Origin of the sequence: Flavobacterium sp. UBA4197 (assembly GCF_002379575.1) — a bacterium.
In the GTDB taxonomy this organism is placed as follows: Bacteria; Bacteroidota; Bacteroidia; order Flavobacteriales; family Flavobacteriaceae; genus Flavobacterium; species Flavobacterium inviolabile.
In genome coordinates this window covers 43,288-100,958 of the sequence record NZ_DFUB01000031.1, presented here as the reverse complement: position 1 = coordinate 100,958, position 57,671 = coordinate 43,288, and the positions used below count along the sequence as shown (strand labels likewise).

Here is a 57,671-nt window from a genome sequence, read left to right as displayed (position 1 = left end):
CCTGATTGCTGCCAATACACAAATAATAGATGCGAATGGACATTTAACATCATTTTCGGATGTTAAAAACAGGATTAATACACAGGATGAAGGAAGACCAATAACAATTGAAAACAATGTCTGGATTGGAGCGAATTGTATTATTTTACCAGGTGTTACAATTGGTGAAGGAAGTATTATTTCTGCCAATAGTGTTGTAAATACTGATATACCGCCTATGTCTGTTGCTGGTGGAAATTATGCTGTAGTTATAAAAAAAATAGAAAAATGATGACGTTCAAGATAGCTATACATCATGAGGAACATTCTGACGGATTTTCCAAGAGATGGGTCCGGTATTGCAAAGAAAACGGTATTGCATATAAAATAGTAAGTTGCTACAGTAGTGATATTATTAAGCAAATAGAAGATTGTGATATTCTGATGTGGCATCATGATCAGAGTAATTATCGGGATAAGCTGTTTGCAAAGCAATTGTTGTATTCAGTAGAATTATCAGGAAAGAAAGTGTTTCCGGATTTCAATACCGGATGGCATTTTGATGACAAAGTAGGGCAGAAATATTTGCTGGAAGCTATTGGAGCGCCTTTAGTACCAAGTTATGTGTTCTATAATAAAAAGGAAGCTCTAAAATGGGCAGAGACTACTGATTATCCTAAAGTATTTAAACTCAGAGGCGGTGCCGGTTCTTCTAATGTGAAACTGGTCAGGAATAGGAGTGAGGCTGTTAAGCTGATTAACAAGGCGTTTGGACGTGGCTTTTCACAATTTAACCGTTGGGGACATTTCAAGGAACGATACAATAGGTATAAATCAGGAAGAGATACCCTGTTTGGGGTGTTGAAAGGTTTTCGTCGTCTTTTTGTCCCTACTGAATTTGCCAGAATGACTGGTAACGAAAAAGGATATGCCTATTTTCAGAAGTTTATACCCAATAATGATTCCGATATACGGGTAATTATTATTGGAGATAAAGCCTTTGCGATAAAAAGACTGACCCGTGAAAACGATTTCAGAGCATCAGGAAGCGGACATATTATTTATGATCAGAATGAAATAGATATCCGATGTGTTAAATTAGCTTTTGAAATAAATGATAAGATACATTCTCAGTCTATTGGTTACGATTTTGTTTTCGATGAAGAAAATAATCCTTTAGTGGTAGAAATCAGCTATGGTTTTGTAGCTGCAGGTTACGATCCTTGTCCCGGCTACTGGGATAGCGAACTCAATTGGCACCAATCTCCGTTCAATCCGCAGCAATGGATGATAGAAGATTTATTCAAGCAATTGGAAAAATAAAAACATGAAAGTTCAGATTTACATACAAAATATATTGTTCCTTCTTCTTGCAATTTACTTCGCACAAGGTTCTTTGTATGAAACAGGGAGTGTTATATCTCAGTTTGTTTTGTTATTAGTTTTTGCTATTAGTATAACATATCTGATAAAAAGCCTTTTTTCAAGGGATAATAAAAATATATTTTATACTGCTTGGACGTTATTGTTGGGGTTAAATATTGTAGGTTTTGTTTTTACAGCTGATTATTCCTTGCATTTTGGGATGTTCAAAGGAATCCTTATCACGATGCTACCCTTTTATCCTTTTTATTATTTTGCACAAAACGGTACGCTGAAATCCAAACACCTGATCTATTTCTTTTTGTTGATCTTACCGATTATTATATCTCAGTTTTATGCGAATAGATATAAAATCCTTTTAGAAAGTAATATGGATGATGAAAACGTAGTAAATAATATTGCCTATTCCTTTGTTAGTTTAATACCGTATGTATTTCTTATTAAAAGGAGCAAAATAATCTCATTTGCCGCAATACTGTTGGTCATTTATTTTGTCATACTCGGTTCTAAAAGGGGAGCGATGATTGTGGGTGCTGTCGGACTTTTATTCTATATCTATTACCAGTTGTTTGCTGTGGAAAGAAAGAAAAGACTCAGAGCATTTGTTTTAGGGTTTATAGGGCTTTCAGTAATAGGGTATTATGGATATGGAGTGTTTGAAAGCAATGAGTTTTTTATGGAGCGAATGGAATCTATAAAAGAAGGAAATTCAAGCGGGAGAGACATTATTTATATGAATATCTTCAATGGATGGTATGAGAGTGAAAACTTTTTTAATGTGCTGTTTGGCTATGGCTTTGCAGGTTCAACGAAACTGAGCGGTTCCGGGCACCTTGCCCATAATGATTGGTTGGAGGTACTTTCTAATTTTGGATTAGTCGGTTTTTTTGTCTATCTGTTTTTATTTTTTGCGGCTTATAGATGTATCAGAAATCCGCTTTTGCCCAAGGACAAGAAAATATTGATGGCAACCATTTCAGCCATGTTTTTTGTGACCAGTTTGTTTTCTATGGGATATACGAATGAAAGCACTTATCTAATAACGATTATCTGGGCTTTTGCGGTTGATACTCGAAATCAAAAATTAAATTAAAATAAAGAAAGGGTCTTATTATGGAAAAAAAGAGAGTCGTTTTTGTAGCGGCTTCTACTCAGGGTGGCGGTGCCGAAAGAATGCAAATCAATATCATGCATTCTCTTTCTGTTGAAAAATACGATGTCTTTTTTGTGAATACCAGCATTGAGCCTAAGCCTCAAAGTTTGAAACCACACATTAAATATATTCAATACAATAAAAGCCATGCCAAAAATGCATATCGTTTGTTGTCTAAAGATTTAAAGCATATTAATCCGCATTATATTTTTACCACATCCATTGTTGTTGCGTATTTGTTGCAGATCATACGTATGATGTCCAGGCTTAAATCCAGGTTGATTGTTCGTATTGCTGTACCACCATCGGAGTTGTCACATGGAGGATTAAAATCGTCGGTTCTCAGTATGATTAATTCGTTTACTCTTAAGCATGCAGACCTGATTATTGCTCAGACCGAATTTTCGAAAACAGATGTTGCCAGACACTACAAAGTACCACTGACAAAAATAAAAGTAATCAGAAATATTGTTGATCAATCGTTATTAGACGAAAGTGGAGATCTGTATTTTCCGGGTGAATTTATTAGCGGGAATTATAACGTAGTAGCTGCGGGAGCCTTATATTCTGTAAAAGGATTTGACCTTTTAATTCATGCTATGAAAGAAGTGGTAAAGCACAATATAGCGACCCGTTTATATATTTTAGGTGATGAGCGATATGAGACGGGATACAAAGCCCAATTGCTGGATATGATAAAAGATAATCAATTAACAAATCATGTTTTTTTATTAGGCCATCAATCGAATCCTTATCCGTATTATAAAAATGCCGATTTGTTTGTATTGTCTTCACGTAAAGAAGGTTTTCCTAATGTTGTTTTAGAAGCATTATATTATGGAATCCCGGTTGTTGCAACCAATTGTGTGGATTTTTCGGAGGTCATCAATAATGGCGTAAATGGATACATTGTTCCTAAAGATTCGGTAAATGATTTATCGGAAGGGATAATTATGGCTATAGATCATTTGAAAAAGACTACTACTAACAAGATTGTTAATTATAATTACGAGCAAATTTTTAGCTGATGCATTTAGTTTCTGTTATTATTCCGACCTATAAACCCGGAGATTATATATATCAATGCTTCGAGTCGCTTTCTGTTCAGACTTGCGGCAATTCTGTATTTGAGGTTGTAGTTGTCTTAAATGGGGAAAGAGAGCCTTATTATGATAATATAGCGTCAGCTCTGAAAAAGCACAATTTTAATTACAAGCTGTTCTATACAGATATCCCCGGGGTATCAAATGCAAGAAATATAGCGCTTGATTATGTCGCAAACAGCAATACATCGTATGTTGCCTTTTTGGATGATGACGACAGATTAAGTCCGTCTTTTGTAGAAGAATGCTTAAAAAAGGCACAACCAGATGTCATTGTGGTATCCAATACCAAAACCTTTGTTGAAAACACAGATGAAAAGCTCGGAGATGATTATCTCTCCAGTTGTTTTAAAAAAAATCAGGGTAAAAAATATAATATCATAAATTACAGAAGTTTTCTATCAACAGTATGCGCGAAACTCATTCCGTTATCTGTTATCGGAAAAACCAGATTTGATACGCATTTTGCTATCGGTGAAGATTCCTTATTTGGTTTCGAAATATCCGGCAGCATAAATGAAATGAGCCTGGCAGACGAAAAAGCTGTTTATTTGAGAGGTTTACGGCCATTATCGGCAAGCAGAAAAAAACAAAAAAAAGTACCCCGTATTTTATGCAGCTTAGGCTTGTGTAAAAAGTACTCACAGGTTTATTTTACGCACTGGAGACAGTACAGTTTCAAGTTTTATGTAACGAGAATTTTAGCTGAAATGCAATATATTTTTAAAACCCTTATCCATTAATAATAACCGACTTAAAGCAAATAAATAATGAAATATACTTTTGAAGTTATTACATCTCCCGATATTTTGTGGGATAAAATGGCCTCATGCTATGACCATACTGTATTTAAGTCCAAAAACTGGGCGAATTTTCTGAAGGAGTTCTATAATGTGGCTCCGTTTGTTGTTTCTGTATCCGAAAAAGATAAAGAGATCGGCTATTTTTATGGACATAAAATAAAGAAGTTAGGCGTTCAGATAGTGGCGTCGCCTTTTGAGGGTTGGTCAACATCTTATCAGGGTTTATCAATGTTGAAAGAGATAACGGTGAATCAAAGATTGGATATTTATGAAGAATTAATAGCATGGTTGTTTAAGAACAAGCACTGTCGTTATTTTCAGGTTTCTGATTGGCAATTGGAAGTTGCGGAGTGCCTGCATCGTAATTTTACTATTGAATTGCAGAAAGGTTATGTGCTGGATCTTACAAAAGATAAGGAAGAGCTTTATAAAAATATGAGTTACAGCAGTGTGCGTTATTCAATTAATAAATCCAGAAAAAAGGGAGTAGAAGTAAAGGAAATTTCGGATGTAAATGAATATGCTCACGAATATTATAAACAGTTGAAAGAGGTTTTTCAGAAACAAGGTTTAACGCCTACCCATTCTATGGAGCAAACCAGGACAATGTTGCAGCATACCTTTTCTGAGAATATGATTGCTCTTTATGCCGTTAATCCTGAAGGAGAATGCTTGGCTTCAGCATTTTTTCCTTATGCTGGTAATTATGGTTTCTTTTCAGGAGGAGCAAGCTACCAATCGGCACAGAGTTACTGTCCTAATGAATTAATCATGTGGAGTGCTATAGAAATGTTGAAGGATAAGGGCGTGAAATATATGGAATTCGGTGGAGGGCGCCGTTATAAAGAAAAGTACGGTCCTACGCCTTATGTCAAACCAAAAATTATTGCGTCAAGCCTGCCCTGGCTTATTCCTGCCAAGTCATTTGCCAAATCAGCATTTTATACTGTTAGAAAAATTGGAGCATTGCTTAAAGGTAGAAGAGTCAATGAAGGTGTATAATAATATTAAATGATGAGAAAAATGATTTCTTTAATGTATCATGATGTATATGAATATACAGTTCAGGAAAGTGGTTTTCAAACATCACCAGCCAATAAATATAAAATTTCAAAAGAGGAATTTGCAAAACAAATTCAAAGTATATCCAAATATTGTAGTGATAGAAATATTTTAAAAGAAAATATAATGCTCACCTTTGATGATGGAGGGTCTTCTTTTTATTCAATAATAGCACCGATTTTAAAAGAATATGGTTTTAAGGGATATTTCTTTATTAGCACCGCATTTATTAATACTAAAGGATTTTTAACATCAGATCAGGTGATTTCGCTGCATGAAGAAGGACATTTTATAGGAGCGCATTCTCATACACATCCGGGTATGTTAAATAAATTGCCGTTAGTAGAATTGGAAGAGGAATGGTCCGTTTCAATTAAAATATTAAATGATTTGCTAAAGACTAAAACCACACATGTATCGATTCCTGGCGGTTCCTTTTCTAAGGAAATGGGAAATATACTTGCTAACAAAGGAATTGAATCGATATTCATATCACAGCCTACTAATAAAATAGAGTTTATCAGTGATAATTGTCGCACTATAGGAAGATTCGCAATTTATAACAATACAAAGGTTACGGAAGTTGAAGATTTATTGAAAACTATTTCGTTAACGCGTTTAAGACAGATTGTGAAATGGAAAAGTTTAATTCTGTTTAAGTATTTATTAGGGACAAATTATTTAAGGATTCGGAAATTTTTATTGAAATCATAAAGAGCATGAAAATTTTATACTTACATCAATATTTTAAATTTCCAAGTGAAAATGGAGGGACACGTTCCTATGATCTGGCTACTGGATTTGCAGAAAAGGGATATGAAATCGAAATAGTGACATCCACTTCAGATCCGGAATATAATCAGGCAAAACGTTGGGTAAAGTTGCAAAAAGATGGTTTAATAGTACATTACATCTATTTGCCGTATGGGAATCACTTATCGTATTTTAAAAGAGCTTTGGTTTTTTTTCAATTTCTTTGGTTTGCATCGTTTAAGCTGTTGGCAATAAAAACCGATTTAGTTTTAGCTACTTCTACACCTTTGTCTATAGGTATTCCTGCTTTGATAAAAAAATGGATGACTAAAACACCATTTGTTTTTGAAGCAAGAGATGTGTGGCCGGAAGCTGTTATTGCAATAGGAGCAATAAAAAATATTTATTTGCAGAAACTATTGTACCAACTGGAAAGAATAATTTATAAAAATGCAGCTGCAATTGTTCCCCTATCGGTTGATATGAAGAAATCCATTGTCGATAGATATCCGCAATTTAAAACGAAGCCTATTGAAATTATAGAGAACATTTCTGAAATCAGACGCTTTCAAAACAGCTATAATCAGGACAAATCATTATTGAAAGAAAAAATAGGGTTTGTACCCCGATTTACGGTTTTATATGCCGGAACTTTCGGTCGTGTGAATGGAATAGGTTATGTTGTGAAATTAGCCAAAGAAGTAGTAGCAATAGATCCGACAGTTGTTTTTGTATTAATTGGTGCCGGGGCAGAAAAAGAAATGATCACACAGCTCGCTTTAGATGAGGGCGTTTTGAATAAAAATGTTTTTATACTTGATCCGGTTTCCAAACAAGAGTTGCCACAACTGTATTATGAATGCAATATGGGAAGTTCTTTTGTGATACCGGTGAAAGAATTGTGGGCCAATTCGGCCAATAAATTTTTTGATACTTTGGCGGCAGGAAAACCGATATTGATTAATCATCCCGGATGGCAGAAAGATAAGATCGAATCTGAGGATATTGGTTATGTACTTCCGGAAAAAATTGACAAATTTGTAGCTCGTGATTTCGTAAGTTATACTCAAAATGTTGCGCTGATTCTAAAGCAATCCACCAGGGCTTTGGAAGTTGCTAAAGATAACTATTCATTAGAAATAGCAGTTGAAAAGTATATAGGGGTTTTTAATAAGATATTATAATGTATAAAAATTATTGTAAACGATTTTTTGATTTTACCGTTGCATTATTCGGTTGTATACTACTATTCCCCATTTTTGTAGTTGTAACGATTTGCCTCTATTTTGCTAATCAGGGTAAACCTTTTTTCTTTCAGGTCAGACCCGGGAAAAAGGAAAAATTTTTTAAAATCATTAAGTTTAAGACTATGAATGATAAGAAAGATGCTAATGGGAATTTATTACCGGATTCGGAACGTTTAACAAAAGTTGGAAGTTTTGTGCGTAAAACATCTATCGATGAGATTCCTCAGCTGATCAATGTTTTAAAAGGCGATATGAGCTTAATAGGGCCACGACCGTTATTGCCGGCGTATTTGCCATTGTATAACGAGATGCAAAAACAACGTCACGATGTTCGGCCAGGAATAACCGGTTGGGCACAGGTTAATGGTAGAAATGCAATCAGTTGGCAGCAAAAATTTGAATATGATGTTTTCTATGTAAATAATATTAGCTTTATGAACGATATGAAAATTATATTTTTAACAGTTAAAAAAGTTGTCGTGAGAGAAGGTATTTCTGCCGAAGGAGTTGCGACAATGGAAGCATTTAAAGGAAATTAATATGTATTTATACGGTGGTAGCGGACATTGCAAAGTCATTATAGATATTATTGCTTCTATAGAAGCATATAAAGTAAAGGGGATTTTGGATGATAATCCGAAGTCTGATCAAATTTGCGGGATACCTGTATTGAATAGTTCGGAATTAACAAAATTGGGAAATGAAATCTTTATAGTATCCATTGGAGATAATGTAATTAGGAAAAAAATCGTTTCTTTAATACATGTTGAGTTTGCTAAGGCTATTCATTCCAGTGCGGTAGTTTCCCCGCATGCTGTTATTGGAGTGGGAACAGTAATAATGCCTAATGCTGTTGTTAATTCAGGTGCAACGATAGGAAAGCATTGTATCGTTAATTCGGGAGCTATAGTTGAACATGATTGTGAATTAGGAGATTTTGTTCATATTTCTCCAAATGCTGCTTTAGCTGGAGGTGTTGTTGTAGGGGAAGGTGTTCATATTGGTATTGGGGCGGCTGTTATTCAAGGAATAAATATAGGTAAATGGGCAGTTATTGGTGCTGGAGCAGTTATTATCAGAGATGTTCCTGAAGGTGCAGTAGTTGTTGGAAATCCGGGGAAAGAATTATAAAGATTATTAGATTGTATTGAAATTGGTTTTATACAGTAGCGAGTGATGTTAATAAACAGAAAAACAAACCCTTTGTTTTTATAATAATATAGAGTAGTGAGTAAGCGACTTTTTGATTTCTTTTTAGCTTTTCTGTTATTGATTGTCTGTTCAGGTTTAATTGTTATGATCTGGATTGTAGCAGCAATTGAAACTAAATCTAATGGACTTTTTTTTCAAAAAAGAATCGGACAGTTCGGGAAAACCTTTACTATAATAAAATTCAGAACGATGCGTTCTATTGCCTTAAGAGATCCGGTATCGGGCGAATATGTAAATAGAGCAATTATTCCTCCGGTATGTGCTGCGCTTCGGAAATATAAGCTTGATGAATTACCTCAATTGATTAATATAATAATTGGGGAAATGAGTTTTGTTGGTCCGAGACCCGATTTACCGGGATATTATGATCAATTAGAAGGAGAAGAGCGAAAAATATTACAATTAAAACCGGGGGTAACCTGTGAAGCAAGTATTAAATATGCAGATGAGGAAAATCTTTTAAAGAAAAAGGAGAACCCTAAACAATATAACGATGAGGTAATTTTTCCGGATAAGGTAAAAATGAATCTGGAGTATTATTATAAACGGAGCTTTTTTGGGGATGTAAAAATATTATTTAACACTTTATTTCGTTTTTGTTAAATTTACAACATCATTTGGTATCTGATAAATACCACTTAGTCCCTAAACTATTCTGTATATATAGCTGCGATTTGTTTACATTGAAAAAAGAATAGTTACTTTTGCATTTAATAAAAGCTGTAAATTAAAATTTTAGATAATGAATTCGAAGATTTGGCTTTCTTCACCTCACATGGGAGGTACAGAGCAACAATATATAAATGAAGCTTTTGAAAGTAACTGGATAGCGCCTTTGGGACCGAATGTTACAGGCTTTGAAAATTCATTACAATCCTATTTAGCAAACAATGTTGAGGTAGCGGCATTAAGTTCCGGTACGGCAGCGTTGCATTTGTCTTTAATATTATTAGGAGTAGGACAGGGAGATGAAGTGATTTGCCAGTCAATGACTTTTTCTGCATCAGCAAACCCGATAGCTTATCAGGGTGCGACTCCCGTTTTTATTGATAGCGAACCGGATACCTGGAATATGTGCCCTGTAGCTTTAGAAAAGGCAATTATCGACAGAATCTCGTTAGGTAAAACCCCTAAGGCGATTATTGCGGTACATTTATATGGTATGCCGTATAAAGTTGATGAAATAAATAAAATAGCACAGCAATATAATATTCCGGTTATTGAAGACAGTGCAGAAGCATTGGGAAGTACTTATAAAGGCATTTCCTGCGGAACTTTCGGTGAGTTTGGTATCTTGTCTTTTAACGGAAATAAAATTATCACAACCTCAGGTGGCGGAGCATTAGCCGTTAAAAATGCCGAACTAAAAAAGAAAGCCGTATTTTTAGCAACGCAGGCGAGAGATGAAGCACCACATTATCAGCACAGTGTTATAGGATATAATTATAGAATGAGTAATATTTGTGCTGGAATTGGCAGAGGGCAGATGGAAGTATTGGATGATCATGTACAACTGCGTAGAAAAGTCAATCAATACTATGTGACGTACTTCAGGAATATTGAAGGGGTAAGCGTATTACAGGAGCCAAATTCGGATTATTTTTCGAATCATTGGTTAACCGCGATATATTTGGATCCGAAAATTCACGGCGAAAAATCGGCTGAAGATTTACGTTTGTTATTTGAAGAAAACAATATTGAAAGCAGACCGCTTTGGAAACCAATGCATTTACAACCGGTTTTTGAAGGAACACCATATTATGGAGAGACGGTTGCCGAGAATTTATTTAAAAACGGATTGTGTTTGCCGTCAGGATCAAATTTAACAGGAGTAGAAATGGAAAGAATTGGAACGGTTCTTGATAAGTTCTTCCAGTTAAAATTGAAAAACTCTTTCACATATTAGTTTTATCAGGATAATTATTTTTATAATGAATAATAATACATTTAAACTTGAAAAATAGTATTTTTCGTAGGCTATATTCGAATTTGGAACAGGCTTCAGCTACCTTTAGAGATGACTTTTCCTTGCAAAGTTTGCGCTATTTGCCAAGATGGATTGTCTTATTTATAGATATTTCTGTAGTGATTATTGCGTCCATAATGAGTTACTTTCTTTTGGACGGACTTGGTATTCAGTTTAAGTTAGTATTAAATAAAGACAAATTTATATACGTTGTAAGTGTTTACTTCTCGGTTACGATTTTCTTCTTTTGGTTATTCCGTACTTATTCCGGAATTATAAGGCACTCCACTTTTATAGACGGTATTCGCTTGTTTTTTGCGCAATCGTCTACTTTTCTGGTAATGTTTTTTATAAATGTATATTTTGAACAGGCAATAGGCGATAAATTATTCCTGAATACCCGTTTGTTCATCAATATCATTATCTCATTTATGGGATTGTTTTTATACCGTATTGTGATAAAACAATTCTTTGAACACTATCTTACAGAATCTAAAAACAATAAACTGGAAAGAGCGCTGATTTATGGTGATGGATTCAATGCAACGGCATTAGCCAATGCGTTACGATCAGAGCGCCCGGCCAGATTTAAACTGTTAGGTTTTATAGATTCTGACCGATCCAATACTACGAAAAGGATTTTAGATTTACCCATTTTTATCGTTAAGAAAAAGATTCCGGTGCTCCTGCGTTCGGTTGGTGCGAATGCTTTAATAATTGCAACAAACAGTTTGAAGGAAGACCAGATGATGGAGCTTATCGATGAATGTCTGGAATATGGATTTAAGGTATATACCATTCCTGTAGTTGCCGACTGGTCTGACGCGAAAGACATCTCTAAAAAAGTAAAATCAATTCAGATTGAAGACCTTTTGGAAAGAAAACCGATTCAGTTGGACAATACCTCAATTGGAAATGAATTGAGTAATAAAACCGTTTTAATTACCGGAGCAGCGGGATCAATCGGTAGTGAGATTGTTAATCAGGTTATTGCGTTTTCTCCTAAAAAAGTTATTCTGATCGATCAGGCAGAGACACCTTTATATCATCTGACTCTTGAACTGAATAAGAAAACGACGGCAACCAATATTTTTCCTTATGTGGCCGATATCCGGAACAGAAAGGAAATAGAAACCATATTTTCGAAACATAATCCCGATATCGTATTTCATGCGGCTGCCTATAAACACGTTCCTATGATGGAAGATCATCCTATTCAGGCTGTGTATACGAATGTTATGGGAACCCGGAATCTGGCAGACTTGTCGGTAGCATACAAAACGTCAAAGTTTGTGATGGTTTCCACAGATAAAGCTGTAAATCCAAGTAATGTTATGGGAGCCAGTAAGCGTATTGCAGAGAAATATGTGCAGACGCTTAATTATCATTTGCATAATAATGGAATACAGGAGACTAAATTTATTACAACCCGATTTGGAAATGTATTAGGATCTAATGGTTCTGTAGTGCCTTTGTTTAAACAGCAAATAGCAAATGGCGGACCAATAACAATAACACATCCTAAAATCATCCGTTATTTTATGACCATTCCGGAAGCCTGTCAATTAGTATTGGAAGCCGGAGCAATGGGTAGTGGCGGTGAGATTTATATTTTCGATATGGGAAAACCGGTAAAAATTATCGATCTGGCCCGTAAAATGATCAGAATGGCAGGTTTACAGCCGGACAAGGACATCAAAATTGAAATTGTAGGTTTACGTCCCGGTGAGAAATTATATGAAGAGTTGTTGAATGATTCTTCAAAGACATTGCCAACCCATCATGAAAAAATCATGGTAGCAGTTGAAGTAACCGATACGTTTGAAGATATTTCTCAGGCAATAAATATATTAATTCAATTAGCTGAAGAGGGACATGAGATGTCAAAAATTGTAATGCAGATGAAAACAATTGTCCCGGAGTTTATCAGTTTGAATTCGGCGTTTTCAACCTTAGATGTTAATTAAAAAATCAAAAGCATATCTTTGCGCAAATTTTATTATTATGAATATTTTTCCTCGCTTTTTCTGTTTGCTATCAGTAATAACGGTACTTTTCTTGTCGTCATGTGCGCAAAAAAAAGACATTGTTTATTATCAGAATATTGACCAGTTCGCAACGGGAACAGCTTCTGCTTCTTTTGAGCCAAAATTGCAGCCTGATGATTTGTTAATGATTGTTGTTTCTGCTGAAAACCCTGAAGTAGCAGCTCCATTTAATTTGTATGCTGTAACAATACAGAGTAATCTTGAGACAGCAGGAAATCAACCGCGTTTACAAACGTATTTGGTAGACTCTAAAGGAGAAATTTCTTTTCCGGTTATCGGTAATATAAAATTAGGAGGATTGACAAGAAGTGAGGCGATGGTAAAATTAAAAGAGCTGTTGGGAGTGTATATTAAAAACCCAACGGTTAATATGAGAATCCTGAACTATAAGATTACGATTCAGGGTGAAGTAACCAGACCGGGTACATATCCAATACAGTCGGAACGGATTACACTATTGGAAGCAGTTAGTATGGCCGGTGATTTAACAGTTTACGGAAAACGTAATAATATATTGGTGTTAAGAGAAATGGATGGAAAAGTGACTTCAACTAGAGTAGATTTAACGAATTCAAATTTTATAAACTCTCCGTTTTATTACCTGAAACAAAATGATGTAGTATATGTGGAGCCTAATAAAACAAAAGTAAACTCTTCTGTTATCGGACCAAATATTACGGTTGCGATTTCAGCAATCTCCCTATTGATAACCATAATTGCTTTAACCACAAGATAGATATAGATGAATCAGGAATTTAATAATTTTGAAGAGCAAAACGAAAATAACTTTTCTATTCGTGAACAGATTGATAAATACTTAATCCATTGGCGTTGGTTTGTACTGGGGATATTTCTTTCACTAGTAACGGCATTCTTGTATTTGCGTTATTACACATCGCCCAGTTATAAAGCTGTTTCAACTATACTTGTAAAAGATGATAAAAAAGGGGGTATCGCTTCTGAGTTAGCTGCTTTTTCTGATATTGGAATGTTGACAGGAGCAAAAAGCAGTGTCGATAATGAAGTGGAGATCTTAAAATCCAGAACATTAGTAGAAAACGTTATACAAAGATTAGACCTAAACGTATTCTATATCGCTGAAGGAAGAGTTAAGTCTTCTTTTTTATATAAAGATTCGCCAATTGAAATTGAGTTTACAAATAAAAGCAAAGATTTTTATTTACAAAATTTTGCTTACAGAATAGAAAATAAAAGCAATAATCGTTTTTTTATCTATGATGACAAAGAGAATAAATTAGGGGAATATTCTTACGGTAGTGAAATAAGAACCAAATATGGAACATTAATTGTTAACAAAAAATTAGAAAACCTGATAGATGCTGAAGGTAAAAGCCATAGTAATAATCCTTTCGTTGTCCATGTTAAAATAGTTTCCTTATCGAAAGTTACTGAAAATTTTAAAACAAAATTGATGGTAAACCCGTTAAGTAAGAATACCAGTGTTATCGAATTATCGCTAACCGATCCTGTAAAAGAAAGAGCGGAGGATTTTTTAAATGCTTTAGTTAGAATATATAATGAAGATGCCATAGCAGATAAAAACTTTATCTCTGAAAACACATCCCGATTTATTTCACAGCGTTTGAGTTTGATTACGGATGAGTTAGATGGTGTTGAAAAAAATGTGGAAGGCTATAAAAAGCAAAATAAAATTACAGATATTACTTCGGAAGCGGGATTGTTTTTGGAGAATGCCAGTTTGTATGAAAAAAATGTTGTAGAAACGGAAACGCAGCTTAAGGTTGTGGCTTCCATGAAAGAATTTTTGAAAAACAGTAAGAAAGGAGACTTACTTCCGAGCAATATAACCTCCGATGCGAATGCCTCCACCTCTATTGATGAGTACAATAAATTGGTTTTGGAGCGCAATCGTATCTTAAAGAGCTCTACACCAAATAACCCGGTTGTGATTTCATTAGATGAAAAAATTGTTTCGCTGAAAGCTGGAGTTGATGAAAGTTTGTCAAGAATGCAATCGGCTCTGATGATCAAAAAACGAGATATGGACAGACAGGAAGGTTTACTGGGCGGTCGTATTTCGCAAATTCCGAGACAGGAAAGAGAATTCCGTATTTTACAGCGCCAACAGCAAATCAAGGAATCACTGTATCTTTATTTATTGCAAAAAAGAGAAGAAACAGCTATTTCACTGGCTGTAACAGCACCCAATGCAAAAGTTGTTGATGCTGCAAAAGCATCCGATATCCCTGTTTCGCCAAGAAAAGGCATTATCTATTTAGGAGCATTAATTCTTGGATTATTGCTGCCATTTGGAGTTGTCTATTTTATGGATTTATTAGATACCAAAGTAAAAACGCGGCAAGATATTGAAGAACGGATTAAAGCGCCGTTTTTGGGAGATATTCCGCAATCACTTTCTGCTAATGAGTTGATTAATACAACCAGCAGAAGTAGCGCAGCTGAGGCTTTACGAATAGCCAAAACAAACCTGGAGTTTATGTTGAATCATGTTCCGGACGGACAAGCCAAAACTATTTTTCTGACTTCCACTTTTCCGAAAGAAGGTAAAACGTTTGTAACGGCTAATATGGCGGCTACAATTGCACTATCAGGGAAAAAAGTATTGTTGATTGGTATGGATATCCGTAATCCAAGATTGGATGACTATATTCCAATTCCTTCAAAAGGACTAACAAATTATCTTTCCACAAAAGATGATTCCATCAAGGACTATATAATTAAACATAACGGATTTGAAGAGTTCTATGTACTGCCTTCAGGAGTAATTCCTCCTAATCCTGCTGAGTTACTGATGAGTAAAAAAGTCAATTCTCTTTTTGAGGAACTTAAGAAAGAATATGATTATATTATTGTAGATACTGCTCCGGTTAGTTTAGTGACGGATACCATGTTGGTTGCTCATCTGGCAGATGTATTTATATATGTAGTGAGAGCAAATTATCTGGATAAACGTATGTTACGTGTGCCGCAAATCATCTATAAAGAAAAGAAATTGCCAAACATGTGTATGTTGTTAAATGATACAGATACAACTAAAGGCTATGGTTATGGCTATGGTTATGGTGCAGATTTTGAAGACGATAGGCCTTGGTGGAGAAGACTGTTAAGCAGATAGACCTGCTGAATTTTAATAAAAAAGCCCTTATTAATAAGGGCTTTTTTATTGGAAGAAAGAATTTCGTTTCATAGCGGCGATCAATGATTCCGCTTCGCTGATTTTTATTTTCCTTGAAAAGGAATCAATATGATTTTTATGGTGAATGTCAGAACCGGTAAAATCTATCATGTCATTTTTAAAAAGCTTGTCGACTGTTTTGGCAACGGGTTCTCCATAGTAACCTACAGTAGATAACAGGTTCGCCTGAAAATAACAACCGGCTTTTTTTAATTTTTTATAAGCATCAAAATTGTTGTGGTAAAAATTATAACGCTCCGGATGGGCTAAAACAGGTTTGTAACCCGCTACCTGCAATTCAAACAATATATCAAACAATTGAATTGGCGGATTGATATAGGACATTTCCACTAAAACATAATTGTCTTTTAAGGTTAGTAGCGGTTCTCTCACGAATAATTTCAGAAATGTATCGTCTATCATGTATTCCGAGGCAGCCCGTAAATTTAGTTCACCGGTTAGATCCGGGAGCTGCGTTTTAACAGCTGCAAGCTTTTCGGTTATACCCTCTTTGGTATTATCCCATATACCGGAGCAGGTATGGGGAGTTGTAATCATGTTGCTAAATCCGAATTCTTTACAGGAATTTAATAAAAACAAAGTGTCATCTATTGTTTTTGCACCATCATCAATACCATAAAGGATGTGGGAATGAATGTCGGTATAGCCTTGAGGAATAAGCTCTTTTAAAAGCGGTTTTGATTTAAAAAATGATAACATGTGACAAAGATAATTAAAATTAAAAAGAAATTTATTAAGGTTAGAAAAACGAGATAACGGAACGGGAATAAGTAGCGTTAATTCTATGGTTACATCGTTTTCCGGTTCTTAATTTTACTATATTTGACAGCGTCTAAATTTATAGATAAGTTTGTAAGCAATTAACAATATAATTAGCAATAATAATCTTTTGAAAGATATAATTCTAAAAGCCGAACATATCTCCAAACAATACCGGTTAGGAACGGTTGGCACAGGAACAATAAGCCATGATTTAAACAGATGGTGGCATAAAATGAGAGGGAAAGAGGATCCGTATCTTAAAGTTGGCGATATAAATGACAGGTCCAGTAAAGGCGATAGCGATTATGTCTGGGCATTGCACGACATTAGTTTCGAAGTAGAACGGGGTGAAGTATTAGGGATTATTGGAAAGAATGGTGCCGGAAAGTCAACTTTACTAAAGATTTTATCCCGGGTAACTGCACCAACAACTGGAATTATTAAAACCAAAGGAAGAATTGCCTCCTTGCTGGAAGTAGGTACAGGTTTTCATCCTGAGATGACCGGTAGGGAAAATATTTATCTCAACGGCTCAATTTTGGGTATGACAAAAAAAGAGATCAACTCTAAAATTGATGAGATTATTGCTTTCAGCGGTTGCGAGCGTTATATCGATACACCGGTAAAACGCTATAGTAGCGGGATGACAGTGCGATTAGCGTTTGCTGTTGCGGCTCATTTAGAACCGGAAATCTTAGTTGTTGATGAAGTACTTGCTGTGGGTGATGCCGAATTTCAGAAAAAGGCAATTGGCAAGATGCAGGATATTTCCAAAGGTGAGGGAAGAACAGTACTGTTTGTGAGCCATAATATGGCGGCTGTAAAAAGTCTTTGTACTAAAGGAATCGTGATGGAACATGGAAGGGTAGTTTTTCAGGGTAATGTAGATGATTGTATTGATGAATATTTGAAAGAATCAAACAGTAGCGCAAGCAAGACATGGAATGAAGAACATCCGGGTTCTGATTTTATACGACTACACAAAGCAGAAGTGCTTAATTCAAATGAAGAGGTTTCCTTAAATCATATAATTTCAAATCCGGTAATGATCCGGTTTACCTATGAAATTTTAGCGGAAAACCAACTTTTCACGCATGGCTTTAACCTGTTTAATAATCAAAATACACATATTTTAAGTTCACACGATAAAGATTCGGATACCCTGTCAAAACCGTTATCAAAAGGAATATATACAAAAACAATAATCATACCCGGTAACTTTTTGGCAGAAGGAGGGTATTCCTGTAGTTTTGCAATCATGCGTTACAGTCCGTTTCATGTTGAATTTCACGAAATGGATGTTGTTGGATTTAATATAATTGATGAAATGGGAGAAAATACAGCCAGAGGAAATTATTCTGGAAGATTCCCTGGAATTGTAAGGCCGTTATTAAAATGGGAATAAAAAAAATGAAAAAAAAATGGTCCGGTGAACGCCTGGAAACATTCATATACGGTAGAGATGCTGTCGATCATTTACACCGATATGGCATTGCGTTATCGTTTATAAAAGATAAAACAGTATTGGATATTGCATGCGGTGAAGGTTACGGGACGAATTTAATGGGAAATAGCGCATCGTTTGTTTATGGTGTAGATATTGACCCGGATACTATTGAAGCAGCTAAACGAAAGTATAAAAAAGAAAATATTCAATACGCAACAGGAAGTACAAGTGCAATTCCGCTTGAAGACAATAGTGTCGACGTTGTCATCAGTTTTGAAACAATAGAACATCATGACCAGCATGATGAAATGCTTAAAGAGATCAAACGTGTTTTAAAACCGGGAGGGATCGTCATGATCTCCACTCCGGATAAACTGTATTATACCGACCAAAGAAATTTTAAAAATCAGTTTCATATAAAAGAACTGTATAAAAAAGAATTTAGTGATTTAGTCTCAGGATATTTTAATAACCAGCAGCTTCTCACTCAGCGTTATGTAAATGGAAACTCATTAATTACGGATGATAATGAACAGGATAATGTTTCCTTTATTACAGGCAATTATCTCGATATAACCAAAACGGTAATCACACCATTATATTTAATCGTAATAGCCTCTGATTCGGCTTTTGAAAAACAAGGATTATCGGTTTTTGAAGGAACGGAAATAATAGAAAAAGAGATAGATAATCAACTTCAAAAAGTTTATAATTCCAACTCTTATAAAGTTGGACATCGTATATTATTGCCCATCAAGCTCTTAAAAAAGATATATAGAAAATGCTTGCAATCGTAATTCCATATTACAAACTAGTTTTTTTTAGAGAGACGTTAGAATCTTTAGCGAACCAGACAGATAAGCGATTCAACGTATATATTGGAGATGATGCCAGTCCTGAGAACCCTCAGGAATTGTTAGAAGCATACCGGGATAAAATAACATTTACCTATACTCATTTCAATGAAAACTTAGGGAGTATTTCGTTAGTGAAACAGTGGCAACGCTGTATTGATCTGATTCAGGATGAAAAATGGATCATGATTCTTGGGGATGATGATGTATTGACAGATAACATGGTAGCATCCTGGTATCGCAATTACGAACAATTTAAGGATAAGGCAAATGTTGTGAAGTTCGCAACAAAACTAATTTTTCAGGAAAACGCTACAACTTCCGAGCCCTATTTACATCCTGTTTGGGAAAAAGCAACGGATTCCTATTTTAGAAAATTTAAAGCACTTACAAGAAGCTCTTTGTCGGAGTATATTTTTGCAAAAAAGGCATATGATGAACATGGTTTCTATGATTATCCGTTAGCATGGTATAGTGACGACAGTGCCTGGATAGCTTTCTCAGAACAAAAAGAAATTTATTGTATTAATGAAAGCCTTATTATGATCAGGCTTTCGGAAGTAAATATTTCAGGAAAGAAAGATAATATTGCCTTAAAAATGAAGGCGAAAGAACAATTTTTTAAAGATTTTATCCTAGAAAGATTAAGTGATTTTAATAAGAAACAGCGATTAGAACTGTTGCTGGCTTATGAAGTGGCCATAAAAGACCAAAGAAACCCGATTGGGAAAGAATGGCTGACTTTAGGATATTATTATCTGATTAACTTTAACGGGTTAGCATTATTAAAATTTATAAGACGTTTTTTTATCAGTACTTTTAAAAAATGAAAGCTTTAGTATCCGTAATTGTTCCTACATATAACAGAGCAAATCTAATTGGACAGACCTTAGACAGTATTATTTCTCAAACCTATAGCCATTGGGAATGTATTATAGTTGATGATGGCTCAACGGATAACACAGAAGAAATCATATCCCGATACCAGGATAAGGATAACCGGTTCCGATTTTACAGAAGACCTGATGATAGAATTAAAGGAGCCAATGCCTGCAGGAATTATGGCTTTGAGAATAGTCGGGGAGAATATATCAAGTGGTTTGATAGTGATGACCTGATGCATGCCGATTTTCTGGAAAAACAGGTTCAGCTGCTGGAAACAGAAAAAGAACTGGATTTTTGTGTTTGCCTGGCACAAGGCTTTACTGAAGGGACAAATGATAAAACTGTTTTTAGAGCAAACAGGACTCCTGAAGAGGATGTATTAACGGCGTATCTTACCAAAAATCATTATTTTTTTACAGCATGTCCATTGTGGAGACGTTCGGTTTTACTCAACAAAGCATTATTTGATGAAGAATTATCGAATAGCCATGAAACGGACTTTCATTTCAGGATGCTGTCAAATAACTTAAAGTACGTTTATAAAGAGGATGTACTGTTTTCTATTAGAAGAGGACATCAGAGTATCACACAGGATAAATCGAATGAATTTACCTCTCATATTTCCCGTTTTAAATTTTTCCTGAAAGCATTTAAAGTAGTAGAAGAATCGGATATTCAGAATAAAAATCCACTCAAACAATATATACTGTACAGACAACTCGGCTTGTTTCATCTGATAAAAAACAATTCGGGTAAAACAATTCAGGGGAGTGGTTTCAAAGTCTTAAAAAATATTTACCATACGAAATATCCGTTAAAAAGTAAGATTAGAATTTATATCGGGTATATCCTGGTTGCGATTTCCGGCAAAGGATATAATTTTTTAAAAAGCGCAAAAACCGATATGATTGAAGCTATTGAAAATTAAACAATCTGTTGTAACAATAAAGAGATACGGTTAGCAATTATATAATTTACAAAATGAAAATACTTTTTATAGCGATGCCTTCGATCCACTTTATAAGATGGGTAGAAAATTTAAAAAACACTGATTTTGAATTATATTGGTTCGATGTTTTAGATCGTGGAGCACTAAAAGGTATTGGAAATATCAAACAGTTTTATGATTGGAAGCGTAGAAAACTTCCCTATATAAAAGGAGAGTATTACATCTCAAAAAAAATGCCTGCAGTTTATGAATGGCTGTCACCTTTTCTGATGACAACGGTTAATGAGCAGTTGGAAAAGATCATTAAAGAGATTAATCCGGATGTTGTACACAGTTTTGAAATGCAGGGATGTAGCTATCCGATACTTCAGACAATGAATAAATATCCCCGGATAAAATGGATATATTCGTGTTGGGGAAATGATATTTACTACTATCGTAATTTTAAAGAGCACAATAAAAAAATCCGGGAAGTGCTAAACAGAGTAAACTTTATGCATGCCGATTGCGGAAGAGATGCTGTCCTAGCAGCACAAATGGGATTTGCAGGAAAAGATTTAGGGGTTATTCCCACCGGAGGCGGATTCCATCTTGCAGCATTGGAAAAATATAAACAACCGGTTACACAAAGAAAAATAATCCTTGTAAAAGGCTATCAGCATATTTTTGGCAGAGCTTTGAATGTTGTAAAAGCATTGGAGGGAATGCCAAAGGAAACAGAAGGTTTTGAAATTGTTGTTTTTGGAGCGCATCCTGTTGTTGCAGACTATATAACACAACAAAAATTGCCATTTTCGGTATATGGACGCCATGATTTAGAACACCAGCAAACGTTGGAACTAATGGGGAAATCATTGATTTATATCGGTAACAATATTTCAGATGGGATGCCAAACACCTTGTTAGAAGCGATAATTATGGGAGCCTATCCCATTCAGTCAAATCCCGGCGGCGCTTCTGCAGAAATAATAAACAATGGTGTAAACGGATTACTGATTGAAAACCCGGAAGATATTGAAAATATCAGGGAATTAATAATAGTAGCGTTGAAAGAAAAGGAGATGATGGAAGAAGTATATGAAATCAATAAAGAAATTGCTAAGCAGCAACTGGATTATGAAAGCAACAGAATAAAGATAATGGAAGCATATAAAAGAGTTCAGGCTTCTTAATTGTAACAGCTTTTATACGGTTAGAGACTTTTAAAAAAGAAAATTATGCGGGTAGGATTTAATCCACACAAAGACAAAATACAAGAAACCGGTGATTACTTTCATCAGGTAATACTGCCTGTTTATATACCATCTTTTGAAGGTTATTTTAAAGATAGTTTTGAAATTTTAAAGCTTTGCCTGGAATCGCTGTTCCAATCATCCCATAAAAAAACATACATCACCATCGTAAATAATGGAAGCTGTAAAGAAGTTACCGTTTATCTGGAAAGGTTATTATCCGAAAATAAAATTCAGGAACTGATTAATACAACTAATATTGGGAAGATTAATGCCGTTTTAAAAGGCTTGGCAGGAGTCAGGGTTCCTTTAATTACCATTTCTGATGCCGATGTGATGTTTCTAATCGGTTGGCAGGAAGCCACCTACAATGTTTTTCGTTCTTTTCCAAAAGCAGGGGTGGTTTGTCCGACGCCTTCTTCAAAATCGTATAAGACCTTTACATCTAATATTTATTGGGATTTATTTTGGTCAAAAAAACTACGGTTTACTCCTGTCAAAAACAGAGCAGCATTGGAAGCATTTGCCCATAGTATAGGAAATGAAGAATTTTATAAAGAGTATCATCTGAAACAATTTTTAACGGTATCTTCTAACGAGGGAACTAAAGCTGTTGTCGGAGCCGGACATTTCATAGCAACGTATCGGGAAGAAGTCTTTGCCGGTAAATTACCCAAATTCACACGATATCGTTTGGGAGGAACCAGTGAGCAGGAAGTTTTAGATTTGCCATCAGTCAAAAGAGGATTTTGGAGATTGTCAACAGAAGATAATTATGCCTGTCATTTGGGAAATGTAGTTGAGCCCTGGATGAAAGAAAAATTATTAAGCGTTAAAAAGAATGCTACTCCATCTGAAGCACCGGCACTCCTTGAACGGAAAGCATCACGTCTGGAATATTATTTGAAAATTAAACTTTTCGCTAAAATTATTTTTGCTAAAAAGATTCTGAGTAAGATTTTATGGATGAAAGGACTGCCTAAAGATGTTTCAGGGAAATATTGATGATTTATAATAAATAAAACTGTAAAATCCCGGTTGTAAATATTCTGAAGCGACATAATGTTAAGGAAATACAGGGCAAGAGCAGTGTAGATTAAAACTTAGTAGCGTTATTAAGTTTTATATCTTTGGTAAGAGAATGTAACACAACCAATAACATTGAGAAAGATGCTGATAACAAAGTTGCTTAAACTTGAGAAACAAATGATTAATTTTATCAGTACTCAAGAAAATAAAACAAAAAATAAATTAAAAGATAAACTGGTTAAAAAAGGAATAATCAGAGCGATCACAATTGTGGATTCCGACTCTTTTTTAATTGAACTCAAGAATAATTTAAAAATATACTGCCGATCACTGGAACATAGTGACTATCTGGTGTTCAATCAGATATTTGGAGACGGGGAATATGAGATTATCAGGGATATATTGAAATTCAATAAGGAAGAACAGCCGGTTATCATTGATGCCGGTGCGAATGTAGGTTATACGTCTGTATTCTTTTTATCAGAATTTAAAAAGGCAAAACTTTATGCAGTTGAACCTTCGCTTACGAATTATCAAACTATAGAAAAGAATATTTTTCATAATGGATTTGATGGAAGCCGTATAAAATTGTATAATAAAGCATTACACAATCAGGATGGATTGAATGTTGTGATTGAAAATGAATTCAGAGATAAAAAAGACTGGGCTTTTACAACAAAAATAACAACAGAAGAAAGTGCCGTGAAATCAATAACCGTTCAGCATATTATGAAAGAGAATATGTTGGATATCGTGGACTTTTTAAAAATTGATATTGAAGGCGCTGAACGATTTATTTTTGAATCTCAGGATAGTTGTGCGTTTTTAGAAAAAGTGAAAATAATAGCAATAGAAATTCATGATGAGTTCAATGTAAGAACAACAATTGAAACAATTTTGAAAAGTTATGGGTTTATATTATTTCCATCCGGAGAACTAACGATAGGTATGAACAGAAACTATTTTTAAAATGGAATCCCCTTTAATAACAGTTATTGTACCCGTCTATAATGTAGCAGGCTATATTAGAGAAGCAATAGACAGTATACTCCATCAGACATATTCCAATTTTGAATGCCTTATCATTGATGATAACTCTACGGATGATACCTGTTCCATTATCGAAAAATATCAGGATTCACGATTACAAATAATAAAAAAAGACACTAATTCCGGATTGGCCAATAGTTTGAATATCGGACTTAAATTGGCGAAAGGCAAATATATTGCCAGAATGGACGGCGATGATGTTCTGGTAGAAACAAGATTTGAAAAGCAGGTACAATTGCTTGAAGCAAATCCGGGAATAGGAGTTTGCGGAACGGCCTACGAAACATTCCCTCAAAAAAACAGTATTGAACTGCCGGAAGAGCATAGCGATATTCTAACCTGTATGCTGTTTAGATGTGTGGTAGCGCATCCGTCGGTAATGATGCGAAAAGAGCTTTTCAATCAGGAAATGGAATATGATGAAACAAAAGAACCGGCTGAAGATTATGAGCTTTGGAGTCGTTTGCTTTCAAGAACCAGGTTTTTTAATATTCAGGAAATATTGCTTAAATACAGAGTACATTCAGGGCAGATTTCCAAAATAAAAGCCCAAAAACAAAAAGAAATATCGTATGAGGTAAGATATGATTTGTTTAAAAAATACATTCCGGATTTTAAGTTGCCTTATGAAGTATTCAAAAAATGCTTTGAATTTAATTATGAAGGAACTTTGAAAGACCTGGAATCACAGCTTAATAACCTTGATTTGATTAGGACAGCAATAACGAAAAATGAATCATTGAATGTTCCTTTATTCAGAACGCTCCTTGATGATATTAGAATAAAAAAAATAAGAAGCTATTTCCTGAGAAATAAATCATTTTGTGTCTCAGAAAGCTTTATATTCATCAGGAAGTATACCGCTTTTTTTAGTAAAAAAGAACAGGTAAAAGTTTTGATAAAATCAATGATATAGTTTATGAAATTAGAAGCGCCCATCGTATTAATTTACGCTTTTAAAAATAGAGATCTAACAAGAGTAAAGAGAACATTAGACTCATTGGTGTTGCAGTCCAATCAGAATTTTAGAGTAGAATTTGTGAATTATGGATCTTCAACGGAACTTACAAAAGAATTGGAACTATTGATTGGTGACTATTCATTTGTAAAATATAATTATCTGGCATACCAGAATCAGCCATGGAATAAATCCAGAGCCCTTAACTATATCATTAAAAAAATAGAAGAACCCTTTTTTTTCATCTCAGACATAGATATTATTTTTCATCCGAAATTTATAAACCTGCTTCATAATATGAAAGATAAGGATAAAATGCATTTTTATAAAGTAGGTTATCTGTCCGAAAAAGAAACCCTGTTGCAAAAATCATTTGAAGATTATCAGGTAGAGTTTTATTCTAAGGTTGATGCAAAAGGGATGACATTATTCCCTACGGAAATAGTGCGCAAAAATAGAGGATTTGACGAGTTTTATCATTTTTGGGGTGCTGAAGATGCCGATATTCATTTCAGACTCTCCGGAAAAGGCTGCGAATCTGTTTTTTATGAAGAAGAAACCTTGTTACTGCACCAATGGCATACGTCATATAGAAAAACAGAAAGCAAGGAACTGACGAAGAATTTACAGATAAAAGGAATAGTACAGATTAATCACCAACACTTGTTTTTCAATCAACAGGATGGTGTAACTATTAATTATAAACAATGGGGAGAAGTATCGGCAAATGCGGTACTTGAAGAATTGGATAACGTAACGGTTAATCAGGTAATACTGAACAGGAAAGTTAATATTGACCATTTTATCTATGGAATTTTACCTAATGTAACCAATACAGTAATTACGGTAAAGTTTACCAGGGATAGCTATGAAAAATCCCTGAAATATAAAGTGAAAAAGATTTTAGGTAAAAAAGTACCGGAATATTATACTTTAAAAGAAGTAAATGATTTGGTATTGTTACATCTGATCTCATTTTATAGAGATTGCCCATACAGCTATAAAATAACAGCTGATTTGGAAGCCATAGAACTAAGGTTAAAGTTATAAATATATTTTGAAGTTATGCCCAAAGTAATTCTTATTTCACAATTGCCATTGCCATATTCGGGTATAGGAAGCTGGACAACACTCTATCGGAATTATTTAGAGAGTCATCATCAGATTGATTATATCGTATGCGAAAATCCGAAAGGTAAATTTAAAGATATTCAATACAGCTTGGTGTCCAATGACTTGATAACCAGGATTGTTAAAAGAGGAAAGAAAAATCCGTATGTGGGTTATCTCAATGCCTTGCAAAATATTCTGAAAAACGATGAAAAATATATTCTGCAGGTTGTCGATAATTTTGGAATAATCAAACCATTAATAGCCCTGTTGCAGGAATTAGGTATTTGGAAGAATTGCTATATTCAATTTTGCTATCACGGTTTTCCGCCTTTTTATGAAAACTTTTCCGGACGCTGGTTTTTTGAAGCAATAGATGAAATGGTACTGCTAACGGAAGACTCCTATAAAGCCCATAAAGAATATTACACCATTTTGCCAACCCGTTTTTCGGTACTTCATAATGGTGTCGATACAAGAAAATTTCACACACTTTCAAAGGAAGAAAAACAACTTGGGAAAGAACAATTTGGAGTAGCCGGTAAAAAAGTATTTGTCTGGTGCTCCCAGGACCGTCCTAAAAAAGGACTGCATATTGTACTGGATGCCTGGAAAAGAGTAATCGAAAAAAGAAAAGATATCGCGTTGTGGGTTATTGGAACCGAACCGAAAGAAGCCATGGAAGGCGTTCGTTATTTTGGGAGAATTCCCAATGACGAATTGGCAAAATACCTGCAGCTGTCGGATTGTTATTTATTCCCGACATTATGGCACGAAGGTTTTGGACTGAGTCTTATAGAAGCCCTGCATTGCGGGAATTACTGTATTGCTTCGGCAAATGGAGGAGTTCCGGAAGTATTGCAATACGGTAAATTCGGAAAACTGATTGCGAAACCAAATTTTGTTTCGGAATGGGAAAATGCGATTTTAGAATATACAGACGATTCTCAAAAGAACAATTTGTTTGATCCGGAATTATATACGACAAAAAGCTGGAATGCCGGAATGAACTCAATAATTGCATCCGCTAAAAAAAGCATATCCTAATGAAGACAATTGTGATAATTCCAGCCAGGGGAGGTTCAAAAAGATTACCGGAAAAGAATATAAAACTTCTTGATGGCAAACCGCTGATTGTACACTCAATTGCGTATGCAAAAGCGCATAACAATAGCATTGACGGCATTTTTGTCTCCACCGATGATGAAAAAATAAAACAGGTAGCTTTAGCTAATAATGTAATTGTAATTAACAGACCGGAATCGCTGTCCGGAGATTTTGAACCCACAGTATCCGCTTTAAAACATGTGCTGGAAAGTATTGAAGAAAAACCGGAGATTGTAATTCTTTTACAACCTACAAATCCATTACGGCCGAAAGAACTGCTGGATAAAGCATTGGATATTTTTATCAAAAATAACTGCGATAGCCTGTTTACAGTTACCCGTAACGAACAGAAACTGGGAAAGATCAATGCACATAGATTTGTACCGTTCAATTATGAAATAGGGCAAAGAAGCCAGGATCTGGAACCGCTGTATTTTGAAAACGGATTGCTGTATATAACCAGGGCACAACTGATTTTAGAAGAAAACAAGATTATTAGTGAAAAGGCATATCCGATGATAGTGGAGCATCCTTTTGCGGCTATCGATATCGATACCCAGGATGATTTTGAATATGCATCATATTTACAACAAAAATACAAAGAACAATAGCATGAACCCATATATAGAAATAGCAGGTAGAAAAATAGGACAGGATTTTCCGCCTTTAGTAATAGCCGAAATAGGAATCAATCATGAAGGTTCTTTACAAACGGCAAAAGAAATGGTCGATGCGGCACACAGAGCAGGGGTGGAAGTGGTAAAACACCAGACCCATATTGTTGCGGACGAGATGAGTGGTGCGGCAAAAAAAGTGATACCCGGAAATGCCGATGTTTCAATCTATGAAATTATGGAGCGTTGCGCCTTAAATGAAGCAGAAGAGCTGGAGCTTAAAAAGTATGTGGAAAGTAAAGGAATGATTTTTATTTCCACACCGTTTTCAAGAGCTGCCGCCGAAAGACTGAAGAAATTTGACATACCTGCCTATAAAATCGGATCGGGCGAATGTAATAATTATCCGCTGCTGGAACATATCGCTTCTTTTGGGAAACCGGTAATTCTAAGCACCGGAATGAATACGATAGAAAGCATTCAGAAAGCCGTAGCCATTTTTGATAAACACAACGTGCCGGTAGCTTTACTGCACACCACAAATTTATACCCGACTCCGATACATTTAGTACGTTTCGGTGCGATGATGGAAATGCACAAGGCTTTCCCGGATAAAGTGTTCGGATTAAGCGACCATACCTTAAACAACAATGCCTGTCTGGGAGCAGTTGCACTGGGAGCGTCCATTTTGGAAAGACACTTCACAGACCACATGAACCGGACCGGACCGGATATCGTGTGCAGTATGGACGAACAAAACTGCCATAACCTGATTGTTGATGCGGCAGAAATGGCGTTGATGCGGGGAGGAACAAAAAAACCGGCAGCAGAAGAGCAGGTCACTATCGATTTTGCCTTTGCAACCGTATGCAGTATTGCGCCTATACAAAAAGGAACAATCTTTACAAAAGACAATATATGGGTAAAACGTCCCGGAACAGGTAATATATTAGCGGAACATTTTGATAATATCATCGGTAAAAAAGCAAGTCGTGACATCGAAAACGATGCACAGCTGGTTTGGGAAGATATCGTATAATATAGCGGAATCATGAAGAAAATTGTATTTCTGACCGGTACAAGAGCCGACTTTGGTAAAATTAAATCACTGATCCGGATACTGGAAAAGCATGAACATTTTACACCTTACATTTTTGTCACCGGTATGCACCTGCAGCAGGAATACGGATATACCTTAATTGAAATTGAACGCTGTGGTTTCCGTAATATACATGCCTTTGAAAACCATACGCATGAAACAACCATGGATCTCACACTCGCTAAAACGATTGAAGGATTATCGGCCTATGTGAAAAGTGTAACGCCCGATATGATCATCATTCACGGCGACCGGGTGGAAGCACTGGCAGGTGCCATTGTGGGCTCACTAAACAATATTCTGGTGGCGCATATTGAAGGTGGTGAAGTTTCCGGTACGATTGATGAATTGATCCGGCATTCCACTAGTAAAATGAGTCATGTACATTTTGTATCCAATGAAACAGCCAAAAAAAGACTGATCCAGATGGGAGAATTATCGGAATCCGTATTTACAATCGGATCACCGGACGTAGACATAATGTTCTCCGACCAGCTTCCGGACCTGGAAACAGCAAAACAATACTATGCTATCGATTTTGATGCGTATGCCGTCGCCATGTTTCATCCCATCACAACAGAATTTAAAAACATGGAAGAGTATGCCAATGATTTCGTGGCAACTTTATTAGCAGACAAACACAATTTTGTGGTTATTTATCCCAATAACGATCTGGGTAGTGCGGCCATATTGAAAGCCTACAAACAATTGGAAGGAAATCCCCGTTTTCGTGTTTTCCCATCCCTTCGCTTTGAGTATTTTTTAACCTTATTAAAAAATGCCCGCTTTATTATAGGAAACAGCAGTGCCGGAATCAGGGAAGCACCTTACTACGGATTGCCGATTATCAATATTGGCAGCCGCCAAAAGAACAGATCCGTCAATACAGATATTATAAATGTTGATTATACCAAAGAAGCAATACTAAATGCGTTACAGGAAATTGAAAAGCATGAAGTAAAAAACAGCTATACTGATTTCGGAACAGGAAATAGTGCAACATTATTTTTAGAATCCTTGGAGAATAGTGATATTTGGGAATTAAATCATCAGAAACAGTTTAGAGATATATAACTGAAAAAAGATTCAGCTAAATGCCAAACAATAAGATTTTTATATTGCTGCCGGATGGTATCGGATTGCGTAATTTTGCCTATTCTAAATTTTATGAACTGGGAATCACGCAGGGATATGACGTGGTTTTCTGGAACAATACCCCGTTTCAGTTATCGGATTTGGGTTTTAAGGACATTCCGATAAAAAATCCGAAAACAAACAAGCAGACAGAAATATATAAAAATGCACGGAAACAAATCGAGCTGAACCTCAATAAAAAGAAATTTCAGGATGCGGTTTACGATACCTATCGTTTTCCGTATGCCTATAAAAATATAAAAACAGCGGCAAAAAGTATACTGACGCAACTATTAGCTGTTAGCCATACGTCGGAAAAAGGATTGCAGAAAGTCCGGAATAAAATTAAGGAACAGGAAAAGAAAACAGCTTATTTTCAGGAATGCCTGGCCGTTTTGAAAAGAGAACAGCCGGCTATGGTTTTTTGTACCAATCAGCGGCCGCTATTGGCAATTGCACCGCTTTTGGCTGCTCAGGAATTAGGAATTCCTACGGCAACCTTTATTTTTTCCTGGGATAATTTACCCAAAGCAACGATGGTGGTGGAAACCGATTCCTATTTTGTGTGGAGTGAACACATGAAAGAAGAACTGTTGCAATATTATCCATATATAAAAGCAGAAAATATTCATATAACCGGAACACCGCAATTTGAATCCCATTATGAAACCGATAGACTGGTTGCAAAAGAAACCTTTTTTAAACAGAATGGCTTGGATATAACCAGGCGTTACATCTGTTATTCCGGTGACGATGTGACCACCTGTCCCGATGATCCGCAATATCTGGACGATGTGGCGGCGGCAGTAAAACAAATGAATGAAGAAGGAGATACCATCGGTATTTTATTCCGCAGGTGTCCGGTCGATTTTTCCGATCGGTTTGACAGCGTACTGGCGCAATATAAAGACATCATTGTTCCGGTCAATCCGAAATGGGAGAAAAAAGGCGGTATGTGGAATACAATCCTGCCAACTCCGGAAGATGTAGACCTGCAAATGAATACCATCGCCCATACGGATATGGTTATTAACCTGGGCTCTTCAATGGTGTTTGATTATGCGGCACATGGAAAACCGTGCGCTTACATTAATTATGATGTTAAACATAAACGGATAGAAGACTGGTCCGTAAAAAAAATATACAACTATATTCACTTCCGATCAATGCCGGCTAAAGAATCGGTTATCTGGCTTGATAACAAGGAAGAAATTAAAACGAAAATTCAGCTTGCGTTAAAAGATAGTCGTCAAAATACTATAAAAGCAAAGGAATGGTTTCAGATTATCAATAAATTTCCACCGGATTCAGCTTCTGAAAATATATGGAATAGCATAAAAAAAATGGTATCGTAATGCACATTACTTTTTTAACACCCGAATATCCACATTCAAAAGTGCTCCACAGTGCAGGAATAGGCACGAGTATCAAAAATCTTGTTGCTGCATTAGTGAAAAAGGACATCAAGGTGTCTGTGGTTGTCTATGGACAATCTGAAGATACAATAATTCAGGAAGACAGTGTTGAAATACATCTGGTAAAAAAGAGAAAATACAAATGGGCAACATGGTATTTTTACAGAAAGTACCTTCAGGACTATTTGAATGCATTGATCGTTAAAAATAAAGCAGACCTGGTTGAAGCACCGGACTGGACCGGCATCACTGCTTTTATGAACTTAAAAGCACCGTTAGTAATCCGGTTTCACGGAAGTGATACATATTTCTGCCATCTGGAAAACAGAAAACAAAAACGTAAAAACTTCTGGTTTGAGAAACTGGCAATACAAAAAGCAAAAGCATTTATCGCACCTACTGCTTTTGCCGGAACGTTAACGCAGCAGCTTTTTAAAATCAGGAATAAAACGATAGCAACCATCCATTACGGACTGGAAGTAGAAAAATTCAGGAATGATAATGCCATACATGAAGAAAAAGGACTGCTGCTGTATATAGGAACGGTTATTCGCAAAAAAGGAGTGCTGGAACTGCCGGATATTATGAAAAGGGTAATTGCCAAAATGCCGGAAGCAAAGCTCATCCTGATTGGGGGCGACTCTTATGATGCAGCCACCGGAACGCAGTCAACCTGGCAGCTGATGCAGGAATTGATGGATGATAATGTGAAAAACAGCATTGAGTATCTGGGCAAAGTACCTTATCAGGAAGTCCGGGATTATATCCAAAAAGCACAGGTTTGTGTGTTTCCCACTTTTGCGGAAACCTTAGGAATGGTAACTATTGAATCCATGGCCATGAAAAAAGCGGTGGTGAACAGCAATATAGGCTGGGCTCAGGAGCTCATAATAGATGGCGAAAGCGGTTATCTGGTACACCCGGGGGAACATGAAACCTTTTCGGCAAAAATTTCAGACTTATTGGAAGACGATCAGCTAAGACAAAGAATAGGATTAAAAGCAGAAGAAAGAGTCTGCACTGTTTTTAATATTGATACTATTGTGGAACAGAATATTGCGTTTTATCAAAAAACAATTGCCAAGTGATTATTATCTGTCATCATAACAATAAAGTAGAAAGTATAATCGCATACGAAAGTTCAGCGTATCTTGACGTTTGTAATGAAAGTATTGCGCAGAATATTGTCAGATTAGCCCGTTTATTTCCGGATGACTTATTATTTTGGTATCATAAAGATTGTCAGGAAGACATAAATTGGGAGGCATTGCCCGAACTGTTTAACCATAAAAAAATACTGCTTTCCTATGGAGGAACGACCAATTACATCCCTTCAGAAATAGGATATGTTGATGAAAGCCTATTTGTTAATCCCGATAAAGAAAGTGTATATCCAACCTGGCAGATGAGCAGCCTTGTTGGCGGAATTTATGGCGGAACATTAAACGCTTTGGAAGCCGATAAACTTATAGACACGAACTTTGATTATTTTTTGTGTTCCCTTGCAAAAATAGGAATGCCCCACGGTTTGTTGTGCTACAATGAACCTCAGTTATTGAAAACAACAACGAATAGGAGTAGTGGAGAGGCCGGTATTTACTCGCTGTTCAAATTTGTAAAAGAACATTACAGAGCGCGTTGGATCCTTTTATTGTTTGTGAATCTGCTAATCTATGAAAGAAGATTCCCGGTATTAGCCTGCCTGTATACCGTGTTCTTTAAAAGGAAAAAACCGGATGTAAAACAGCTGGATAAAATCCAGATGGAATTAAAGACAAAAAGTAGGGTGTCACATTCTTTAGATGTTATTATTCCTACTATTGGACGAAAAGTATTTTTATACGATGTTTTAAAGGACTTGTCAAAACAGACAATAATCCCGAAAAAAGTAATAATTGTAGAACAAAACCCGCAGGAAGGTAGCACGAGTGAATTGGATTACCTTGAAAAGGAATCATGGCCTTTTCAGATCAGACACCTGTTTACCCACCGGACCGGTGCATGCAATGCCAGGAATCAGGCGTTGCAACATGTTGAACAGGAATGGGTCTTTTTTGCAGATGACGATATCCGGTTTGAAAAAGATTTTTTAGAAACGGCCTTTAAACAAATTGAAAAAACAGGAAACAGCGCTTTTACAATATGCTGTTTGCGTAAAGGAGATAAACCGGTTTCGACCAATATCTTTCAATGGACAACCTTTGGATCCGGCTGTAGTATTGTGAAAAGTGAAGCCATTGCAGATTTACGCTTTGACGATCGCTATGAACATGGTTTTGGAGAAGATGCCGACTTTGGAATGCAATTAAGAAATAAAGGTTGTGATATCCTGTATTTACCATCACCCGAGCTATTACATTTAAAAGCGCCCGTTGGCGGATTTAGAACGGAAGTAATGCTGGAATGGAATAACGACCGTATAAAACCAAAACCGTCGCCAACGGTAATGTTATTTAAGCTGCGTTACAATACAAAAGAACAGTTAAGGAGCTATAAAACAACCCTGTTCTTAAAGTTTTATAAACATCAGGAACATAAGCATCCGGTGAAATACTATAACAACTTTAAAAAAAGCTGGGAGCGAAGTATTTATTGGGCTAATATTTTAAGAGCGGGAAAATGAATTTTACATTAATAGTTTGTACCTATAAAAGAGCAAATCCTTTGCTGAAGCTCTTAAAATCAGTAGCGCATCAAACGCGTTATCCTGACGAGATTCTGATAATTGACGGTTCTCCGGATGAGGAGACCGAAAAGATCCTTGCAGCAAATAAATTTGAAAAACTGCACTACTATAAAGTTCCGCCGGAGCATAGAGGACTTACGAAACAACGTAACTTTGGAATCAATAAAGTAGCAGAAAACAGTCAGGTAATTTGTTTTCTGGACGACGATACCATACTGGAAGAAAACTATTTTGAAGAATTAATCAGTATATATGCGGTATATCCCGAAGCTTTGGGCGTTGGCGGTTATATTACCAATGAAGTGAATTGGTCTGAAGTCCCGGAAAATTATAAACCGGCAAATAATGAATTCTGTTATGACGGATGGAAACGAAAAGAGAGCAGTAGGTTTATCCTGCGCAAAAAAATGGGACTGGACAGTAATGTTCCGCCTGGATTTTCTCCGGAGTTTTCACATGGAAGAAGTGTCAGTTTCTTACCGCCTTCAGGTAAGGTTTATCCGGCAGAACAACTTATGGGCGGAGTTTCCTCTTTTAAAAAAGAGATCTTTCAGAAAATCAGATTTTCCGATTATTTTGTAGGTTACGGCTTGTATGAAGATGCCGATTTTAGTTTAAGGCTTTCAAAGATTGGAAAATTATATATCAATACAAAGGCACGGCTGTCGCATCATCATCATGTTTCGGGGCGTCCCAATCAGTATCAGTACGGTAAAATGGTCGTTAGAAACGGATGGTACGTTTGGCGGATAGCAAACCCCAAACCGGATCTGTTGGCAAGATTCAAATGGAATGCAATAACACTGCTGCTAATTGCGATACGATTTAGTAATATATTTACAACGAATAACAAAAAAGAAGCAACTACCGAGGTGCTGGGTAGAATAACAGGATTGTTGAGCCTGCTGGTAAATAAACCAAAAAATAAATAATCGGAATTTAAAATCAGAGTAATAACCAATGAAATTAGCCCTTATAACACATGTTCCACATATCCATACGGATGAACGGTATTTTGCATACGGTCCCTATGTTAAGGAAATGAATATATGGTTTAAATATGTTGATGAAGTATTGCTCGTGGCACCCATGACAGAAGCACCGTTATCGGCTGTAGATTTGGCCTATAACCATGCTACTGTTTCTTTTTTTCCGGTTCCGGCATTTTCATTATTGTCTGTAAAAGAGATCTTAAAAACAATGGTTTATTTGCCTCAGCTATTTTGGAGTACCTTCAAAGTAATGAAAAAGGCAGACCATATTCATTTGCGTTGTCCCGGAAATATGGGCTTAATCGGATGTTTGGTTCAAATTCTGTTTCCCAATAAGAAGAAAACTGCAAAATATGCCGGGAACTGGGATCCAAAAGCAAAACAACCCTGGAGTTATCGCTTGCAAAAATGGATTTTAAGCAATACCTTTTTAACCCGGAATATGAAAGTGCTGGTTTATGGGGAATGGCAGCATAGAAGCAAAAACATACTCCCGTTTTTTACGGCAACGTATCGGGAGCATGAAAAAGAAGCAATACAGCCAAGGGATTTGACAAAAACAATTACGTTTTTATTTGCCGGAACCTTATCAGAAGGAAAAAGAGCACTGTATGCCGTACAATTAATAGAATCGCTGTATCATTCAGGACTGGATGTTGCCTTGAAAATATATGGAGAAGGAAAAGAAAGAACAGCAATTGAAAGCTATTTAGCTGCCGGTAAACTTCAGCATATCGTAACGTTACAGGGGAATCAAACTCAGGAAACGGTTAAAAAAGCATACCAAAACAATCATTTTTTAATATTACCTTCGCAAAGTGAAGGATGGCCTAAAGTTGTTGCAGAAGCCATGTTTTGGGGATGCGTCCCGATAGCAACAGCTGTTTCATGTGTTGCGAACATGCTGGATGATGGTAAAAGAGGACTGATCCTGACAATGAACAAGGAGACCGACAGTAAAAATATAATGACAGTAATCACAAATAATCAGGAGTATCAGCAAATGATAACCCAAGGTGTAAATTGGTCCAGACAGTATACCATTGATTATTTTGAAGCGGAAATAAAAAATATAGTTGCAGGGTAAGATGAAAAAAAAAGTGATTTTATTTAGTATTGTTAGCATTGGACTTTTAGCTATTGTAATTAATTACAGAACACCTTTTTTACAACCTCAAAGCGGACCCTGGTCTATTGGTTTTGGGCTGTCTGAAAAATTTCCCGATAAGATGCTGTTCGAAAAAAATATCCTGTATCCTTTAGAAAAATTAAAACAGCACAATGACAGCACCGCTTTCCTTGCTGATCCGTTTTTTATAAAAGAAAAAGACACCTTTTATCTGTTTTTTGAGCATAAAAAATACGCTCCCAATGCAGATATCGCCCTGCTGACCTCAGTTGACGGGGTTAATTATCAATATAAAGGAACAGTGTTAAAAGAGAAATTCCATTTGTCTTATCCACAGGTTTTTAAATATAAAAACGATTATTATATGCTGCCCGAAGCCAAAAGATCGGGGCATGTATTGTTATACAAAGCAGCGAATTTTCCTTACGGATGGAAAGTTTGTGACACATTAATTAAAAACAGGGAATTGAAGGATCCTACAATTTATTTGTCGGATACATTAAATGTCATGGTTGCCTCAGATGATCACCTCAATATGTATATGTTTGAAGCAGATTCTTTACATGGAAAATGGAGAGCTCATAAGAAAGCAAAAGTGATGATGGGAACCGAAGCCAGGGCTGGAGGACGCTTTTTTGCTGATGAAAAAGGACTATTGTTGCCGGTACAGAATTCTACACAGGGTTACGGATACGGATTGTCCATCTATCGTTTCAATTTTAAAGGAGATAACTACACTGTTAAAAGAGAACTTCCCTTTTTTCTGAAACGAAATGAAAAAATAAAAGAATTTAATGCCGGGATGCACCAGCTGGATATCCAGAAAGTAGACGGGAAATATTATTTTGTTTACGATGGAAACAGATTGGAAAGCGATGTTAAAGATTTGAATTTCAGAGGGCCGATTAAGTGGAACTATGTTGATTTAAAAAATTGGTTTTACCAGCAACAATGCGAATACTTCAATTAATAGATAGTTTAGAACCCGGAGGAGCAGAAAAAATGGCGGTTAGCTATGCTAATGCACTTTTGGATATTAACTCTTTTTCGGCTTTGGTTACAACCCGTAAAGAAGGAGAACTAAAAAAAGAGTTAGCAGTAGCAGTAAAGTACCTCGCTCTAAACAGGAAATCAATATTAGATATTAAGGCACTTTTCCGCTTGCGGAAATTTGTCAAGGAAAATAAGATAACGTTCGTTCAGGCACATAGTAGTTCCTTCTTTTTGGCGTTTCTGCTCAAATGTATTTATCCGTCACTCAAAATTATTTGGCATGACCATTTTGGGAATAGTGAATTTTTACACAAGAGGAAAAATATAAACACCCTAAAAATAGCCTCACTTTTTTTCTATAGGATAATTGCCGTTAATGAAATTTTAGAGAAATGGGCAAAAGTAAACCTATACTGTAATAAAGTATTGTACCTGCCCAATTTTGTTGCTATCAATAAGAGTCCGGAAAAAATAAACCTGCATGGAATAAGCGGTAAAAGAATTCTTTGTCTGGCAAATTTCCGGAAACAAAAAAATCATTTAATGTTACTTGAAGTCGCCAGAAAAATTGTAATTTCTTTCCCCGATTGGACTTTTCATCTGGTAGGAAAAGATTTCCATGATGAATATTCGGCAGCTATTAACGATAAAATTATTTCAAATAATTTACAGCAAAATGTTTATACTTATGGTTCCGTAAATGCAATTGAGTCGGTTATAAACCAATCGACAATAGGTGTTTTGACATCTCTTTCTGAAGGACTGCCAGTCTCACTTTTGGAATATGGTTACTTAGGGTTACCGGTAGTTGTAACTGCTGTAGGCGAGATTCCAAAAATAATCAAAGAGAATAACGGTATTTTGATAAACTCAGAAGATGCAGTTTCCTTTGAAAAAGAGCTGACAAAGATCATTCAGGATGAAGAGCGAAGAAAAATAATTGGAACCAACTTGAAACAGGAAATCCATTTGAACTATTCTAAAAAGGTAGTTGTGGAAAAATATTTAAAATTTATCAGGCATGACAATTAATAACAATAACTATCTCAAACTGGTATTGATCCATATAGGTATTGGAGGTATTGTTTATTTTCTTCCATTCCTGGCGAAAATACTGACAATTTTAATTTTTGTATGCTCCGTTTTAATATTGATAAAAACCAGGAACAAAAACAATGAAGCACTTTATTTGGCGGCATATATTGTTGGTGTTGAGGTTTTTTTGAGAATGACCGGAGGAATGATTTTTAATGAATACGGGAAATACAGTGTAATGATATACATGTTAATCGGCATGGTGTATAGCGGTTTTTCCAAAAATGCGATTATTTACTGGCTTTTCATAGTATTACTGATACCCGGAATTGTCGTTTCTACCGTCACCCTTTCTTACGAAGCAAATCTGAGAAAAGCAATAGCCTTTAATATTTCGGGACCGGTATGTCTGGGTGTGGCTTCGGTATATTGCTATAGAAGGCAAATAACAAAGCAACAACTGCTGAATTTGCTGCCGGCTTTTTCATTGCCTATAGTAACAGTAATAACCTATCTTTTTTTATATACGCCCAGTATACGGGATGTGGTAACCGGAACCCAGTCTAATTTTGAAACCTCAGGCGGATTTGGACCTAACCAGGTATCCACAATTTTAGGATTGGGTACTTTTCTGTTTTTTGCACAATTTCTACTGAATTCGACTACCCGAAAAATCCAGATTATCAATATCTCGCTAACGCTGTTAGCGGCTTATCGCGGGATCGTGACGTTTTCAAGAGGCGGGATGTTTACAGGTTGTGCGATGATTCTTTTACTCATTATCATCGTTTATTTTATGCTCAATAAAAATGGAAAAAGTAAAATGAGTGTCATCTTTATTTTTTCATTAGTGGCAACGCTGGGTGTCTGGACTTATAGCTCCTATCAGACCAGTGGTCTAATTGATAAGCGATATGCTAATGAAGATGCTTTAGGAAGACAAAAACAAAGTAAACTGTCGGGAAGAGAAGACCTTATTAAAACAGAGATTCAAATGTTTGTTGACCATCCTTTCTTAGGAATTGGTGTCGGGAAAAACAAAGAATACAGACAGGAGTTAACGGGAATTGAATTAGCAACACACAACGAAATAACAAGAATGCTTGCCGAACACGGGTTATTGGGAGTTATTGGTTTACTAATACTCTTTATAACACCTCTAACGCTGTATCTTGATAATAAACACCACTTTTTGTTGTTGTCCTTTTTCGCTTTCTGGCTGCTCACCATTAACCATGCGGCCATGCGAATGGCAGCACCGGCTTTTGTCTATGCACTAACGTTATTAAAAGTCTATCCGGATGAAAAAACTGTTGTACATAGGGAATAAACTGGCGGTTCACGGACATAATCCGACAACGGTAGATACCCTTTCGGTACTTTTTGCTAATGAAGGCTATCATGTTGTGAGTGCATCCTCCCGGAGCAATAAAGTAGTGCGCATTCTGGACATGCTGGCAACCTTATTCAGGCATGCTAAAACAACCGATTTTGTAATTATCGATACCTATAGCACTGCTAACTTCTGGTATGCTTTTCTGGTGAGCCAGTGCTGCAGAATTTTAAAATGCCGGTACATACCGTTTCTGCATGGCGGCAATCTGCCGGAAAGACTAAGTAAAAGTCCCCGGTGGAGCAGGATGATCTTCAATAATGCCTATAGAAACGTAGCGCCATCACTATATTTAAAGCAAATATTTGAAGATTTTAAAGTTCCCAATGTAAGCTATGTTCCTAACGTTATCGAACTTAAGGAGTATGATTTTAAGGAGCGAACCAATTTGAAACCCAGGTTGCTATGGGTAAGAGCTTTTGCGGATATCTATAACCCTAAAATGGCTGTAGCCGTGCTTAGTGAACTGCAAAAAAAATATCCGGAAGCATCGCTTTGTATGGTTGGGCCGGAAAAAGACGGAAGTTTCGCAGCAACAAAGCAATATGCGGAAGCAAAAAAAGTAACGGTTCAGTTTACCGGCAGGCTTACCAAAAAGGAATGGACCGGTTTGGCACCGGACTTTGATATTTTTATTTCAACAACACATTTTGATAACACACCGGTTAGCGTTCTGGAAGCAATGGCTTTAGGAATGCCGGTTGTTGCAACGAATGTTGGGGGAATATCATATTTGTTAACTCATGATATTGATGCTCAGTTGGTTGGTGATAATGCGGTGATTGAAATGACCGAAGCAATTGTTAAGCTGATCGAAAATCCTGATTTTGCCCGGGAGCAAACTAAAAATGCCTACCGGAAAATAATAGCATTTGATTGGACAGAAGTGAAAAAGCAATGGGATAACTTGCTTAATAATCATTAATATTATCGTAAGTTTGCTTAGTTTTATTTAGGATTAAATATAAAAATCGGCTGATAATACTTTTAATTAAGTAAAATCTGTTTATTTAGGGACACACAGGAATGAATGCAAAGAAAATACATTTCGAAATTTCGGAGCGTAAGGTATTACTGCGTTTAATAGATGTTGTTGCTGTTTTACTGGCACTATATCTTTCAGAGTATTTTTTCGAATTCCATTATTTCTCTTTCGAAAGGCCATCGGTAGGTTCGATGCTTTTTCTGGCAATATACATTAACCTTTTCGGAACAATTTTCGAAATGTATAATTTACAGGTGGCAAGTAACCAGTATCAGGTGGTAAAGAGTATCATTCTGACAACCTTTATAACCGTCTTTTTTTACCTGCTGACGCCCATTTTTACCCCCATTCTCCCGTCTAACCGTTTGCAGATTGTATACTTCTTTCTGGCAGTACTGATCAGCCTTTTTGCCTGGCGTTTTTTCTACCTGCACTTTCTCGCTTCACACCGCTTTGTTAAGAATGTAATATTTGTCTGCAACCGTGATGAAATAGAACAACTAGCACAGGAACTGGGAAAAGCCGATCCGCACTATCAGATAATAGGCTATGTGCCTACTGATGTTTCCGGTGAGAAACAATCCGTTTTCTATAAAGAAGTCGCGTTACCCGAACTGGAAAATTTTGTAAACAGGCATTCCGTTGCCGAAGTGGTTATCGGTTTCAGAGAGACAGAAACCATTGCCCCGGATTTGTACCAGGAACTTTTGTACCTGCTGGAAAAAGGAGTGACTATAAGAGAATATACACAGGTTTACGAACACTCCACCCAGCGCTTGCCAATACTTCAGGACACCAAGGACTTTTATAAGTTTTTCCCTTTTAGCCGCAGCAATCAGAATAAACTATACTTATATATCGTAAGGATATTTGAAATACTGTTCTCGCTGATCGGTATAATATTTGGAATCGTGCTAATCCCGATAGTCTATATCGGAAACAGTATTGGTAACAGAGGACCGCTTTTCTATACGCAGGAAAGAGTCGGTAAAAACGGGGTTCCTTTCCTGATTTATAAATTCCGATCCATGATTCAGAATGCAGAATCAAACGGAGCTGTTTTTGCAAAGGCAAATGATGTTCGGATTACTCCTTTCGGGAAGTTTTTAAGAAGATCCCGTATTGACGAATTTCCCCAGTTTATCAATATCCTTAAAGGCGATATGGCGGTAATCGGTCCCAGACCGGAGCGGCCGGTTTTTGTAAAGAAAATTTCAGAAACCATGCCTTTTTATGAAACAAGACATGTTATCAAACCGGGACTGACCGGTTGGGCACAGGTAAATTATTCCTATGGGGAAAGCCTTGAAGACAGTCTGGTAAAACTCCAGTATGACTTATACTACATCAAACACAGAAGCATCTTTTTAGACGTCAATATCGTGATCAAAACATTGAGCACGGTGTTGTTCTACAGAGGGCAATAAGCAGTATTATTTAACCTCTTTTCTCAGTAACCGGATCAAAATAAAAGATGTTGTCAGTATTATAGGCAGCATGATCGTCAAATGTGCTTTATTGAGTATAAAAACGGTATAGCAGCCAATAAGAGCCAGACAGGTATAGATACTGATCTTTAACCATTTTGTATTCTTTCTGATCTGGAAGAACAATACCAAAAGTAATAAAGGATTTATCAGAAGCGTGTTGTAATTCAGCAATAACTCTTCATGGAAAGAATAGAAACCTACCAAAGCAAAAAATAGCCCTAAAAGCCCCATTAGTAATAAATAGAAGATAAGTACCGGTTTTTTGTTTGAAAAGTAAGCAAAAAGCAGCATTACAGCGATAAAAGTATAGATGTTGTTCCATACGGAAGCGGTACTTCCGGTTGCTTCCTGCTGGAAAACGGTTGTCGTTTCCTGCGCTAACGGATTTCCGAAGTTTTTGGTTTTCGCTACGCCTTCCATTAATTCGGAAGGAAGAAATAACTGATCCGACTGCTTGTCGACTTTGTATCCGAAAATCAGGTTAATGCCCAGTTTTTCATAAAAATTATTGACAAGATAGCTGTTTAAGATCGTTCTGTAATCCTTTTGAGTATCCGGAACGGCAGTGTTGATTTTGTGCTCTGTAACACCATTGAGAAGATCCTCGACCATAGAAGTACAATTGCGATCGATGAACTTATAGGTGTAATATTTTTTATTGGACGAAAGTACGGCTATCAGATTTGCGGTCAGCTGCTGCTTTTGCGCCAGCGTCAGGGAAAGCTTTTGCTCATAAATGGAACGATTCTCATATTGGTATTGCTGTACGAATTCCTCATAAGAGCCGGTGGCTACAAAATACTGCAAATCACCTTTTACAAACTTCCAGTAAAAATTAGGAGTGCCAAAATCGAAGGCACCATAATTAAAAACCACATCAACGCCATTTACGGTATTGTGAATACGAAGAGCAGTATGCCCGAAAAGGGAGTGTAATTGCGTACCCGAACCGCAGGTTAGTAAACTGATTTCCGTTTGTTCCGGAAGCAGTAAATTGGTCTGAGCCGAACCCTTTTGTGAAAAAAGAAGTAAAACGGTTACGATGGAGAATATAAAAGAGCGCATGAGTTGTTTACTGTATTGTGTTATCTGCTAAAAATCCCTAAATCAACTTTTAAAGAAAAAATATTCGAATAAAGTGCGGCACTCTGGTCGCCAATGTCTGTTAAGGCATAATCAACCTGAATACCTTTATATTTAAAACCCAACCCTAAGTTAGGCTGGAAATTTAGTTTTTCGGAATTGTCAATCTGTTTTACATTCTGGAAATTTCCAACACCGGCACGTAAAAAGACCAGATCGGTATAGCCGAATTCAAAACCGGCTGCCGGATCGATACTCACGGCATTTGTGGAAATAATATCATTGGTTCTGGCGAAACGCATGTTTAGCTGCGTGGCGGCCAGAATGCTGTAATCATAACGGATGATGAATTTCTTGGAAAGTCCCAGCTGCATTTTGGGTAATGTTATCTCGGTCGTTTCCGGCGGTTCCTGGTTTTCTCCCGGCACGGCATCTTTAATCTTGTTAAACTCGTCTTCATCAATTGTCCACACATTATACGTGGTAGTGATATCGCGAACCATTAACCCGATTTTCCAGTCGTTTTTTTCATACTGAATCCCCAAATCAAATCCAAAACCCCATGAACTGGCAAAATCACCAATAATACGGCGGATAATTTTGGCATTCACACCATAATTAAAACCGTCTAAAGGAAGCGATCTGGCATAGGAAAACGTTACGCCGTAATCGGCAGCCGAAAAAAGGCTGATACGATTGTAGTCAATATTTCCCTGGCTGTCTATTAATTGTGTGGTATTTAAAATGTCATCAACCCCAAAGCGGATTAAGGAAACTCCCAAAGCACTTCGTTCGTCAATTTTCATGGCAAAGCCGGCATAATCGTATTGGGCAATGTTGGCAAAATAATTCGCGTGCATCAGGCTGATCTGTTTGCCGTCAACTTTTAGTAAACCTGCCGGGTTCCAGTAGCCGGAGTTAACATCTGCCGTATGTCCTACAACGGCATTCGCCATTCCTAATGCTGCAGCGTCAACACCAATATTCATAAACTCATTCGAATACTTTCTAACGGCCTGACTATAAGAAAGGAGATGAAAAGAAAAAAAGAAAAGTAATAAGGTTTTTTTCAAAGCCATTTATTTTATACAAATATGAAATAAAAATCTCAAATACTAAACTCTATTTTGTATTAACTTATTGTATTACCTTTGTCATAAAATTTGTAAATTAGATTTTTGCGACACCAGTCATGCAGGGCGTCTGATCATCTTTAAAATGTAATTGTATATGTCAATAAAGAAGCACATTCCAAATGTTATTACCCTTTTAAATCTTTCTGCCGGTATTTTTGCTTTAATACATGCCTTTAACGGTAATTATAATGAAGCATTTTCGTGTGTTTGTGTAGGGATATTTTTTGATTTTTGGGATGGATTTTTTGCCCGTCTGCTAAAAGTACAAAGTGCACTGGGATTACAGCTGGATTCTTTGGCCGATATGGTGACCAGCGGAGTAGTGCCGGGTGTGGTAATGTATAAAATGCTGGCAGATATCCAGGAGAACCAACCGGATTATAACCTGACGCAGGAAACTTTTTATATGGGAATTGTTCCCTATTTAGGATTTTTAATAACCTTAGGATCTTGCTACCGATTAGCAAAATTCAATATCGATACCCGTCAGACGGATTCTTTTATCGGATTGCCAACGCCGGCAAATGCCTTGTTGATCATGAGTTTGCCAATGATATTGTTCGATAATCAATTTGAGGCATTGTCTAATTTATTGAGCAATCCTTATGTATTGGTCGGAATCAGTATTTTCAGTGCTTATATCTTAAATGCTGAAATTCCGTTGTTTTCACTAAAAGTGAAATACTTAAACTGGGTAAATAATAAAACACAGATCTTATTCATGATCATTTCGGCATTGTTCCTGATATTCTTCCAATACCTGGGAATTCCGATGATCATACTGTTTTATGTATTGCTTTCTGTGATTACAAACAAAATGGAAAAGAAAGTAGCATAAACAGCAATGAAGCGACGTCCGGCTCCAAAGAAAAAAACGGCAACTCCACGGAATTACAAAACAAAATCAAAACAGAAAGGTAAAATTCCCGTTGGAAAAATCATACTGTACTGTTCGGCTATTGCCGTTGTAATTACCATTATGGCTGCGGCATATCAGTATCGCAATGGCTTTTTGTATTACCTGGGCTTTAAAACCGATAAAACAGTTGGCAAGCTAAGTACAGAAGAGCGGAAAATAGCCGATGTACGCATTTTTGAAGTATTGAGCCGCCACGATACCCGGTTGGTTGGTTTTGATGTTTCGGAATATCAGGAAAAAATCGACTGGAAGGCCATTGACAAAATAGACGGGGAATTTCCGCTTAGTTTTGTATTCATCCGTGCTACGGCAGGAAATGACCGGGTTGATTCCCGATTTGATGAAAACTGGAAAGCCGCTAAAAACCACGATTTCGTAAGAGGGGCGTATCATTATTACCGTCCAAATGAAAATTCATTAGAACAGGCAGAACTGTTTATTAAAACGGTTAAACTCCACAAAGGCGATTTCCCTCCGGTTCTGGATATAGAAGAATTACCTAAAAACCAGTCGGTAGATAGTTTGAAGACCGGTTTGAAACGCTGGCTGAAAAAAGTCGAAAGACATTATGGTGTAAAACCGATAATTTATTCCGGCGAAAGCTATTATAATGACTTCTTAAAAGAAGAATTTAAAGGCTATACCTTCTGGATTGCAAACTATAATTTCTTTGTAGAAAATATAAAAGACGAGTGGCTGATCTGGCAGTTTACCGAAAAGGCCGAAATCCCCGGTATTAAAGGGCTGGTCGATATTAATGTCTTTAACGGAAATAGAAAAGATCTGAAAAATAGCACACTACGGAAATAAAAAAGGGATACTTTATGTATCCCTTTTTGGTATGTTTTAAAATTCTAATTTTTTCTTTCGCAGCTCAAAGTTTTGTCCCAGATATACTTTACGTACCATCTCGTCTTCGGCCAGTTCTTCCGGAATACCGGCTTTAAGAATACCACCTTCAAACATCAGGTAGGTTTTGTCGGTAATAGCAAGGGTTTCCTGAACGTTGTGGTCAGTAATCAGGATTCCGATGTTTTTATTCTTTAACTGCGCTACAATACGCTGAATATCCTCCACCGCTACCGGGTCAACTCCGGCAAAAGGCTCATCCAGAAGAATGAATTTAGGATCGGTTGCCAGTGCACGGGCAATTTCCGTTCTACGTCTTTCTCCTCCGGAAAGTAAATCCCCTCTGTTGGTACGGATATGCTGTAGGCTGAACTCTTCAATTAAAGATTCCATTTTAGCTTCCTGTTCTTTTTTGGTTAACGTTGTCAGCTGCAGTACGCTCAGAATGTTGTCTTCGATACTTAGCTTTCTGAAAACCGAAGCCTCCTGGGCCAGGTATCCGATACCGTTTTGTGCCCGCTTGTACATCGGGAAATCGGTAATGGTCATGTCATCCAGATAAATGTTTCCGCTATTGGGTTTTACCAAGCCTACAATCATATAAAAAGAAGTGGTTTTTCCGGCACCGTTCGGTCCTAAAAGCCCGACAATTTCCCCTTGATTTACTTCAACGGAAATGCCTTTTACAACACTTCTTCCTTTATAGGTTTTTACTAAATTTTCAGCTCTTAATTTCATTTTTCGATAACGTTACAAAGTTGAGGAAGGATACAGCAACATGCATTTGTTGTGAAACTCCCTGCAAATAAACAAATAAAGGGATTAACGGATGTATAAATTAACAATTAATTATTTTCTAAAGCTTCCCAGAATTCATACGCTCTGCGCAAATGAGGAATCACAATTGTTCCGCCCACAAGCGTTGCAATTCCCATGGCTTCCATCATTTCTTCCTTGGTAATGCCGTTTTTATAGGATGTTTCCAAATGGTATTTGATACAGTCGTCACAACGTAAAACAGCAGAAGCAACCAAACCTAAAAGCTCTTTGGTTTTAACATCCAGAGCGCCTTCCATATAGGCATTGGTGTCTAAGTTGAAAATACGTTTGATGATTTTGTTATTATCATTCAGAAGCTTATCATTCATCTTGGAACGATAATCGTTAAATTCCTGTACTAAATCAGCCATGTCTTATGTGTTTTTTAGTTCTTCTTTTCGGGTTACAAATTTGGAAATGAAAATACTCACTTCATATAGAATTACCAGTGGAATCGTAACGATAATCTGACTGATAACGTCAGGCGGCGTTACAATTGCAGCGATGATCAGGATAATAACGTAAGCATATTTTCGGTACGTTCTCAGGAAACTCGGTGATACAATTCCCAAACGGGATAAAAAGTAAATAACGATAGGTAATTCAAAAACCAGTCCTGTTGATAACGAAGTGGATTTTACCAGACCGATATACGACTGTATATCAATGGAGTTGATAACATATTTACTGACCGTAAGATTGGAAAGGAAATTGATGGACATCGGGGTAATGATAAAATACCCGAACAATACACCCATGAAAAACAATAACGAAGAGATAAAGATAAAATAACGGGCATTTTTCTTCTCTTTTTCATACAGCGCAGGACTTATAAATTTCCATAATTCCCAAAGGATAAAAGGGAATGCCAGTATAAATCCGGCGGTAATAGAAGTCCAGATAAGCATGGCAAATTGCCCTTCCATGGTACGGTTCTGAAGCTCAAAAGGAAGCTCTGTCATACAGAAACTTCTGTCCAGATCATATTTCTGTGCTATTTCGCAAAAGAAGCGATAGGTTACAAAGTTACCGTCCTTTGGACCGAAGATTATAGTATCAAAAATAAAATCACTGTAATAGTAAGCGACACATCCGCCAATAACAATTGCCAGTGTGCTTCGTATCAGAACCCATCTGAATTCTTCCAGGTGGTCCAGAAACGACATTTCTTTCATGGTTTTTTTAGCCATTATATAATTCCTTCTTTTAAAATGTCATGAATGTGGATAATGCCAATGTAGGCGCCTTCATCGGCAACGACTAACTGCGTGATGGAATTGTTTTCCATGATGTTGAAAGCATCCACAACCATATCGGTTGGTTTAACCGTTTTAGGTTTTTTAGTCATAATATCCTTAGCGGTCAGGTCGCTGAAAGTATCACGGTTGTTCAGCATTCTTCTGATGTCCCCGTCAGTGATAATTCCGGTAATTTTTTCATTTTCCACCACTGCGGTAACACCCAGGCGTTTCTCGGAAATTTCCATGATAACCGTTTTAATGCTGGCATCCGGGCTCACTTGTGGTTTATGGGTATTGTCCAGCATGTCCTGAACGCGTAATAGTAATTTTTTGCCCAAAGCACCACCGGGATGGTATTTGGCGAAATCTTCACTTTTGAAATTGCGAAGCTCCATCAGGCAAACAGCTAAGGCGTCACCCAAAACCAACTGTGCCGTAGTACTGTTTGTAGGGGCAAGGTTGTTCGGGCAGGCTTCTGCTTCCACATAAGCATTTAATACATAATGGGATTCTTTTGCCAGAAAAGAGGTTTCGCTGGCAGTCATTCCGATAAGGATATTTCCGAAGCGTTTTAAGAGCGGAACCAAAACCTTGATTTCGGGACTGTTGCCGCTTTTGGAAATACAGATGATAACATCGTCAGGCTGTACCATTCCAAGGTCACCGTGGATGGCTTCGGCAGCATGAAGAAATAAGGAAGGAGTACCGGTGGAATTTAACGTTGCCACGATTTTTGTAGCGATAATAGCGCTTTTTCCTATCCCTGTTACAACAAGGCGGCCTTTGCTTTGATAGATTGTATTTACGGCTGCTGCAAAATCATCGTTAAGGTAATTTACAAGATTTGCAATGCTCTCACTTTCAGACTGTATTGTTTTTTTGGCAGTAGCCAAAATGCTTTCAATGTTACTCAAATCAGAAGTTTTATAAAATTTGTATGTATTAAAGATTTTTGTATCTTTATATTCTGCAAATTTATGTAAAATACTGTATAATAAATAATGAAACTAACCGAAATTGACTTGCATAAAGAGTTAAAAAAATATTTTGGTTTTAACCAATTCAAAGGTTTACAAGAAGATGTTGTTCGAAGTATTATTACGGGTAACAACACTTTTGTTATTATGCCTACCGGTGGCGGGAAGTCCCTATGTTACCAACTGCCGGCATTAGTACTGGGTGGAACCGCTATTGTAGTTTCGCCTCTAATTGCATTAATGAAGAATCAGGTTGATGCTATCCGAAGCTTATCCTCAGAAGCCGGAATTGCACACGTTTTGAACTCCTCATTAACAAAAACTGAAATTAATCAGGTAAAAAAAGACATTACTTCCGGGCTGACAAAACTATTGTATGTTGCACCGGAATCTTTAACAAAAGAAGAATATGTAAACTTTTTACGTGAAGTACCGCTTTCTTTTGTAGCTATCGATGAAGCACACTGTATTTCCGAATGGGGACACGATTTCCGTCCGGAATACCGCAACCTTCGAAATATCATCAAACAATTGGGTGACATTCCGATTATCGGATTGACTGCTACGGCAACGCCTAAAGTACAGGAAGATATTTTAAAGAATCTGGACATGACCGATGCCAATACTTTTAAAGCATCGTTTAACCGTCCGAACTTATTCTATGAAGTACGCACCAAAACGAAAAATGTCGAATCCGATATTATTCGTTTCATCAAGCAGCACAAAGGGAAATCCGGTGTAATTTACTGTTTAAGCCGTAAAAAAGTTGAAGAAATAGCACAGGTGCTACAGGTAAACGGAGTGAGTGCCGTTCCTTACCATGCCGGATTGGATGCTAAAACCAGGGCAAAACACCAGGACATGTTCCTGATGGAAGATGTGGAAGTGGTGGTCGCAACCATCGCATTCGGAATGGGAATTGACAAGCCGGATGTGCGTTATGTTATTCACCATGATATTCCGAAGTCGCTGGAAAGTTACTACCAGGAAACCGGTAGAGCCGGACGTGACGGAGGAGAAGGACACTGCCTTGCCTATTACTCGTATAAAGACATTGAGAAACTGGAAAAATTTATGTCCGGTAAACCTGTGGCCGAACAGGAAATCGGGTTCGCGCTGTTGCAGGAAGTAGTCGCTTATGCGGAAACATCAATGTCCCGTCGTAAATTTTTACTGCATTATTTCGGTGAGGAATTTGATGAAGTAAATGGCGAAGGGGCCGATATGGATGATAATGTCCGCAATCCGAAGAAAAAAGTAGAAGCGCAGGATCAGGTGGTTACTTTGCTGGAAGTAGTTCGCGATACCAAGCAACTGTATAAATCCAAAGAAGTGATCTTTACGTTGATTGGTAAGATCAATGCGACAATTAAAGCTCACAAAACGGATGCTCAGAAATTTTTCGGAAAAGGAAAAGACTTTGAAGAAAAATACTGGATGGCTTTGATCCGCCAGGTATTGGTTGACGGATTGCTGTCGAAAGATATTGAAACCTACGGTGTTTTAAAGCTCACCAAAAAAGGAGAGGAATTTATTCAGAAACCGGTTTCGTTTATGATGTCGGAAGACCATGAGTATAACGAAACGGAGGATGAGGCAATTGTTACATCGGCAAAATCGACCGGAACGGCTGATGAAGCTTTGATGGCAATGCTTAAAGACCTGCGAAAAAAAGTAGCCAAGAAAATCGGGGTTCCGCCTTTTGTTGTTTTTCAGGATCCGTCACTCGAAGACATGTCGTTAAAATATCCTATTAATCTGGAAGAATTAGGAAATGTCCATGGTGTAGGTGAAGGCAAAGCTAAAAAATACGGAAAAGAGTTTGTTGAACTTATTGCCCGTTATGTTGAAGATAACGACATTGTTCGTCCGGATGATCTTGTTGTGAAATCTACCGGGGCTAATTCGGCTTTAAAGCTGTATATCATTCAGAATATTGACCGGAAATTGTCGTTAAACGATATTGCTGCGGCAAAAGGACTGGATATGGATACCCTGCTTAAAGAAATGGAACAGATTGTTTATTCGGGAACGAAATTAAATATCAAATACTGGGTAGATGAAATACTGGATGACGACCAGCAGGAAGAAATCCACGAGTATTTTATGGAATCCGAATCGGATAATATTAAAGATGCCTTAAAAGAATTTGACGGCGATTACGATACCGAGGAATTACGACTGATGCGCATTAAGTTTATCAGTGAGGTAGCAAACTAAATAAAAAAAGAGGCATTATATAATGCCTCTTTTTTTATTCCGAATACAATTCTCCCCGATGTGGTTTCAGGACATCCCTGACGGCGATCATCGTATCGTCGGTAACAACCATAAAAGCCGTTGCATACATATCGTTAAGGATTTCAAATCCGGTAATGTTTAAATCTAATTTTTCGATAGCAATATATTCTTTCAGATGGATCTCGTGATGCTCGGCTGTTTTTGCGGCAGCCGGACCCCGGAAATCCCAAATGAGTTTTATTTGTCTTGACATATTTAAAGGAAATTAAAGAACAAAGTTACGAATGATAATTCAAATCGCTGCCTGAAAAATGGATGGCCGATCATCAATTCCGGTGCAAATCACTATTTTTGCACTCTGATTTAAAATCAACCCGATAAAAATGCCAAGAGAATTACAAATACAGGTTACGCCGGAAATAGCGGCAAACAGCGCTTTACTGACCGAGCATATCGCGAAATTAATGCACACAGGTGTTGCGGAAATCCAACATGTTTCGGTATTGAAACGCTCCATCGATGCGCGCCAGAAAGCGATTAAGATTAACTTAAAAGTGGCTGTTTTTTTTCAGGGCGAAAATTTTAGTGAAACAAAAATACAGCTGCCGGAATATAAAAATGTAACCAATGCACAGGAAGTAATTGTTGTGGGAGCCGGACCAGCCGGACTTTTCGCAGCTTTGCAGTTAATCGAGTTGGGCTTAAAACCGATCCTGATTGAAAGAGGAAAAGATGTTCGTGGCAGACGTCGTGACTTAAAAGCAATCAACAGGGATCACATTGTAAATGAAGATTCGAATTATTGTTTTGGAGAAGGCGGTGCCGGAACCTATTCTGACGGGAAACTGTATACCCGGTCTAAAAAAAGAGGGGACGTAAACCGTATTCTGGAATTATTAGTAGCCTATGGCGCTTCTCCGGAAATTTTGGTTGAAGCACATCCGCATATCGGAACCAACAAACTGCCGCAGATCATTCAGGATATCCGCGAGAAAATTATTGAACATGGCGGACAGGTTTTGTTTGAAACCCGGGTAAAAGATATCCTGATTAAAAATAATGAGGTTTATGGTGTGGAAACCCATACCGGAACACAGATTTTAGCTCAGAAAATAATATTGGCAACCGGACATTCGGCCCGTGATATCTTTGAACTGTTAGACCGTAAAAAAGTTTTTATAGAAGCCAAACCGTTTGCTTTAGGAGTTCGGGCAGAACACCCGCAAACATTAATCGACAGTATTCAGTACTCCTGCGATTTCAGAGGAGAATTTTTACCGCCGGCACCTTATTCTATTGTGAAGCAGGTTAACGGACGCGGTATGTATTCGTTCTGTATGTGTCCGGGAGGTGTAATCGCTCCCTGTGCAACAAGTCCGGGTGAAGTGGTTACAAACGGATGGTCGCCTTCCAAACGCGATCAGGAAACGGCAAATTCCGGTATTGTAGTAGAATTAAAATTGGAAGACTTTCAGCCATTTGCCAAATTTGGCGCTTTGGCAGGAATGGAATTTCAAAAAGCAATTGAGCAAAAAGCCTGGCAGGTGGCGGGCGGTACCCAAAAAGTTCCGGCACAGCGAATGGTGGATTTTACGCAGCATAAAATATCGGATTCCATTCCGAAAACATCCTACGTACCGGGAACAACATCGGTAGAATTAGGAGAAGTATTCCCGGGATTCCTAACGCAGACAATGCGGGAAGGTTTTGTCGCATTCGGAAAATCAATGCGGGGCTATCTGACAAACGAAGCAATTTTACATGCGCCGGAAAGCCGTACGTCCTCACCGGTTCGTATTCCGCGTGACAATGATACGCTGGAACATGTGCAGATTAAAGGGTTGTATCCCTGCGGTGAAGGAGCGGGTTATGCCGGCGGGATTATTTCGGCTGCTATCGACGGCGAGAAATGCGCACAGAAAGCAGCGGAAAGTTTGCATTAGCATACATCAGCTCCTGATTACTTTCCGTAAATAATCAGGAGCTGAAGTAATTAATTGTTTTTCTGAAGCCATTTTACAGCTTCTTCCAGTGTTTTTTCCGGGGCGCACTTTTGGTCCGGAATTATTGAACTGCCGTATTTTTGCTTATTTCTGTCGGCAAAGGTGCTTACCGTAAGGTTGATTCTGGCACCATCGGAAAGAATGTACACTTCATTTGACGAGGAAACACCAAAAGTTTTGGTTCCAAAACTTCTGGTTTTTGGTCTGCCTTTAAAGGCTACCGCGACTGCTTCTCCGGAGCTAGCGGTTAGCGAATCGGTTAATACCGCTACATAAGGGTTTGCTTTTTTCAGGGAATAAAATTCGTGTATATCTTCAATTGTCGTTGTGCCGTAAAGTACTTTTCCGTCTTTACAGATCCAGGGTTCTGCATTATTGTCCGGATCAATGAAATAGCCAACGATTCCGTTGCCTAATACCGGAGCAATTCCGGTTAACATCGGACTCATATTGCCTCCGAAATTTCCTCTTAAGTCAACAATCCAGCCTTTTAAATTAGCTTTATCCCGCTCTTTCAGCTGTTCCAGTACCTTGTTGCGATACGCTTCAAGCTGATCTTCATCACCCATACAGTAAGGGATGCGGATATAGCCGATATCGGCCGGAACGGTTTCGTCGGTTAAAGTGGGCGGCGCTTTTTCGCTGTCCTCATTGTTATTTGCCGCAGCAAAATAACTGTGATGGTCATGCAGCTGGGTAACGGCATATTCAACAGACGGATAAGCATCCTGTATGCTGACGGCTTTTTCGGCATGTTTTAAAACGGAAGCTTTGAATTTATCCCAGTCAATGTTTTTCCGGTTAACGGATTTTGCTTTTAATAAAGTAACGACCTCGTTAATATAGGCCTGTACTTCCGGGGAAGCTGCCGGTTCTTTTTTATCGCACCCGATAAGTAATGTCAGTATTAAAAAGGAGCAGAGTATGTTTTTCATGAACTTTTGGTGTTTTGGTATTTTGTAATAACGCAGGCAGTGCTAAATTATTCCGGTACATCCGGTTATTTTACGTGCCTGTCTGCTAATACGGTCGAATATGCTGTGTTGTGATGGAATCTGTAGTGGCAAAAATAGTTATATTTTGGATTGTTTGGTGTTTGCCCGGAGGATTACCCTTTGGTTTTTATGCTTTCTGGCGGTACAATTGGTGAAAATTATAAAATAGGGCAAAAGTGAATGCATTTCTTTTTTTGTACTTTTGACAGGTAATCAAGAATTATGACAGAAGAAAGAGTAATATTAGTTAACGAAAAGGATGAACAAATTGGCTTAATGCCAAAAATGGAAGCACATGAAAAGGCAGTATTGCACCGTGCTTTTTCGGTTTTTATATTGAATGCTGATAATGAAATCATGCTGCAGCAACGGGCGCAGCACAAATACCATTCTCCTTTGCTGTGGACCAATACCTGTTGCAGTCATCAGAGAGAAGGAGAGACCAATATTCAGGCAGGTGTAAGAAGGCTGCGTGAAGAAATGGGATTCACCGCTGAGTTAAAAGAATTGTTTTCGTTTATTTATAAGGCACCTTTCGATAATGGACTGACGGAACATGAGCTTGATCATGTAATGATCGGTTACTACAATGAAGCACCCGAGATCAATCCGGAAGAAGTGGAAAGCTGGAAATGGATGTCCATTGAAGCGGTAAAAGAAGATATGGAAGTACATCCGGATATCTATACGGTATGGTTCAAAATAATTTTTGACAAGTTTTATCACTATTTAGAAGCTCATAAAGTTTAATTGCTATGAAAGTTACTGTAAGCCGAAAAGCCCATTTTAATGCTGCGCACCGTCTGTATCGCAAAGATTGGACTTTTGAGAAAAATCAGGCAGTTTTTGGGAAATGCAACAATCCTAATTATCACGGGCATAACTATGAACTGATTGTGAGTGTGACCGGAGAAATTGATCCGGAAACCGGATATGTGATGGATCTGGGTGATTTAGCTGCGATTATCCGGAATGAGATAGAAGATAAATTCGATCATAAGAACCTTAATATGGATGTGCCGGAATTTGCGGATTTAAACCCGACGGCAGAAAATATTGTGGTTGTTATCTGGAATAAGATCAGGGCAAAAATTACTTCAGACAAGGAACTGGAGGTTGTTTTGTATGAAACACCCAGAAATTTTGTAACCTATAAAGGATCGTGATGCGTTTAAAAACAGGAGATAAAATACCGGACTTTCAGGCGACAGATGCGCAGGGTGCCGTTTTTAATATGGCATCTCTTTTAGGGAAGAAACCATTGGTGATTTATTTTTACCCAAAAGACAATACGCCCGGCTGTACCAAAGAAGCCTGCGGATTCCGGGATTTATACGAAGATTTTACGGCTTTGGGTGCCGAAGTAATCGGGATTAGCGGCGATAGCAGTGCTTCTCATCAAAAATTTGCAGACCAGTACCGGCTGCCGTTTATACTATTGTCCGATAAAGGAAAACATATCCGGAATCTTTTCGGAGTGCCGACTAATTTATTAGGACTGCTGCCGGGAAGAGTAACGTATGTTGCGGATAGTGACGGAATAATCCGCTTTGTCTTTAACAGTATGAATGCAACGCAGCACATGCCAAAAGCTTTGGAAGCGGTAAAGGCAATGAAAGGATAAGCCGGGAACGCAACAATCCGGTCTTTGTGTTTGTATTTAACACTGCTTTCTAAAAATGATTTGGGTTCAGATTGGTTATTTCAAAAACTTTTTTGCATTTTTGCGAACCTAATGAACAAATAAATCTATGACGGTAAATTGGTATCCACTTATTTTTAACCCCATTTTGAAAGACAGAATTTGGGGAGGAACCAAATTATATTCGTTACTTCATAAAGAGATTATTTCCGAAACTACCGGCGAAAGCTGGGAGATCTCAACTGTTCCCGGAGATATCAGTACCGTTAAAAACGGAGCCTTAGCTGGAAAAAACATTAATGAACTTTTAGCCTTACAGCCGGAGGCATTACTGGGTAGAAAAGTGTACGGAAAATTCGGTAATGAATTTCCGTTATTATTCAAGTTTCTGGATGCTAAGGAAGATTTGTCCATTCAGGTACATCCCAATGATGCATTAGCGAAAATCAGGCATAATTCTTTCGGGAAAACCGAAATGTGGTATGTGATGCAGGCCGATGAAGATTCCCGGATCATAATCGGTTTTGAAGAACCTTCATCGTCGGAAGAATATGTACACCATCTGGAAAATAAAACGCTGACCAAAATACTAAAAGAAATTAAGGTTAAAAAAGGCGATGCATTCTTTCTGGAAACCGGAACGATCCATGCCATTGGCGCCGGAATTGTCATTGCCGAAATTCAGCAGACTTCCGATATTACCTACCGGGTTTATGACTGGGACAGGGTAGATGCAAACGGGCATTCAAGAGAGCTGCATATTGACCTGGCATTGGAAGCCATCGATTATTCGGCAGGTAATGCACAGATTGCTTATGCAAAAGAAAACAACAAGTCCAATCTGGTAATAGATTGTCCTTACTTTACTACAAATTATATTCCTTTGGATGGAGTGCTGTCCTTTGCTAAAAACGGAGATTCTTTTACCGTTTTGGTGTGTACGGAAGGTGATTTCTCGATTCATATTCCGGATACGGCTGAAAAAACCGACTTTAAAAAAGGAGATACTGTTTTAATTCCTGCGGTTATTACCGATTTTGAAATTTCAGGACAGGCTTCGCTGTTAGAAATATTCATTTCATAACCTTTAATCAAAAGATTAGTTGTAATTTTGCCAACGAAATTTAAAAATCAAAGAAAAATGGCAAGCGTTAAAAACTTAAAAAAAGACATCAACTACGTTTTAGGTGATATTATTGAAGCAGTTTACATTTGGGAAATGACTACTACAGGAAAACCAACTGCGGCTTCAGACGCATTAGTAGAAGAAGCGATTACAACATTTGACAGTTTGATCACTAAAGTGAACCAAAAAAATGTTGAAAATAAAAAATTACATTTCAAACAAATTAATAAAGATCTTGAAATTGCTGCTAATCAATTGGTTGATAAAATCAACGCATTGTAGTCAGAAAAATCAATAAAAAAGTGTGAAAAAAATATTTGGAAGTTTAAAAAACAACCTTATATTTGCACCCGAATTGAGACGCCGGTGTAGCTCAGCTGGCTA

At 37.2% G+C, this 57,671-nt stretch carries 56 protein-coding genes (1 of these 56 running past the window's edge); 47 read left to right on the top strand and 9 right to left on the bottom strand.

Translation table 11 applies throughout. The annotated features are described in order from the left end of the window. The 15 genes from B3394_RS15780 to B3394_RS15710 all read left to right on the top strand — a co-directional run. On the top strand, positions 1–271 hold the final stretch of the coding sequence (locus B3394_RS15780; protein WP_286926895.1) for an acyltransferase. Its footprint begins 314 nt before the window's first position; the window shows 271 of its 585 coding nt (coding positions 315–585); its start codon lies off the left edge, out of view; it ends in the stop codon at positions 269–271. After that, the gene (locus B3394_RS15775) at positions 268–1,302 is read left to right on the top strand and encodes an ATP-grasp domain-containing protein (protein WP_286926893.1); all 1,035 of its coding nucleotides are present in this window, start codon (positions 268–270) and stop codon (positions 1,300–1,302) included. The genes B3394_RS15780 and B3394_RS15775 overlap by 4 nt, the downstream gene beginning before the upstream one ends. 4 nt (positions 1,303–1,306) lie before the next feature. Continuing rightward, positions 1,307–2,455 (top strand): O-antigen ligase family protein, encoded by a 1,149-nt coding sequence (locus B3394_RS15770; RefSeq protein WP_286926891.1) that lies wholly within the window; start codon positions 1,307–1,309, stop codon positions 2,453–2,455. A gap of 20 nt (positions 2,456–2,475) precedes the next feature. Next, a complete protein-coding gene (locus tag B3394_RS15765) occupies positions 2,476–3,543 on the top strand; it encodes a glycosyltransferase (protein ID WP_286926889.1) in 1,068 nt (355 codons plus the stop codon). Beyond that, positions 3,543–4,361 (top strand): glycosyltransferase family A protein, encoded by an 819-nt coding sequence (locus B3394_RS15760; RefSeq protein ID WP_286926887.1) that lies wholly within the window; start codon positions 3,543–3,545, stop codon positions 4,359–4,361. Before B3394_RS15765 ends, B3394_RS15760 begins: the two co-directional genes overlap by 1 nt. 27 nt (positions 4,362–4,388) lie before the next feature. After that, entirely contained in the window at positions 4,389–5,423 is a 1,035-nt protein-coding gene (locus B3394_RS15755; protein WP_177732581.1) for a GNAT family N-acetyltransferase, read from the top strand. Between the two features lie 9 nt (positions 5,424–5,432). After that, positions 5,433–6,197, top strand: a complete 765-nt coding sequence (locus B3394_RS15750) for a polysaccharide deacetylase family protein (protein ID WP_177732584.1) — start codon at positions 5,433–5,435, stop codon at positions 6,195–6,197. A 5-nt stretch (positions 6,198–6,202) separates the two neighbouring features. Then, the gene (locus B3394_RS15745) at positions 6,203–7,420 is read left to right on the top strand and encodes a glycosyltransferase family 4 protein (protein WP_286926884.1); all 1,218 of its coding nucleotides are present in this window, start codon (positions 6,203–6,205) and stop codon (positions 7,418–7,420) included. Further along, a complete protein-coding gene (locus B3394_RS15740; RefSeq protein ID WP_286926883.1) occupies positions 7,420–8,022 on the top strand; it encodes a sugar transferase in 603 nt (200 codons plus the stop codon). Before B3394_RS15745 ends, B3394_RS15740 begins: the two co-directional genes overlap by 1 nt. A 1-nt stretch (position 8,023) precedes the next feature. Beyond that, complete coding sequence (locus B3394_RS15735; protein WP_286926881.1) at positions 8,024–8,614, top strand: acetyltransferase; 591 nt, start codon at positions 8,024–8,026, stop codon at positions 8,612–8,614. Positions 8,615–8,710: 96 nt separating this feature from the next. Then, entirely contained in the window at positions 8,711–9,298 is a 588-nt protein-coding gene (locus B3394_RS15730) for a sugar transferase (RefSeq protein ID WP_286926879.1), read from the top strand. A 139-nt stretch (positions 9,299–9,437) separates the two neighbouring features. Further along, a complete protein-coding gene (locus B3394_RS15725) occupies positions 9,438–10,601 on the top strand; it encodes a DegT/DnrJ/EryC1/StrS family aminotransferase (protein WP_286926877.1) in 1,164 nt (387 codons plus the stop codon). A gap of 197 nt (positions 10,602–10,798) precedes the next feature. Then, positions 10,799–12,628 (top strand): polysaccharide biosynthesis protein, encoded by a 1,830-nt coding sequence (locus B3394_RS15720; protein ID WP_286926875.1) that lies wholly within the window; start codon positions 10,799–10,801, stop codon positions 12,626–12,628. A 37-nt stretch (positions 12,629–12,665) separates the two neighbouring features. After that, positions 12,666–13,445 carry a polysaccharide biosynthesis/export family protein gene (locus tag B3394_RS15715; protein ID WP_286926872.1) on the top strand — a complete coding sequence of 260 codons (780 nt, stop codon included), beginning with the start codon at positions 12,666–12,668 and terminating at the stop codon, positions 13,443–13,445. A gap of 6 nt (positions 13,446–13,451) precedes the next feature. Further along, positions 13,452–15,827, top strand: coding sequence for a GumC family protein (locus B3394_RS15710; protein ID WP_286926870.1), 2,376 nt, complete (start codon positions 13,452–13,454; stop codon positions 15,825–15,827). Between the two features lie 45 nt (positions 15,828–15,872). On the opposite strand, the gene B3394_RS15705 is transcribed toward B3394_RS15710, so the two are convergent. Beyond that, positions 15,873–16,607 carry a tyrosine-protein phosphatase gene (locus tag B3394_RS15705; protein ID WP_286926868.1) on the bottom strand — a complete coding sequence of 245 codons (735 nt, stop codon included), beginning with the start codon at positions 16,605–16,607 and terminating at the stop codon, positions 15,873–15,875. 190 nt (positions 16,608–16,797) lie between these two features. Between B3394_RS15705 and B3394_RS15700 the strand changes: the two genes are divergently transcribed. The 23 genes from B3394_RS15700 (at position 16,798) to B3394_RS15590 (ending at position 42,193) form a co-directional block, all read left to right on the top strand. Then, a complete protein-coding gene (locus B3394_RS15700; RefSeq protein ID WP_177732615.1) occupies positions 16,798–18,075 on the top strand; it encodes an ABC transporter ATP-binding protein in 1,278 nt (425 codons plus the stop codon). Between the two features lie 5 nt (positions 18,076–18,080). Further along, positions 18,081–18,914 (top strand): class I SAM-dependent methyltransferase, encoded by an 834-nt coding sequence (locus B3394_RS15695; RefSeq protein ID WP_177732617.1) that lies wholly within the window; start codon positions 18,081–18,083, stop codon positions 18,912–18,914. Then, entirely contained in the window at positions 18,899–19,801 is a 903-nt protein-coding gene (locus B3394_RS15690) for a glycosyltransferase family 2 protein (RefSeq protein ID WP_286926866.1), read from the top strand. The genes B3394_RS15695 and B3394_RS15690 overlap by 16 nt, the downstream gene beginning before the upstream one ends. After that, positions 19,798–20,784 carry a glycosyltransferase family 2 protein gene (locus B3394_RS15685; protein WP_286926864.1) on the top strand — a complete coding sequence of 329 codons (987 nt, stop codon included), beginning with the start codon at positions 19,798–19,800 and terminating at the stop codon, positions 20,782–20,784. The genes B3394_RS15690 and B3394_RS15685 overlap by 4 nt, the downstream gene beginning before the upstream one ends. Before the next feature lie 53 nt (positions 20,785–20,837). Next, a complete protein-coding gene (locus B3394_RS15680) occupies positions 20,838–21,977 on the top strand; it encodes a glycosyltransferase (protein ID WP_286926860.1) in 1,140 nt (379 codons plus the stop codon). A 45-nt stretch (positions 21,978–22,022) separates the two neighbouring features. Then, positions 22,023–23,042: a glycosyltransferase family A protein gene (locus B3394_RS15675; RefSeq protein ID WP_286926805.1), complete on the top strand. Its 1,020-nt coding sequence runs from the start codon at positions 22,023–22,025 to the stop codon at positions 23,040–23,042. A gap of 201 nt (positions 23,043–23,243) precedes the next feature. Further along, complete coding sequence (locus B3394_RS15670; protein WP_177732632.1) at positions 23,244–24,035, top strand: FkbM family methyltransferase; 792 nt, start codon at positions 23,244–23,246, stop codon at positions 24,033–24,035. A 1-nt stretch (position 24,036) separates the two neighbouring features. Then, positions 24,037–25,032 (top strand): glycosyltransferase family 2 protein, encoded by a 996-nt coding sequence (locus tag B3394_RS15665; protein WP_177732634.1) that lies wholly within the window; start codon positions 24,037–24,039, stop codon positions 25,030–25,032. 3 nt (positions 25,033–25,035) lie between these two features. Then, positions 25,036–26,124 (top strand): glycosyltransferase family 2 protein, encoded by a 1,089-nt coding sequence (locus tag B3394_RS15660; RefSeq protein WP_286926801.1) that lies wholly within the window; start codon positions 25,036–25,038, stop codon positions 26,122–26,124. Positions 26,125–26,139: 15 nt separating this feature from the next. Next, positions 26,140–27,231, top strand: a complete 1,092-nt coding sequence (locus B3394_RS15655; RefSeq protein WP_286926798.1) for a glycosyltransferase family 4 protein — start codon at positions 26,140–26,142, stop codon at positions 27,229–27,231. After that, on the top strand, positions 27,231–27,902 hold the full coding sequence (locus tag B3394_RS15650) for a cytidylyltransferase domain-containing protein (RefSeq protein WP_286926796.1): 672 nt from the start codon (positions 27,231–27,233) through the stop codon (positions 27,900–27,902). The genes B3394_RS15655 and B3394_RS15650 overlap by 1 nt, the downstream gene beginning before the upstream one ends. Position 27,903: 1 nt before the next feature. After that, positions 27,904–28,944 (top strand): N-acetylneuraminate synthase, encoded by a 1,041-nt coding sequence (neuB, locus tag B3394_RS15645; protein WP_286926794.1) that lies wholly within the window; start codon positions 27,904–27,906, stop codon positions 28,942–28,944. A 12-nt stretch (positions 28,945–28,956) separates the two neighbouring features. Then, on the top strand, positions 28,957–30,078 hold the full coding sequence (gene neuC / locus B3394_RS15640) for a UDP-N-acetylglucosamine 2-epimerase (RefSeq protein WP_286926777.1): 1,122 nt from the start codon (positions 28,957–28,959) through the stop codon (positions 30,076–30,078). Between the two features lie 20 nt (positions 30,079–30,098). After that, a complete protein-coding gene (locus B3394_RS15635; RefSeq protein WP_286926774.1) occupies positions 30,099–31,493 on the top strand; it encodes a UDP-glycosyltransferase in 1,395 nt (464 codons plus the stop codon). Next, the gene (locus B3394_RS15630) at positions 31,493–32,641 is read left to right on the top strand and encodes a glycosyltransferase family 4 protein (RefSeq protein ID WP_286926772.1); all 1,149 of its coding nucleotides are present in this window, start codon (positions 31,493–31,495) and stop codon (positions 32,639–32,641) included. Before B3394_RS15635 ends, B3394_RS15630 begins: the two co-directional genes overlap by 1 nt. Then, the gene (locus B3394_RS15625; protein ID WP_286926770.1) at positions 32,638–34,176 is read left to right on the top strand and encodes a glycosyltransferase family 2 protein; all 1,539 of its coding nucleotides are present in this window, start codon (positions 32,638–32,640) and stop codon (positions 34,174–34,176) included. Before B3394_RS15630 ends, B3394_RS15625 begins: the two co-directional genes overlap by 4 nt. Beyond that, complete coding sequence (locus tag B3394_RS15620) at positions 34,173–35,171, top strand: glycosyltransferase family 2 protein (protein ID WP_177732658.1); 999 nt, start codon at positions 34,173–34,175, stop codon at positions 35,169–35,171. The genes B3394_RS15625 and B3394_RS15620 overlap by 4 nt, the downstream gene beginning before the upstream one ends. Positions 35,172–35,199: 28 nt before the next feature. Further along, a complete protein-coding gene (locus B3394_RS15615; RefSeq protein ID WP_286926767.1) occupies positions 35,200–36,318 on the top strand; it encodes a glycosyltransferase in 1,119 nt (372 codons plus the stop codon). A 1-nt stretch (position 36,319) separates the two neighbouring features. Further along, entirely contained in the window at positions 36,320–37,330 is a 1,011-nt protein-coding gene (locus B3394_RS15610; protein ID WP_286926765.1) for a glucosamine inositolphosphorylceramide transferase family protein, read from the top strand. Next, entirely contained in the window at positions 37,312–38,385 is a 1,074-nt protein-coding gene (locus B3394_RS15605) for a glycosyltransferase family 4 protein (RefSeq protein ID WP_286926763.1), read from the top strand. Before B3394_RS15610 ends, B3394_RS15605 begins: the two co-directional genes overlap by 19 nt. Continuing rightward, the gene (locus tag B3394_RS15600; RefSeq protein ID WP_286926761.1) at positions 38,375–39,718 is read left to right on the top strand and encodes an O-antigen ligase family protein; all 1,344 of its coding nucleotides are present in this window, start codon (positions 38,375–38,377) and stop codon (positions 39,716–39,718) included. Before B3394_RS15605 ends, B3394_RS15600 begins: the two co-directional genes overlap by 11 nt. Next, positions 39,690–40,706: a glycosyltransferase family 4 protein gene (locus B3394_RS15595; RefSeq protein WP_286926758.1), complete on the top strand. Its 1,017-nt coding sequence runs from the start codon at positions 39,690–39,692 to the stop codon at positions 40,704–40,706. The genes B3394_RS15600 and B3394_RS15595 overlap by 29 nt, the downstream gene beginning before the upstream one ends. Before the next feature lie 101 nt (positions 40,707–40,807). Next, on the top strand, positions 40,808–42,193 hold the full coding sequence (locus tag B3394_RS15590) for an exopolysaccharide biosynthesis polyprenyl glycosylphosphotransferase (RefSeq protein WP_286926756.1): 1,386 nt from the start codon (positions 40,808–40,810) through the stop codon (positions 42,191–42,193). Positions 42,194–42,199: 6 nt separating this feature from the next. Here B3394_RS15590 and B3394_RS15585 read toward each other — a convergent pair whose 3' ends face one another. Next, complete coding sequence (locus B3394_RS15585) at positions 42,200–43,321, bottom strand: DUF4105 domain-containing protein (protein ID WP_286926754.1); 1,122 nt, start codon at positions 43,319–43,321, stop codon at positions 42,200–42,202. A 20-nt stretch (positions 43,322–43,341) separates the two neighbouring features. Continuing rightward, complete coding sequence (locus B3394_RS15580; protein ID WP_177736238.1) at positions 43,342–44,328, bottom strand: PorV/PorQ family protein; 987 nt, start codon at positions 44,326–44,328, stop codon at positions 43,342–43,344. A 241-nt stretch (positions 44,329–44,569) separates the two neighbouring features. Here B3394_RS15580 and B3394_RS15575 point away from each other — a divergent pair, with 241 nt between their 5' ends. Continuing rightward, on the top strand, positions 44,570–45,313 hold the full coding sequence (locus B3394_RS15575; RefSeq protein WP_286926753.1) for a CDP-alcohol phosphatidyltransferase family protein: 744 nt from the start codon (positions 44,570–44,572) through the stop codon (positions 45,311–45,313). A gap of 6 nt (positions 45,314–45,319) precedes the next feature. Continuing rightward, positions 45,320–46,204 (top strand): glycoside hydrolase family 25 protein, encoded by an 885-nt coding sequence (locus B3394_RS15570; RefSeq protein ID WP_177732695.1) that lies wholly within the window; start codon positions 45,320–45,322, stop codon positions 46,202–46,204. A gap of 36 nt (positions 46,205–46,240) precedes the next feature. Here the strand turns inward: B3394_RS15570 and lptB are convergent, their stop codons facing one another. From lptB to B3394_RS15550, 4 genes are all read right to left on the bottom strand, one after another. After that, the gene (lptB, locus tag B3394_RS15565) at positions 46,241–46,981 is read right to left on the bottom strand and encodes an LPS export ABC transporter ATP-binding protein (protein WP_286926751.1); all 741 of its coding nucleotides are present in this window, start codon (positions 46,979–46,981) and stop codon (positions 46,241–46,243) included. Between the two features lie 107 nt (positions 46,982–47,088). Next, the gene (locus B3394_RS15560) at positions 47,089–47,433 is read right to left on the bottom strand and encodes a carboxymuconolactone decarboxylase family protein (RefSeq protein WP_177732700.1); all 345 of its coding nucleotides are present in this window, start codon (positions 47,431–47,433) and stop codon (positions 47,089–47,091) included. A 3-nt stretch (positions 47,434–47,436) separates the two neighbouring features. Further along, positions 47,437–48,252, bottom strand: coding sequence for a twin-arginine translocase subunit TatC (gene tatC, locus B3394_RS15555; RefSeq protein WP_177732703.1), 816 nt, complete (start codon positions 48,250–48,252; stop codon positions 47,437–47,439). Next, entirely contained in the window at positions 48,252–49,217 is a 966-nt protein-coding gene (locus B3394_RS15550; protein WP_286926748.1) for a KpsF/GutQ family sugar-phosphate isomerase, read from the bottom strand. Before B3394_RS15550 ends, tatC begins: the two co-directional genes overlap by 1 nt. A gap of 87 nt (positions 49,218–49,304) precedes the next feature. Here B3394_RS15550 and recQ point away from each other — a divergent pair, with 87 nt between their 5' ends. Continuing rightward, entirely contained in the window at positions 49,305–51,500 is a 2,196-nt protein-coding gene (gene recQ / locus B3394_RS15545; RefSeq protein WP_286926746.1) for a DNA helicase RecQ, read from the top strand. A 34-nt stretch (positions 51,501–51,534) separates the two neighbouring features. On the opposite strand, the gene B3394_RS15540 is transcribed toward recQ, so the two are convergent. Beyond that, positions 51,535–51,774, bottom strand: coding sequence for a hypothetical protein (locus B3394_RS15540; RefSeq protein ID WP_286926744.1), 240 nt, complete (start codon positions 51,772–51,774; stop codon positions 51,535–51,537). Between the two features lie 130 nt (positions 51,775–51,904). Between B3394_RS15540 and B3394_RS15535 the strand changes: the two genes are divergently transcribed. Next, complete coding sequence (locus B3394_RS15535; protein WP_286926742.1) at positions 51,905–53,464, top strand: NAD(P)/FAD-dependent oxidoreductase; 1,560 nt, start codon at positions 51,905–51,907, stop codon at positions 53,462–53,464. A gap of 50 nt (positions 53,465–53,514) precedes the next feature. Here the strand turns inward: B3394_RS15535 and B3394_RS15530 are convergent, their stop codons facing one another. Then, the gene (locus B3394_RS15530) at positions 53,515–54,459 is read right to left on the bottom strand and encodes a S41 family peptidase (protein ID WP_286926740.1); all 945 of its coding nucleotides are present in this window, start codon (positions 54,457–54,459) and stop codon (positions 53,515–53,517) included. 282 nt (positions 54,460–54,741) lie between these two features. Between B3394_RS15530 and idi the strand changes: the two genes are divergently transcribed. The 5 genes from idi to B3394_RS15505 all read left to right on the top strand — a co-directional run bounded on the left by idi (position 54,742) and on the right by B3394_RS15505 (position 57,569). After that, entirely contained in the window at positions 54,742–55,269 is a 528-nt protein-coding gene (gene idi / locus B3394_RS15525) for an isopentenyl-diphosphate Delta-isomerase (protein ID WP_286926738.1), read from the top strand. A gap of 5 nt (positions 55,270–55,274) precedes the next feature. After that, on the top strand, positions 55,275–55,685 hold the full coding sequence (locus tag B3394_RS15520) for a 6-pyruvoyl trahydropterin synthase family protein (protein ID WP_286926736.1): 411 nt from the start codon (positions 55,275–55,277) through the stop codon (positions 55,683–55,685). Continuing rightward, positions 55,685–56,143, top strand: coding sequence for a peroxiredoxin (locus B3394_RS15515; protein ID WP_177732729.1), 459 nt, complete (start codon positions 55,685–55,687; stop codon positions 56,141–56,143). The genes B3394_RS15520 and B3394_RS15515 overlap by 1 nt, the downstream gene beginning before the upstream one ends. Before the next feature lie 127 nt (positions 56,144–56,270). Continuing rightward, complete coding sequence (locus tag B3394_RS15510; protein WP_177732732.1) at positions 56,271–57,245, top strand: type I phosphomannose isomerase catalytic subunit; 975 nt, start codon at positions 56,271–56,273, stop codon at positions 57,243–57,245. 57 nt (positions 57,246–57,302) lie between these two features. After that, a complete protein-coding gene (locus B3394_RS15505; protein WP_177732735.1) occupies positions 57,303–57,569 on the top strand; it encodes a hypothetical protein in 267 nt (88 codons plus the stop codon). Positions 57,570–57,671: the final 102 nt, after the last annotated feature.

Coding starts and splice junctions, on each gene's coding strand:
- B3394_RS15775 (WP_286926893.1), top strand. CDS start 268: ATGATGACGTTCAAGATAGCTATACATCATGAGGAACATTCTGACGGA.
- B3394_RS15770 (WP_286926891.1), top strand. CDS start 1,307: ATGAAAGTTCAGATTTACATACAAAATATATTGTTCCTTCTTCTTGCA.
- B3394_RS15765 (WP_286926889.1), top strand. CDS start 2,476: ATGGAAAAAAAGAGAGTCGTTTTTGTAGCGGCTTCTACTCAGGGTGGC.
- B3394_RS15760 (WP_286926887.1), top strand. CDS start 3,543: ATGCATTTAGTTTCTGTTATTATTCCGACCTATAAACCCGGAGATTAT.
- B3394_RS15755 (WP_177732581.1), top strand. CDS start 4,389: ATGAAATATACTTTTGAAGTTATTACATCTCCCGATATTTTGTGGGAT.
- B3394_RS15750 (WP_177732584.1), top strand. CDS start 5,433: ATGATGAGAAAAATGATTTCTTTAATGTATCATGATGTATATGAATAT.
- B3394_RS15745 (WP_286926884.1), top strand. CDS start 6,203: ATGAAAATTTTATACTTACATCAATATTTTAAATTTCCAAGTGAAAAT.
- B3394_RS15740 (WP_286926883.1), top strand. CDS start 7,420: ATGTATAAAAATTATTGTAAACGATTTTTTGATTTTACCGTTGCATTA.
- B3394_RS15735 (WP_286926881.1), top strand. CDS start 8,024: ATGTATTTATACGGTGGTAGCGGACATTGCAAAGTCATTATAGATATT.
- B3394_RS15725 (WP_286926877.1), top strand. CDS start 9,438: ATGAATTCGAAGATTTGGCTTTCTTCACCTCACATGGGAGGTACAGAG.
- B3394_RS15720 (WP_286926875.1), top strand. CDS start 10,799: ATGAGTTACTTTCTTTTGGACGGACTTGGTATTCAGTTTAAGTTAGTA.
- B3394_RS15715 (WP_286926872.1), top strand. CDS start 12,666: ATGAATATTTTTCCTCGCTTTTTCTGTTTGCTATCAGTAATAACGGTA.
- B3394_RS15710 (WP_286926870.1), top strand. CDS start 13,452: ATGAATCAGGAATTTAATAATTTTGAAGAGCAAAACGAAAATAACTTT.
- B3394_RS15705 (WP_286926868.1), bottom strand. CDS start 16,607: ATGTTATCATTTTTTAAATCAAAACCGCTTTTAAAAGAGCTTATTCCT.
- B3394_RS15695 (WP_177732617.1), top strand. CDS start 18,081: ATGAAAAAAAAATGGTCCGGTGAACGCCTGGAAACATTCATATACGGT.
- B3394_RS15690 (WP_286926866.1), top strand. CDS start 18,899: ATGCTTGCAATCGTAATTCCATATTACAAACTAGTTTTTTTTAGAGAG.
- B3394_RS15685 (WP_286926864.1), top strand. CDS start 19,798: ATGAAAGCTTTAGTATCCGTAATTGTTCCTACATATAACAGAGCAAAT.
- B3394_RS15680 (WP_286926860.1), top strand. CDS start 20,838: ATGAAAATACTTTTTATAGCGATGCCTTCGATCCACTTTATAAGATGG.
- B3394_RS15675 (WP_286926805.1), top strand. CDS start 22,023: ATGCGGGTAGGATTTAATCCACACAAAGACAAAATACAAGAAACCGGT.
- B3394_RS15670 (WP_177732632.1), top strand. CDS start 23,244: ATGATTAATTTTATCAGTACTCAAGAAAATAAAACAAAAAATAAATTA.
- B3394_RS15665 (WP_177732634.1), top strand. CDS start 24,037: ATGGAATCCCCTTTAATAACAGTTATTGTACCCGTCTATAATGTAGCA.
- B3394_RS15660 (WP_286926801.1), top strand. CDS start 25,036: ATGAAATTAGAAGCGCCCATCGTATTAATTTACGCTTTTAAAAATAGA.
- B3394_RS15655 (WP_286926798.1), top strand. CDS start 26,140: ATGCCCAAAGTAATTCTTATTTCACAATTGCCATTGCCATATTCGGGT.
- B3394_RS15650 (WP_286926796.1), top strand. CDS start 27,231: ATGAAGACAATTGTGATAATTCCAGCCAGGGGAGGTTCAAAAAGATTA.
- neuB (WP_286926794.1), top strand. CDS start 27,904: ATGAACCCATATATAGAAATAGCAGGTAGAAAAATAGGACAGGATTTT.
- neuC (WP_286926777.1), top strand. CDS start 28,957: ATGAAGAAAATTGTATTTCTGACCGGTACAAGAGCCGACTTTGGTAAA.
- B3394_RS15635 (WP_286926774.1), top strand. CDS start 30,099: ATGCCAAACAATAAGATTTTTATATTGCTGCCGGATGGTATCGGATTG.
- B3394_RS15630 (WP_286926772.1), top strand. CDS start 31,493: ATGCACATTACTTTTTTAACACCCGAATATCCACATTCAAAAGTGCTC.
- B3394_RS15620 (WP_177732658.1), top strand. CDS start 34,173: ATGAATTTTACATTAATAGTTTGTACCTATAAAAGAGCAAATCCTTTG.
- B3394_RS15615 (WP_286926767.1), top strand. CDS start 35,200: ATGAAATTAGCCCTTATAACACATGTTCCACATATCCATACGGATGAA.
- B3394_RS15610 (WP_286926765.1), top strand. CDS start 36,320: ATGAAAAAAAAAGTGATTTTATTTAGTATTGTTAGCATTGGACTTTTA.
- B3394_RS15605 (WP_286926763.1), top strand. CDS start 37,312: ATGCGAATACTTCAATTAATAGATAGTTTAGAACCCGGAGGAGCAGAA.
- B3394_RS15600 (WP_286926761.1), top strand. CDS start 38,375: ATGACAATTAATAACAATAACTATCTCAAACTGGTATTGATCCATATA.
- B3394_RS15595 (WP_286926758.1), top strand. CDS start 39,690: ATGAAAAAACTGTTGTACATAGGGAATAAACTGGCGGTTCACGGACAT.
- B3394_RS15590 (WP_286926756.1), top strand. CDS start 40,808: ATGAATGCAAAGAAAATACATTTCGAAATTTCGGAGCGTAAGGTATTA.
- B3394_RS15585 (WP_286926754.1), bottom strand. CDS start 43,321: ATGCGCTCTTTTATATTCTCCATCGTAACCGTTTTACTTCTTTTTTCA.
- B3394_RS15580 (WP_177736238.1), bottom strand. CDS start 44,328: ATGAATATTGGTGTTGACGCTGCAGCATTAGGAATGGCGAATGCCGTT.
- B3394_RS15575 (WP_286926753.1), top strand. CDS start 44,570: ATGTCAATAAAGAAGCACATTCCAAATGTTATTACCCTTTTAAATCTT.
- B3394_RS15570 (WP_177732695.1), top strand. CDS start 45,320: ATGAAGCGACGTCCGGCTCCAAAGAAAAAAACGGCAACTCCACGGAAT.
- lptB (WP_286926751.1), bottom strand. CDS start 46,981: ATGAAATTAAGAGCTGAAAATTTAGTAAAAACCTATAAAGGAAGAAGT.
- B3394_RS15560 (WP_177732700.1), bottom strand. CDS start 47,433: ATGGCTGATTTAGTACAGGAATTTAACGATTATCGTTCCAAGATGAAT.
- tatC (WP_177732703.1), bottom strand. CDS start 48,252: ATGGCTAAAAAAACCATGAAAGAAATGTCGTTTCTGGACCACCTGGAA.
- recQ (WP_286926746.1), top strand. CDS start 49,305: ATGAAACTAACCGAAATTGACTTGCATAAAGAGTTAAAAAAATATTTT.
- B3394_RS15540 (WP_286926744.1), bottom strand. CDS start 51,774: ATGTCAAGACAAATAAAACTCATTTGGGATTTCCGGGGTCCGGCTGCC.
- B3394_RS15535 (WP_286926742.1), top strand. CDS start 51,905: ATGCCAAGAGAATTACAAATACAGGTTACGCCGGAAATAGCGGCAAAC.
- B3394_RS15530 (WP_286926740.1), bottom strand. CDS start 54,459: ATGAAAAACATACTCTGCTCCTTTTTAATACTGACATTACTTATCGGG.
- idi (WP_286926738.1), top strand. CDS start 54,742: ATGACAGAAGAAAGAGTAATATTAGTTAACGAAAAGGATGAACAAATT.
- B3394_RS15520 (WP_286926736.1), top strand. CDS start 55,275: ATGAAAGTTACTGTAAGCCGAAAAGCCCATTTTAATGCTGCGCACCGT.
- B3394_RS15515 (WP_177732729.1), top strand. CDS start 55,685: ATGCGTTTAAAAACAGGAGATAAAATACCGGACTTTCAGGCGACAGAT.
- B3394_RS15510 (WP_177732732.1), top strand. CDS start 56,271: ATGACGGTAAATTGGTATCCACTTATTTTTAACCCCATTTTGAAAGAC.
- B3394_RS15505 (WP_177732735.1), top strand. CDS start 57,303: ATGGCAAGCGTTAAAAACTTAAAAAAAGACATCAACTACGTTTTAGGT.